Below are 42,828 nucleotides of genomic sequence, written 5' to 3'. Positions count from 1 at the left end.
CCGCCAGCGCCACCCAGCGGATCGCCGACGATATGCTGACCTTGAACCGCGCCGCCGCCTGGCGGCGAGATGCGCCCGCCACGACTTCCGCCACGACCCGCTCGCGAAGACCCTTCGAATGCGCCGCGCCCATCCAAACCTCCCAAATCAGAAGGCCTCAAGGGACTCATGAGCCCACGACGAAGGGAATCCTCCCTCCGATCACAATCGATTCAACTCAACGGGCGAATGCTCTAGAACGTATTGATTTCAGATCGAAGCGCTCTCTCTTTTCCGTCTTCCCGGCGAAGGCCGGGACCCAGATTCATCCTGAGCGGCTCGTGGGTTTCACCTGGGCCTCGGCCTTCGCCGGGGAGACGGGGTTTGAGAAGCGCGATTCAACTTGAAGCAAACGTGCTCTAGGCCGCCGCGCCCTGGCGGAACTCGCGCGGCGACTGGCCGTACTGGTCGCGGAACGCCCGGCTGAAATGGGCCGAGCCGTTGAAGCCCCAGCGGAAGCAGATTTCCGAGATCGACAACCGCGCGTGCTGCGGGCTGGCCAGGTCGGTGCGGCAGCGCTCCAGGCGGCGGGTGCGCAGATAGTGGCTGAAGGTCTCGTCGGCGCTAGCGAACAGCTTCTGGACATAGCGCGGCGAGACCCCCTCCTCGTCCGCCACCCGGCGCAGCGACAGCTCCGGATCGGGCAGCAGGGTCTCGATGGTCTGGCACAGGCGCTGCAGGTGGGCGGTGGGCGCGGCGGCGCCGGCCCCCAGGGCGTCGGCCCGCGTCCCGCCCTCGACCAGGCAGATGGCCAGGAACTCGGTCAGGGCCAGCTCGACCGGGCGCAGCTGGTCGACGGTCAGGTCCTCCAGCCCGTCGGCGGTGGCCCGCAGCAGGCCCGAGAGGATGTGGGCGACGCCGGTGGCCGCCTGCAGCCGGCCGACCCGCAGGCTGAAGGGGGCGATCAGCCGGTGATCCAGCGCCACCCGCGGCGCGCGGACGAACATCAGCCGGCAGCGGGTTTCCAGCCGCAAGGCCGCCGCCTGGCCGGTGGGGCCGTAGGCGATGTCGCCGGAGGCCAGGTCTTCGGCCAGGTCGTCGGTGACCAGGGTCGCCTCGCCGGCCAGCAGCACCGCCAGCCAGACGGCCGCCGGCTGGCCGGTGCGGCGACCGGAGATCGCCTGGGCCCCGGCTTCGACCAAGGCGAACTCGATGCCCAGCGGCGAGGTCAAGCAGACCACCGAGGCGCTGGCCGGCTCGGCGTCCGACAGGCCCTCGATCGGCAGGCCCAGCCGGCTCATCGCCTCATGCCAGGCCGCCGCGCGCTCGGCGCGGGGATGGCTGTCGGTGCTGAACGACCAGGCCTTCATCGGCGACCTAGCCGCCCTTGCGCGGAAAGATGTCGCGCGGAATGCGCACATGGCAGCCCTGCTTGCCGTCGACCACCTGGGTGACGCCGAAGTCGGAGGCCACGCTCATCAGCGAATAGGCGTCGTCCCTGGACAGGCCGACATGGTCGCTGAGCAGGGTCAGCATGTTCAGCGAGGCCTCGCGCACGGCGACATTAAGATCTTCGTGGAAGCCATGGACGATCCACCACTTCGGCGTTTCCAACAAAGGCCCCGGCGCCTGGAAGTCCTTGCGCAGCACGATCTGCATCAGGACGTTGAGCGAGGACTCGATGGCCGTGCCGGAGATCTCGCCGTCGCCCTGACTGACATGCGGATCGCCGATCGAGAACAGCCCGCCCTCGACCTGGACGGGATAGTACATCGTCGCCCCCGCCCCGATCCGCCAGTTGTCGATATTGCCGCCATGAGCCCCGGGCGGGATGGTGCTGGTGCGGCCGTCGACGGCGGGCGCGACGCCGGCCGTGCCCAGGTGCGGGCGGGCGGCCACCCGCACGCCGTTCAGGGCCGGCTGGCGGTCGCATTCCGGGCAGTGGGTGATGGTCCCCGGAACCAGATACTTGCCCGGAAAGTCGTAGGCGTAGAGGGCGCTGGCGGTGTTGGCGTTGGGGTCGAGCTCATAGATCGTCACCCGCTCCTTCTCGCCGAACTCCTTGTAGAGATAGCCCCAGTTGGCGGCCAGGTTGGAGCCGTAGTTGTTGCGCGGGACCATGCGCAGGTAGCGCACCTCCAGCACGTCGCCGGGCTTGGCGTCCTCGATATGGATCGGGCCGGTCATGATGTGGACGCCGGGATTTCGGTCGGCCTCGGGGATCTCGGTGAAGATCCGCGTCACCGCCTCGTCCATCATCAGGGCGGGCGCGTCGCCGGCGTGGTGGGTGATCGCCTCGGTCGAGACCAGGTCGCCGCTCTTGATGCGCAGGCTGGGCGCGATCGACGGGTCGAAATAGCCCCAATGGACGGTCTGGGGCGTGGCGCGCAGGGTGTGCAGGGCGCCGGGCATCACGTCAGGGCGGGCCTGGCCGGGTTCGCAGATGAAGGGCATCGGAAGCTCCGGGCGCTAGGGGCTGGGGACGGCGGACAGGGTGACGCTGGTCATGCTCAGCGAGCCGTGCTCGATGTGGTCGGGGCCGAAGGTCGCCACGTCGCCGGGCAGGCGCGCGCCCAGCACATAGAGCAGCGGCCAGTAGTGGTCAGGAGTGGGGACCGAGCGGACGGCGTCCTGGCCCTGTGAGGCGAAGTCGACGGCCCGCTGCGGGGCGTCGTCGAGGATGGCCTGCTTGACGTAGTCGTTGAAGCGCGCGGCCCAGTCGTAGGGCGGGCCGTGCTGGGCGCCCCAGTCCATGGCCGACAGGTTATGGACGATGTTGCCGGTGCCGACGATCAGCACGCCCTCGTCCCGCAGCGGGGCCAGGCGTTTGGCCAGATCGAAGTGCCATTGCGGCAGCCTGGTCGCGTCCATCGACAGCTGCACCACCGGCACGTCGGCGTCGGGATAGGCCTTGCACAGCACCGACCAGGTTCCGTGGTCCAGGCCCCAGGCCTGGTGGTCCAGCGCCACCGGCTGCGGGGCCAGGAGCTCGCGCACCCGCGCGGCCAGTTCAGGCGAGCCGGGGGCCGGATACTGCACGTCGAACAAGGCCTTAGGAAAGGAAGCTCCGAAGTCGTGGATGGTGCGCGGGGCGGCCATGGCGGTCACCGCGACGCCCTGGGTCAGCCAGTGGGCGGAGATGCAGAGGATGGCCTTGGGCTTGCCGAACGCCGCGCCCATCGCCGCCCAGGCGCGGGTGGTGTCATTGGCCTGCAGGGCGATCATCGGGCTGCCGTGACCAAAGAAGACGACCGGCATGCGGCTCATGCGCCGGCTCCCTGTTTCATCATCGCCCAGGCCTTCTGGTAACGTGGGGTGAGCCAGCGGTTGAACTGCACCTGGGCCCCCTCCTGCCAGCTGTAGCGACCGCGCGCGGCGAAGCGCGAGCGCAGGCCCTGCTGGACCAAGGCGTCGACATGCATGTCCTGGGCGATGATCTTGCCCGCCGAGGTCATGATCATCTCCAGCCGCTCGTCGAAGCCGGGGATCTCGGTGGCGCCGGGGGCGACCAGCAAGCCGGTGTCCTGCTCCATGGTCTCCGGACCGGTCGGGCGCAGGATCAGGTAGATGACCATGTCGCTGGTCATCACCAGGGACAGGGTCGGCGGGATGTTGGCGAAGGTGGCGCGGTGGCGATCCTCGTCGGTCAGCTTCGGGAAGACCGGCAGCACCGCCTTCTGGGTCGGGTTGAAACTGGCGTCCGGATGGGTGGTCCCGTTGTAGCGCAGGAAGCCGGCGTCGCCCTCGGCGGCTTCTGGAAAGCTGCACAGCTCGCTGGGAATGAAGTCGTGCAGCGGTCCGCGGTGCAGCTTGTTGGCGTGGTAGCCGTCGTTGTTGTTCTCGAACATCACCTTCCAGTTCCAGGCGAACTGGCCGGTCATCGGCGGGGTCAGGCCCTCGGCGGCCGACAGGTCGAAATTGGCGATCGCCGCCTCCACCGCCGCCAGGCGGGGGGCCAGCGGCGGGGCCGCGTCGTCGAAATTGATGAAGATGAAGCCCAGCCAGACCTCGACCTTGAAGCTCGGCAGCTTCACCGCCTTCTTGTCGAAGTCGCAGGTGCGCTCCATGGCCGGGGCGTTCACCAGGTCGCCGTTCAGCGAATAGACCCAGTGGTGATAGGGGCAGACGAAGCCGCGGGCGTTGCCCCGGCCCTCGGCCACCAGCATGGCCCGGTGCTGGCAGACCGCCGACATCGCCCTGATCTCATTGGAACGGTTCCGGGTCACGATGATCGGCTCGCCGATGATCGAGGTGGTGAAGTAGTCGCCCGGCTCCTTCACCCAGTCGACGCGGCCCACGCACAGCCATTCGTGATTGAACAGCGCCTCCTGCTCGAAGGCGTAGAAGGCCGGGTCGGTGTAGCAGGCGGGCGGCAGGGTCTCGGCCGAGCCGACGTCGAGCATCGACCGCGACAGGGCGTCGAAGAAGGCGTCGTTCAGAAGAGGGGCGGCCGGCGAACTGGGGCCCATGGGTCAAGCGCTCCCTTCGAGAGATCGATACGGAAGCTAAGCCCGGCCCGCCCGACGGTCTTGCACCAGCGCGCACGATAACTTGGCCAGCGCCTCGCCCACAGGCGGGTTCGCCGGCTTCTCGGGCGGAAATGAGCAAAAGGCGCGCAAGTCGCCGCGTCGGGCGGGCTGGCCGTCGCCCACGGAAAGCGATCGGGCGCGCTGAGGCAAGACGCGCCCCCGGCGCCCGCCTAGGTTCGGGTCCAGACAGCTTCCAAAGGACCGCGCCCGTGGACATGACGCTCGCCGACGACCTGACGATCTCGGACCTGAAGCCCGGCTTCGGCGCCCGGATCCACGACATCGACCTGCCGACCGCCACCGACGCCGAGATCGACAAGGTGGTCGCCGCCTTCCACCGCCACGGCGCCGTCGTGCTGCGCGACCAGTCGATGACGCCGGACGACCTGATGCGGTTCATCAGCCGGTTCGGCGAGGCCGAAGACCACACCCAGACCCGCTTCACCCTGCCCGGCTATCCGAAAATCTTCATCCTCAGCAATCGGGTGATCGACGGCCGGCCGATCGGCGCCCACAACGACGGCGTCGGCTGGCATACCGACTACAGCTACAAGCCCGAGCCGGTGATGCTGACCATGCTCTATGCGGTCGAGGTTCCCGACGAGGGCTCCGACACCCTGCTGGCCGACGGCTGCGCGGCCTGGAACGCCCTGTCGCCCGAGAAGCAGGCGCAGCTGCTGCCGCTGAGCCTGCATCACAGCTACAAGCACTTCATGGCGACCCGCGAGTTCGGAGCTCAGGTCTTGTCGCCCGAGATGGCGGCGGCCAATCCCGACGTCGAGCATCCGCTGATCCGCACCCACCCCGCCGACGGTCGCAAGGCGCTGTGGCCCTCGACCGGCACCGTGACCGAGGTGATCGGCAAGCCCGGTCCTGAAGGCCTGGCCCTGATCGACGAGTTGGTCGCGTTCATGACCAGCGAGCCGTTCGTCTATCGCCACAAGTGGGCCAAGGGCGATCTCTTGATGTGGGACAACCGCTGCACCCTGCACACCGGCACGCTCTATGACGACAGCAAGTACTTCCGGACCATGCATCGGCTGTGGGTCAAGGGCGACAAGCCGTACTAGGCTTGCCTCGCGCACCTTTCATCAAACTATTCTCCGTCTCCCCGGCGAAGGCCGGGGCCCAGATGACACCCACGGGCCGCTCCGGATGAATCTGGATCCCGGCCTTCGCCGGGAAAGCGGATATCGGTGATGCTTCTTTGGAACACTCCATGACCCAAACCTGGCTGATCAGCGGCGTTTCCGGCGGCCTGGGGCGCGAGATCGCCCTGGCGGCCCTGGCGCGTGGCGACACGGTGGTCGGCACGGTCCGCAAGGCCAAGGACGCCGAGGCGTTCGAACGTCTGGGCGGCCACGCCCTGGTGCTCGATGTCACCGACGCCGCGGCGGTGCGCGACGGGGTCGCCGCGGCCGAGGCCGTGACCGGCCGGATCGACATCCTGGTCAACAACGCCGGCTATGGCCTGGTCGGGGCGGTGGAGGAGGCCTCGCTCGACGAGGTCCGCGCCCAGTTCGAGACCAATGTCCTGGGCCCCCTGGCCATGCTTAAGGCCGTGCTGCCGGCCATGCGCGCGCGGCGGGCCGGGCGGATCATCAACATCACTTCGGTCTCGGGCCTGGCCGTCTGGGCCGGCACCGGCGTCTACTGCGCCAGCAAATGGGCGCTGGAGGGCCTGACCCAGACCCTGGCGGCCGAGGTCGCCGAACTGGGGATCAAGGTCACCAACGTTGCGCCGGGTGGCCTGCGCACCGCCTTCGCCGGCGGCTCCAAGGTCGTGGTGGCCGACAAGATCGCCGACTATGACGGCCTGGCCCGCGACGCCGAGCGGATCATGGCCGACCATGCCGGGCACGAGCCCGGCGATCCGGCCAAGGCCGCCCAGGCGATTCTGGCGGTCGCCGACGCAGCCGCTCCGCCGATACACCTGCTGCTCGGCGAGGACGCCCTGAAATACGCCGCCTACGCCCACCAGGCGCTGCAGGCCGACATCGACGCCTGGAAAGACCTCACCCTGTCGATCGGCTTTGACGCCCCCTCCCCAACGGATCCCGCATGACCAACACCCTGATCTTCGTCGACCTGGCCTCGGACGACCCCGACGCCGCCGGCCGGTTCTATGCGCAGGTGTTCGGCTGGCAGAACGACGCCCGCCCCCAGGGCGAGTACCACCGCATGGTGCCCGGCGGCTTCTTCAAGACCAGCGACGGGACCGACAGCGAGATCGGCAACCTGCACCTGGGGATCTTCAAGGCCGCCAACGCCCGCCCCCATCCCGAGCCGGCCGGCGTCGAGCCGCGGCGCCTGTCGACTGACGGCCGCAAGCCGCGCGTCTGGGTGCTGATCGGCGACGACGACACGCCCGAACGCATCCTGGCGACGGCCGTCGAGCTGGGGGCGACCGAGCTGTGGCGCGATCATTACTGGGCCGAGTTCAACGGCTACAACCACGCCTTCCGCGACCCCTGGGGCAACGAGATCGTGCTGTGGGGCAAGGCCGGCGCGAACCCGGAGATTCCGGAAAGCTTCACGCGGGAATAGCCGACTCGCTAGAGCCGGTTCTGGGCCTTCAGCTCTCCCTTCGCCAGGACGACGGGATCAATCCAGCCCCCACCCAGGGACTGTTCCGGTGCCTTGCTCAGAAGCGCGAGGGCTTCGACGCGCGTGCGTCGGATGGTTTCGGGGTCGCCAAGCTTGACGGCCTTGTTCGCCAGGCGATTGGCTGAGACCGCCGCGCTCCAGCGATCCTCGTCGGTCTGCGCCTCGACCGAGGCCCGCCGGACGCAGATCGAACCTTCCGCAAAGCGTGCGTACGCCATCGCCGCCTCGACGCAATCGCCATAAATCCCGAGGCGTTCGGCATGGGTCTTGGCCAGAGCCAGTTCGTCGTCCAGCCGAACGAGGCCGCGGCCAAGCCTCAGATCGGTGTAGAGGACGCTCGGAGGCGGCGGTGGTCCATAGGCGCGCGCCGTCTCATTCTCGCCCACAGCGAGAAGCATGCGGCGCGTGGTGTCTATCGCTTCGTCGTCCGGAGCGAACCTCTGCGTCTTCGCGCGGGCGCGATCAGCGAGCCGTCGCCAGTGGTTGAGCAGCCGGTCGGCCCGGTCGTGACGCCCCAGGGCCAGCCAGGTTTCGAATCCCGCCCTTGCGTGCACTCCGCTCCATTGACCGCCGGGCGACCTTTCGATGATGTCCGCCCATCGCGCCGCCAGACCGGGTTGGCCGAACAGGACCAGGCGCCGCAAGGCGGAAATCGATATGTCGATGCTCGGTGGTCCGGGCCATCGATCCGGCCCGTAGAGCGCCTGAAGATTCATGACCGTCAAACGCAACGCCAGGTCCTGGTGCAGGGTGCGCAAGGCCAGGTCCGCCACGTCCTCCCGCGCCATGATCAGATCGCGATAGGCCTCCGAACGCCGCTCGGGGTCCTCGATCGTCGAAGGCTTGGCGGCAAGGGCCAGTTCCGCAGCGCGATCGATACGGCCCAGCGCGGTCTGCATCCTGATCTCCAGGGAGACCGGGTCGTCCAGGGAGGTTCGCCGCGTCAGCGCTGCGGCCGCCTCGGGATCGCCGATTGTCACGTAGCGCGCGGCGACGTCGCCGAAAAAGAAGGGGATCGTGTGACCGTCTGAGCCATCTTCCAGCTCTGCCGCCCAGGCGTCCAACATCGCTCGCGCGAGCGCGGGAGACGGCCCCCGGGGATGACCTCGCATAGCCCAGAGAACATAGTAGGCGCGGGCATGGCTTCGCGCCACATGCTCCTCGTTCCAATCCGCGGAGGCGAGCGCTCGGATCGGCGCCAGGGCCTCGGCCGGACTGGCGCCTTGCCGATCCAGCTCGACCGCCTTCAGCGCCGCCAGATCGGCCTGGAAGGCCTCGGCGAACCACTCACGGCTGGAGCTGGATGAAATATGATTGATCCGTGCGGTAGTCTGGGCGACGCTGAGGCCGAGTTGGGCGATTAAGGCGTCGTTTAGGGCGATGTCAGGGTCGGTGATCAGAAGTATTCCATCGGAGCTGGCCATGCTTACCCGAAGCAGGCAGAGCGCCACGTCCGCGTCCGCTTCGCAGGCGGCCATCTGGTAGGTGGTCGGCTCGCCAGGCGACAGCAGGTTGAGCGCCGGCGCTGCCTGGCCCTGGGCGGGCAGCACCAACCCCAACACCAAGCCCGCCAAGAAACGGCGTATCGTCACCACACCCCCCAAGTCCCGAGCGCGACAATGGCACAACCATGAAGCGTGGCCAATGCGCGTCGATCCAATTGGCAAGACTGCCATGAAGTGGCGTTCGCCGGGCCATTCCGTCAAAACGGCTTGTCCCCCGCCACCGTCACGCGGAAACCCGAGCGGGTGTCGGGGAAATAGTCCCAGATCGCCTGGTGCCAGGTGCAGCGGTTGTCCCAGAAGGCCACCGAATTGGGCCGCCAGCGGAAGCGCACCTGAAAGTCGGGATTGGCGGCGTGGTGGTAGAGATAGGCCAGCACCGCCGCGCTCTCAGCCTTGGACAGGCCGACGATGTGGGTGGTGTAGGACGGATTGACGAACAGGCTCTTGCGGCCGCTGACCGGATGGATGCGGACCACCGGGTGGGTCGAGCAATTGTACTTGCGGTCGATGTCCGGAAAGATCGCCCGGTAGACGGGATTGGCGTCGTGCACCGCCGACAGCCCCTCCAGATAGGCCTTCATCCGGTCCGAAAGGGTGTCGTAGGCCGCGTACATGCTCGCAAAGACCGTGTCGCCGCCGTCGTCGGGCACGACCGGCATATGCAGGATGCTGCCCAGCGGCGGCTCGGGATCGCAGGTCAGGTCCGAGTGCCAGCTCTCGCCGGCCACGAACTTGGAGCCGGCGTCGGCGTGGATGGCGACGATCTCCGGATGGCCGTCGATGCCCGGCACCCCCGAATGGATCGCCAGGTCGCCGAACTGGCGCCCCAGGGCCTTGTGGGCCTCGTGGGACATCTGCTGATCGCGGAAGAAGATCACCTGGTGCTGGGTCAGGGCCTGGTGCAGTTCCTCCAGCTGCCGGTTCGACAGGGGCTGGCCCAGGTCGACGCCGAAGATCTCGGCGCCGATCCGGCGCGTCATCGGCTTCACCTCAAGCACGTCATAGGCCATGCGCCGCAACTCCCACTAAACGTTGAGAAAACCGCCCCGCACATAGACGAGCGGCGGTTTGGTCTCGTCGACGACGACGCGCAGCACGCGGCCGACCAGAATCTCGTGGTCGCCGCCGTCATGGACGGCGTGCAGTTCGCACTCGACCGCGGCCGCGCAGCCGGCCAGCAGCGGCGCGCCGCAGAGCCCGGCCTCGACGACGGTCAGGGCGAAGCGGTCGTCGGCCCCGCTGCGGGCGAAGCGATGGGCGAGGTCCCCCTGCTCGGCCGACAGGATGTTGACGCAGAACACGCCGGCCTGGCCGACCGCCGCCAGGGTGCGGCTGTCGCGCTTGAGGCAGACCATGACCAGAGGCGGCTCCAGCGACACCGCGCTGAAGGCGCTGACCGTCGTGCCGACCAGCCGGCCGCCGTGGCAGGTGGTGACCACCGTCACCCCGGCCGCGAAGCTGCCCATGGCCTTGCGGAAGTCGGCGGGCGCGGGCCCGTTCCCTTGCACGGCCAGGCCCATCAGTCGGCCCCGAACGGATTGTCGGGATAGACCGCCGAGGCCGGGCGTTTGGCGCCGTCCTCGGGCTCGGCTCGGCCGCAGACCGCCAGGGCGGTCAGGGCGTAGACCAGGGCGCTGTCGACCAGGTCCTGCGGGGTCGGCCGCCAGCGCTTGAAGCCCGTGGTGATGGCCGGGATGCGGTGCATGTTGAAGACGTTGTGGTCGCGCCACATGCTGGAATAGACCGGATTGGCCAGGGCGACCGGATGGCCCAGGCTCAGCCTGGTGGCGTCGTCGACGGCGGCGACCAGCGGGGCGACCTCGCGGGCGTCGGCCTCGAAGCCGTGGCGCACCACCACCGGCTCGATGTCGATGCGGCCCAGGCCCGCCGCCCGGACCATGGCCTCCAGCGAGTGCTGGACGTCGGCCACCCGCTGTTTCGGATTGAGGCCGACCTCAAGATAGAGATTGACCAGTTCGGTGCCGGCCCCGAAGGCGAACGGGATGCCGCCGCGGATCGAGGCGATCTGCGACTTGGGCTGGGCCACGCCGCCGGGGCTGTCATAGCGGCTGGCCTTCTCCCATTCGCCGCTCCAGGCGTGGAGGGCGTCGGTCAGCCGGCCGATCCTGTAGATCGGGTTGGGATGCTGGGCCGGCGTGGCGGGATGGTCGAGCAGCGGGGTGAACACCCCCTCCCCCCAGACCTGGAAGCGGAACACGGCATAGCCGCAGCCCACCCAGGTCAGACCGAAATCGCAGCCCTCGGCGGCGATGGCGTAGTCGGGGGCGACCCCGCCGTGGTGGAACAGGTAGTGGGCCCCGATGTCCTTGCCCATGAAGGCCACGCCGCGGTGCTCCTCGATCGGCTCGGGACCGATCTCGCCAGGACAGGCGGTCAGGTACATCTTGCCGGCCAGCTCGTAGCCGGCCGTCTTCAAGGCCTTGGCGGCGATCAGGAAGCAGCTCAGCGGGCCGCGGTCGTTGGCGATCGGATAGCCGTAGAGCTTGCCGTCCTCCAGCCAGCACTTCTCCCACTCCGGATTGGCCAGGGTCTCGGGCGCGTACTTGTAGGCGTCCAGGTCGGGGTTCCAGGTCGGGGCCTCGGTGTCGAGGTGGGCGGTGAACAGCAGGTTCTTGCCGACGCCCTTTCCGCCGTGCGTGCCGATAATGTTCGGCCGCTCCGGCGTCGCCCCGACCTTGCGCGGCGAGAAGCCCTCGCGCGCCATCCAGTCGTGGACATGGTTGGCGACCTCCAGCTCCTTGCCGGACGGCGCGGGGATGTTGCCCAGGGTCAGGGCCAGCGCGACCAGCTCGTCCTGGCTGATGGCGGCGGCGATGGCGGCGCGGTCGGCCTCGGTGACATGGTAGGGCGCGGCGGCGCCCAGGGGCGGAAATCCGTCGGCCATGCTCAAGCCGCTCCCTTCCAGGCGGCGGCGACCGCCGCGGTGTCGGTCAGGATCGCGCTGTTCAGCTCCATCACCTTCAGCGAGGCGGCGTGGAGGTCGGCCTCATAGGCGGCGCAGGCGTCGGCGGCGACGAAGACGTGATAGTCGAGGTCGAAGGCGTCGCGCACCGTGCTGTCGACGCAGCATTCGGTGGTCAGGCCGGCCACCACCAGGGTGTCGACGCCCAGGGCCCGCAGCCGCGCGTCCAGATCGGTGCCGACGAAGCCGCTGTAGCGGGTCTTGGCGATCACCGGCTCGCCCGGGGCCGGCTTGGGGCCGTAGAAGTCCGAGCCCACCTGGCCCAGCCGGCACAGGGCCGCGTCGACCTCGGGATCCCCGCCCCGGCGGCGCATCCGCTCGTTCCAGGCCGGCGAGTCGGTCTCGGGCGTCGTGAACAGGCCGACGAACAGCACCGGCACGCCGGCGGCGCGAGCGCTCTGCGCCAAGCGCTCGGCGGCGGCCAGGGCGGGCTCGACCCCGCCCATGTCCACGCCATAGCGGCCCAGCAGACCTTGCGGCGAAGCGAAGTCGACCTGCATGTCGATGATCAGCACCGCCGTGCGGCCCGGGGCGATCCAGGCGGCCAGGCCGTCGCCCACGGCGGCGTCGGAGCGGACCGTGTTCATGAATACACCGCCCGCAGGCCCGGCAGGATGTCGGCGCCGAACATGGTCAGGCCCTCGACATAGTCGGGGAAGATCAACATCAGGCCGTCGAGCTCGCAGGAGGTGACGAACTCCTCGACCTGGGCGGCGCAGGAGGCCGGCGCGCCGACCACCGTCTGGGTCATGAACGCCCCCTGCTGGGCGGCGACGCTGCTCAGCTTCTCGGCCGGCACGCCCCAGCTGGCCAGCATGGCCAGGATCGCGCCCATGTCGGCCCCGTCCCTGTAGCGCTCGACCAGGGCCTGCGCCTTGGCGTCGGTGTCGCCGTGGACGATCGTGCACATGGCGTAGGTCTTGACCTCGCGGCCGATGGCTTCGGCCGCCTGCTTGGCCCGGCGCGAGGCGTCGCGGCGCTCCTCGGGCGTGCGGCCGCCGATGAAGCAGGCGTCGGCCTCGCGCGCCGAGAACTGGAAGCCGCGGTCGCTCATCCCCGCGCAGATCAGCTCCGGACCCGGCCGCGACAGCGGCTTGGGCTTGGACTGGCAGTCCTTCATCGTGAAGAACTGACCGGCGAAGTCGACGCTGTCCTCGGCCCACAGCCGCTTGACCACCGTCGTCCATTCCTCGGTCAGGGCGTAGCGGTCGTCGTGCGACAGGCTGTCGTCCCAGGCCCCCATCTGGTCGAACTCGCCCTTGTAGGCCCCGGCGACGATGTTCAGCCCGGCCCGGCCGCCGCTGATATGGTCGAGAGTGGCGATCATCTTGGCGGCCACGGCCGGGTTCTGCAGCAGCGGGTGGACGGTGGCCCAGATGCGGACGTTCCGGGTGGCCTCGGCGATGCCGGCCATCATCGTCACCGACTCCAGGGCCGTGCCCCAGTGGTCGGTCTCGCCGCCGAAGCCGCGGAACTTGCCCATCGACATCACGAAGTCCATGCCGACCTGGTCGGCGGTCACCGCCGCCGCCCGGTTCTGCTGGTAGAGACCGTCGAGGACCGGCGTGGTCTTGGAAATGATCCAGCCGCCGTTGGCGACGGGCAGGAACACCCCGAAGTCCTTGTGCTTGGATGGGCTGTGGAACATGGCGCTTCCTCCTCAGACGGCGTCTGAAAGCATGCTGGACGCCGGTTCTGCGACCGGCTCGACGTGGGCGACCTTGCGCGGCGGCCGCATGAACAGGGCGGCGACGAAGATCACCCCGATCACCGCCGCGAACAGCTGGAAGGTCGGGGCGAAGCCGCCGAGGCGGTCGCGCATGACGCCGCCGATCACCGGCCCCAGGGCCGAGACCGCCCCCACCAGGCAGACCAGGGAGAAGATCTCCAGATTGTTCTTGCGGCCATAATAGTTGAGCAAAAGGATGCTGACCGCCAGCACCGTCATGCCGAAGCCGACCCCCACCCCGACCGCGAACAGCATCATCAGCGGCCAGGTGGCGGCATGGCCCAGGGCCAGCAGGCCGACGGCCATCATCCCCTGGGCCCCGGCCAGCAGCCAGCGCGGGTCGACGCGGTCGCCGATCAGGCCGCCGCCCAGGCGCGCGGCCACCTGCATCAGGGATTCCAGGCTGATGGCGCTGACCGCCACGGCCGAGACCACGCCCAGTTCGCTGAAATGGCTGGGGGCCAGGCTGACGGCGGTCACCCCGCCCAGCAGGTGGGCGAAATAGGCGGCCAGGATCACCCAGAACTGCGGCGTGGCCAGGGCCTCCTTCACGGTCCAGTCGGTCGTGGTGCGATAGACCCGGGCGTCGGCCGGCGCGGTCTTGGCGTCCTCGGCCACGGCCTTGTCGGTGTCGACGGCGGCGGCGGCCAGCCAGGCCCGGCCGCCGACCAGGGCCGCGCACAGGGCCCCGACCCCGATCGAGGCCGCCGCCTGCATCGCCCAGTAGGGCCGCCAGGCGCCGTGGGCCATCTGCATGCCGGTCAGGGCCATCCACGGCCCGGCCACCCCGCCCAGCGAGCCGATGGTGAAATAGATTCCGAACGGCAGGGCCCGCTTCTTGAACAGCATCGACAGCACGTGGGTCCCCGGGATCAGGGCCATCATCTGGTAGCCGACGCCCAACAGGGCGGTGCCGGCCAGATAGATCGCCAGCCCGCGGGCCGCGGCCAGGCAGGCGAAGCCCGCCACCATCACCGCCGAGCCGGCGACGATCGTCCCCCGCACCCCGACCTTGCGGATCAGGATGGCCGGCAGCCAGGACGAGGCCCCGCAGAACGCTCCCAGCAGGGTGAAGCCGAAGAAGGCCCAGCCGAAGCTCCACTTCAGCTCCTTGATCATCGCCGGCAGGACCACGCCCAGCGACGAGAAGGTCGAGGCGGTGATCGTGAACAGCACCAGGCTGAGCGCGGCCAGCAGCAGCCAGGACCGCCAGGGGATCGTCTTCGACATGGGGGTCTCCATGCTTAAGCGAAGCTTCCGCGCCGCCGTTTCCGACGGCGCGGAAACGGGAACTAGAACTTGCGCGCCAGGGTCAGGCGCCACTCGCGGCCCTTGCTGGGCAGGGCTCCGAGGTTGGCGTAGCTGTCGGCGTCGGGGGTGAAATAGAGCTTGTCGAGCAGGTTATCGACATTGAACGTCGCGGTGTACGGGCCGTACTCGTAATAAATCGAGGCGTTGGCCACGGTGTATTTCGGATAGACGATGGGATCCTGCACCAGGGTCGAGGTCTTGCTGACCATGGTCGCCCCCAGCGTACCTCCCAGCCGGCCCCAGGCATGGGGATCGCCGGTATAGGCGCCGTAGAGGCTGACCACCGAGTGGGGGATCAGGCCGTAGGCGTAGTCCCCGCCGCGTCCGGGCAGGCTGGAGAAGTCGAAGGTCACGAAGCCGCCGCCGTAGCCGTTCACGCCCGAGAAGCCGGCGGTATAGGCGGGGATGTACTGGAACGAATGGTCGGGTCCCTTGACCGTGGTGTGCTGATTGTTGCCCGCGAAGGTGAAGCTGAAGTGCTCGCTGGCCAGCCAGCGGACTTCCAGTTCCACGCCCTTGGCGCGGGTGCCCTGGACCGTGGGATTGGTCCCGCTGGTCAGTTGGGTGCGGTTCTGGCGATAGGCCGACAGGGAGCCCACCAGCGTGCCCTTCAGAAGCTGGAACTTGACGCCGGCTTCGGCCAGGTCGCTGTCCGACAGCCAGGAGTCGTTGGCCACCAGGCTGGCGGCGATATCGCCGGCCTGGCTCATCTCGAGCGCCGAGGCCTTGGCGTAGGTGATGTAGGGCAGGACGCCGATCGGCGTCTTGTAGCTGAGGCTAGCCGAATAGGTGGCCTTGCCCTTGGAGTCCTTCTGCTGGCCGGCGACCTGGAAGGTGTAGAGGCCGGTGTCCTGGGACTTTACGTCATAGTCGTCGTAGCGACCGCCCAGCATCAGGTTCAGCGCGCCCAGATAGATGTCGCTGGTGAAGAACACGCCAGACTGCGTCCAGGTGCTGGAATTGTCGTTTTCCCAGTCCATGCCGGTCACGCCGGCGGGTTCGGTGCTGAACGGGCTGTCCATGATGTCGGTGGCCGTGGCGCCGTAGCTGATGTCGCGCCGGTCCAGGGCGATCATGCCGCTGTTGTAGCTCTCGCGCCGCCGGCCGTCGAACGACCGGTAGGACGCGCCCACGAACGACTTGGTCGTCACCGGCCCCGCGTCATAGGCGAAGTTGTAGGTCAGCCGCGCCTCCCAGACCGAGCTGTCGAACCAGGCCGGGTAGCCGTAGGACACGAAGCGCTTGTTCTCCTGGTCGTCATAGAACAGCTGCGCCTTGATCGAGCTGCTCGGCGACAGTTCCTTGGCCAGGTCGAAATAGAGCGTGTTGGTGTCGGTCTTCGAGAAGTCGGCCGGGCTGATATAGACCGTGCGCGGCGACAGCTTGGTCGTGCCGATGCCGGTGTCGAGCGTGTGGCGGGCCAGATTGTCTGCGGCGTTGGGTTGGAAAAGCAGGAATCTGTTGGGCGCATCGATGTAGAGATAGCTGCTGTAGGGATAGAAACCCGTCTCGCCCGGCGTGATCTTGCCGTTGCCGTCGCTGTCGACCAGGGTGGTGTCGCGGCCGGTGGTGTAGGTGCGATTGTCGATCAGGTCCTGGGTCAGGCGGTTCCAGCCCGGGGTCTGCACGTCGCCGTCGGAGTGGTACTTCATGCCGCCGAACGCCGTGGTCCAGCCATTGCCCAGGTCGAAGTCGGCCGAGACCTCGCCGGTCTGGCGGCGCGGATAGATCCCCTTGTAGAAGCTGTGGCTGTCCTCGGCCTCGCCATAGACATAGACGCCGCCAATCACCGGCCCCAGGTTCACCGGCAGGCCGATCTGGCCGGTGAGATTCTTCTTGTTGTACGAGCCGTAGGTGGCGGTGATCTCGCCGGTCGGCTCGCTCAGATAGCCGCCTTCGTTCTTGCCGGACTTGGGAATGAAGTTGAGCATGCCGCCGACCTTGCCCGAGCCGTAGATCGGGGTCGGCGGGCCGCGGACCACCTGAATCTGGTCGGCCGCGCCGATCGGCGTCGAATAGGTGCCGCGGTTCTCGATGCGCTTGAAGCCCCGGAAGTAGTTCTCGGCCAGGGTGCCGCGGATGTTGAGCGCGCCGGGGACCCCGTAGAAGCTGGCGGTATAGGTCCCCGGCGACACTGCGGTGAGGCCGTCGATCGTCTCGATGCCGTAACGTTGCAGCGTCACGTCGCTGACGAAGCTGGCCGAGCGCGGCGTTTCCAGCAGCGGCTTGTCCAGGCCGAACACGGTGTTGCTGGGCTGCTTCTCCAGCAGGCCGGCCTTGTCGCGCGCCTTGACGACGATCTCGTCGACCGCCGTCGACGCGTCGGCGGGGACAGGATCGGCGGCGAAGGCATGGCCAGACAGCGCGAGCAGCACAGCGGCGGACACACCCGCCATCAACAGCCGTTGGTTCGACATGACGTCCTCGTTCGAGGCGGTCGCGCCCATCACCCGCGGTGATATCCCCAGGACGACGCCTCTTGAGGACGAGCATCGCCCCTTCGCGCCGTCCTGGCGTTTTCGGTCTCTGACATTTTGAAGGAAATGTCCTGGCCGCCCGCTTCTTGCTCAATCCGGGCCGCTGCGCGCTCGGCGGGGGTCAAGAAACTTGATCCACCGCGCACAAGGGGCCGTCAAAAGCGTCGCGGGGCAACCGTCCGGCGGCGGTTCAGCGCGGGCCGGTGTCGATCCAGACGACGTCGCCGCGGTCATGGTCATGGACGAACGGCGCATGCCGCAGGCCGCTCCAGGCGGCGGTGACCAGGCCGCAGACGATGACGGCCATGAACGAAAAGCTGCGCAGGGCGCAAAATACAGACATCGGCGCTTCTCCCTCGCCGACTTTCCGCCCCGAGGGTTTCCACCAAGTTGATGAATCGCGCCCGAAACCTGCGACAGAGGCGCGCGCGTCAGGCCGTCTTTCGCTCGTCGCATATTTCGATCATACTGGAAATATGGAATTAAAAGCCGCCACCGTCACCCTCTCCGCCCTGGCCCACGAGGGCCGGCTGGCGATCTTCCGGTTGCTCGTCCAGGCCGGTCCCTCGGGCGTCGCGGCCGGCGAAATCGCCCGGCGCCTTGAGATGCCGCCCAGCACCCTGTCGGCCAATCTCAACATCCTGTCGCACGCCGGCCTGATCGGCGCGCGGCGCGAGGGCCGCTCGATCCTCTACGCCGCTGACTATGGAGCGATGAGCGGCCTGCTGGGCTTCCTGATGCAGGACTGCTGCAACGGCGCGCCGGAGATCTGCGCGCCGCTCGAAGGCCTGATCGCCCGCGCCGCCTGTTGCGACGCTCAATGACCGCCGCCTTCGACCTGCCGCGCCGCCTGGTCGCCGAAGCCCTGGGCTCGGCCCTGCTGCTGGCGGTGGTCATCGGCTCGGGGATCATGGGCGAGCGGCTGGCCGGCGGCAATGTCGCCATCGCCCTGCTCGGCAACACCCTGGCCACCGGCGCCGGGCTGGTGGTGCTGATCACCGTGTTCGGACCGATCTCGGGCGCGCACTTCAATCCGGCCGTCACCCTGGTCGCCGTGCTGCGGCGGGAGATCGCCGGGCGCGACGCCCTGCTCTACCCGCTGGTCCAGGTCGCCGGCGCGATCGCCGGGGTCTGGCTGGCCCACGCCATGTTCGGCGAGCCGATCCTGCAGGTCTCGACCAAGCTGCGCGACGGTCCGGCCCAGATGCTGGCCGAGACGGTGGCCACCTTCGGCCTGGTGGCGACCATTCTCGGCGCGGTGCGCTTCCGCCCCGACTTCACGCCCATGGCGGTGGGGCTTTACATCACCGCCGCCTACTGGTTCACCGCCTCGACCTCGTTCGCCAACCCGGCGGTCACCGTCGCCCGCGCCCTGTCGGACACCTTCGCCGGCATTGCGCCCGCGTCGGCGCCCGCCTTCATCCTGGCCCAGCTCGTCGGCGCCCTGCTGGCGGCCCTGGCGTTCGGATGGCTCCTGAAGGAACAGACCCGCCCATGACCCGCGCCGACTTTCCCGTCACCATCTTCCACAACCCCAGCTGCGGCACCTCGCGCAACGTGGTGGCCATGGTCCGCGAGGCGGGCCTGGAGCCGACGGTGGTCGAGTATCTGAAGGCCGGCTGGACCCGCGAGCAGCTGCTGGACCTGCTGGCCCAGGCCGGGGCGACGCCGCGCGACTGGCTGCGCGACAAGGGAACCTCGGCCGCCGAACTGGGCCTGCTGGAACCCGGCGTCGCCGACGACGCGATTCTCGAGGCCATGGTCGCCCACCCGATCCTGGTCAACCGCCCGATCGTGGTCACGCCCAAGGGCGTCGCCCTGTGCCGGCCGTCCGAGCGGGCCCTCGACCTGCTCGACGCCGTTCCCGAAAGCTTCACCAAGGAAGACGGCGAGGTGGTGCGCCCGCGCGGCTAGAGGCGAATGCTCCGTGAACGGAATCCGTCGCAAATCTGTCGCCAAACTGTGACAAATGGCGGAGACAATCGGACGTAGAACGTTCCGGTCTCGCCTTTTCGCCCCTCGAAAGTAGGACGCCGTCATGAAAACCCTGCTCGGAGTCACCGCCGCCCTCGGCCTGCTGGCCGGCGCATCCAGCGCCCACGCCGCCCGCGACTATGTCTGGGCCGCCGGTTCGTCGACCGTATTCCCGTTCTCGACCCGCACCGCCGAGAACTTCGCCAAGAAGACCGGCAAGAAGTCGCCGAAGGTCGAGAGCCTGGGCACCGGCGGCGGCATCAAGATGTTCTGCGGCGGCATGGGCGAGAAGTTCCCCGACATCGCCAACGCCTCGCGGCCGATGAAGAAGTCCGAGTTCGAGGCCTGCAAGGCGGCCGGCGTCAACAACATCGTCGAGCTGAAGATCGGCTTCGACGGCATCGTCGTGGCCATGGACAAGGGCGCGCCGGACTACAATTTCAAGGTCGAGCACCTGTATCTGGGCCTGGCCCAGAACGTCCTGCGCGGCGGCCAGTTCGTGGCCAATCCGTACAAGACCTGGAAGGACATCGGCGCCGGCCTGCCGGCCAACCGCATCCTGGTCTACGGCCCGCCGCCGACCTCGGGCACCCGCGACGCCTTCGTCGAGCTGGCCATCGAGGGCGGAGCCAAGAAGTTCCCCACCGCCAAGGCCCTGCACGACAAGGACGAAAAGGCCTTCAAGGCCAAGGTCGACCCGCTGCGCACCGACGGCCCCTGGGTCGACGCCGGCGAGAACGACAACGCCATCGTCGGCACCATCGAGAAGACCCCCGGGGCCCTGGGCGTGTTCGGCTATTCCTTCCTGGAAGAGAACGCCAACCGCATCAAGGCCGCCAGCGTCAATGGCGTGAAGCCCTCGGCCCAGACCATCGCCGGCGGCCAGTACCCGCTGTCGCGCTCGCTCTACATCTACGTCAAGAAGGACCAGGTCGGGGTGACCCCGGGCCTGAAGGAGTTCATCGCCGAATTCGTGTCCGACGCGGCCACGGGCCGGGGCGGTTATCTCCAGGGCCGCGGCCTGATCCCCCTGCCCCCCGCCCAGCACGAGGCGATGAAGACCGCGGCGACCAAGCTGCCGACGATGGCGGCGCCGAAGTCCTAGGAAGCGCCCGGCGTCCAAAGAGGCTTGACCCCGGCCGGCGTCGCGCGCTCGATAGCGCCCTCGCCGGTTGGAGACCGTTCATGCTCGAACGCATCGAGGAACGCCTGCAAGACCTGGAACGCCTGGTGATCAAGCAGGCCGAGCGTATCGACGAGCTTGAGCAGCAGCTCAGCGTCATGCGCCGGGTGTCGCGCTACGCCGTGCCGCCCGAAAGCACGAAGGAAGACGAAGCCGCCTAGCTTAGTTGGTCGGCTGGTCCGCGCCCGCCCGCGAGGTCATGCCCGCGGCGGCCGCGTCGTCGGCCATCTGGGCGTCGACCGAGGGCGGCGGCTGGGCGGGCGGCGCCGCGACGACGGCGATGGGGGCCGGCTGGGCGGCCGGCTTGGGCGGAGCGGCCACGCGCGCAGGCCGGGCGACGGCGGCGGTCCCGGCGGCGGTGCGGACTTCGCTGGGGCCCTCGTCATAGCCGCCGTGGAGATCCAGGGTGCTGGCGATCAGCAGGACGCCGACGGTGGCGATGGCGCCGACCAGAACGCCCAGGAGGATCCATCCGAACGGGTTGCTCTTGCGTTCGGCCTTGGCCATCCGGGAATTCCTCTGATCTGCGGCCCTCTTACGAGCCGACCCAACGCCGGACGGGGCCGACGTCGACATGGACGAAATTGCTGGTGGGATAATAGCCCACCCCGCCCCGGCCAAGGTCCAGGGCCGCGGCCCGCACCCGATCCAGAGCGACGTCCTCCAGATAGATATCAATCGCCTTGCCGTCCATGTGCAGGCTGCGCTTGGCGACCTCGCCGCTGCGCTCGTGCAATAGGGCGTTGGTCTTGGGCGAGCGGTAGCCGGAGATCACCTGGAAGTGCGCCTTGGTCTCGGTCTTGCCCGCCAGGTCGGCCAGGGTGTCGAACAGGCGCGGGTTCATCGGGTGGACGTCGCCGGTGCGGTAGTCGCGCAGCACCTTGTCCAGGGCCTGGACCGCGTCGGGCACGTAGTCGCCGTTCTCGAAATAGACCGCCTCAAGCTTTTCCTCGGTGTGAATATTGTGCAGCTTCAGCCAGCGGGGCGCGGCCGAGGCCGGACGTGGCGGGGGCGCCGGCGCGGCCGCCGTGGGCGCCAAACCTTCGGGCGGGAGGCCCTCGGCCTGCTGGGATTGGCGCAGCAGCAGGTCGCCGATCGGATCGGAGTCCGAGAGTTTCGCCTGCGCCAGCGCCGCCACGGGTCCAACCACGCTGGCGCCGAGCACGCCAAGACCCATACCGAGCAGCTTGCGTCGTTCAATCATCGCTACGCTTTTCCCGACTTAATCCCGCGCGATCGCCGACGGCGGCCGCCAGGCCGGCGGCGTCCACGCGGATACTAAAACGCTAAAGTCTTTCCGAACTTGAAAGGCTTACGCGGGAAAAAAGGCCTTAGGCGGGCGCCCAGGTCAAGCGGCGCTGGAGGTGGCTGCGGCAATACGCAGCACCAGCTCGCGATCCCAGCCATAGGGATCGTCGCGGAAGTTCACCTGCCCGTCCGGGGTCACATAGGCGGTCCAGTAGAGCAGGAACACGGCGATCGGCTGGGCCAGCGGGGCCCGCACGGTCTTGCCGGCGGCGATGGTCGCGTCGACCACCTCGGGGCTCCAGGCCGGGTCGGCGGACAGCAACTGCTTGGCCAGCGGGATCGGCTTTTCCAGCCGCACGCAGCCGTGGCTGGCCAGGCGGCTGAAGCTGGCGAACTTCGAGCGGCTGGGGGTGTCGTGCAGATAGACGCCGTAGGGATTGTTGAAGTCGAACTTGACCAGGCCCAGCGCCGCCTTGGGCCCGGCCTTCTGCTGCAGCCGCGAGCCGCCGTCGCCGGTCGGGATGACGATGAAGTCGTTGCGGGCCAGATAGCCCGGGCTGGCCCGCTCCTTGGGCCACAGCTCCTTGGCGGCGATCGAGGACGGCACGTTCCAAGGCGGGTTGAGCACGATCGAATGGATGGTCGAGGCCAACATCGGCGTCTCGTCGCCAGGCCGCCCGGTCACCGCCCGCATGGTCAGGTTGGGGGCATCGTCGTGGAACACGCTCATCACGGCGGCGGCGATATTGACCTGGATACGGTCGGACGGCAGCTGCTGCGGCAGCCAGCGCCAGCGTTCCATATTGGCCAGGATCTGACCGATGCGCAGGTCGACCGGCACATTGAGGGCCGCCAGCGTCTGCGGCCCCAGGCCGCCGTCGGGATTGAGGCCGAAGCGCTTCTGGGCCCGCATCAGCGCCTGCTGCAGGGCTTCGTCGAACACCGGGGCGGCGTCGACGGCCACGGTCGGGTCCTCGACGGCCAGCCGCGCCTCCAGGGCGGCGATGCGCGGATCGCCCTTGGTCCCCAGCTTCAGCGGCGGTCCGCCCTCCAGCGGCAGCCAGCCGCCGCGCGCGGCGATGTCGCGATAGGTCGCCAGGCCCTTCCGCAGGGTCTGGTAGCCGGTATAGGGCGGCGGCAGGCTGTCCAGCCACGGACGCAGGCGATCCTGGTTCACCGCCTGGACGAAGTCGGGACCCGGATCGTAGGGGGCCGGACGCAGGCCCCAGTCCTCAAGGAAGGCCTCGGGCGGCAGCCGCCCCGAATGCACCGCCCGGGCGTAGCGCAGCGTCAGCGCGATCAGCTGCGCCTGGCCGGCTTGGCGCGTGGCCGCGTCGCGGGCGTTCAGCAGCGGCATGACCGCGTCCGGCGCGAAGGCCTCCGGCTCGAAGCCATGAGTGAAGGCCTGCGACAGCACCCGGACCAGCAGATCGGCCTGGTCGGGGCGCAGCACGACGCTGATCGGCGGCGGAATCACCGGAATCGGCTGCTGCGGCGCCCGCACGAGGGGCGGATTTTGAAGCTGGGCGCCGGTGGCCGCGACCGTCAGAAAGGAAAGCGCGCCGCCAAGCAACGCGCTACGTTTGGTCCAGGTCTTGGTCACCGTTTACAGATCTCGCGGCACATTCGCGCGCGGCCGTTCCGCGCGCCCTCAAATGCCCGTGCCGTCCCTTGTTCGTCAACGCAAGTATCACTGGAAGCCAACGGTTGAACCGGCTTCCGGTTCTTTATTTTCTGTCCGGAACCTTACGGCCACACTGGCGGTTTGATCCGGGGTCGGGCGGCAATCGCTCGCCTTTTCATCAGGACCTTATCGATGAAGATCGCCCAGGTGCCCCCTCTTTACGAAGCCGTCCCGCCCCGCCTCTACGGCGGCACCGAGCGCGTCGTGGCGCACCTCACCGACGCCCTGGTCGACCTTGGACATCAGGTCACCCTGTTCGCCAGCGGCGACGCCCGCACCCGGGCCGAACTGGTGGTCGTGCGCGACCAGGCGATCCGGCTGGATCCCGCGCCGCTGAAGTCGGACCTGGCCGCCCACATGACGATGCTGCACGAGGTGCGCCGCCAGGCCCATCGCTTCGACGTCATCCACTTCCACACCGACATGATCCACTTCCCGATGTTCACCGACATCGCCGGACGCACCCTGACCACCCTGCACGGCCGCCTCGACCTGAAGGACCTAGCAGGGGTCTATCGCCGCTGGTCGCAATATCCTCTGGTCTCGATCTCCGACGACCAGCGCCGCCCCCTGCCCTTCGCCAACTGGGCCGGCACGGTGCTGCACGGCGTCGCCGCCGAGACCTATGCGTTCCGCGCGGCGCCGGAGGGCTACCTGGCGTTCCTGGGCCGCATCTCCCCCGAAAAGGGACCCGAGCGGGCCATCGCCATCGCCAAGCGCCTGGGCAAGCCCCTGAAGATCGCCGCCAAGGTCGACAACGCCGACGTGGAATACTTCCGCGCCGTCGTCGAGCCGCTGCTGGACGATCCGCTGGTCGAGTTCATCGGCGAGATCGGCGACCACCAGAAGTCGGACTTCCTGGGCGGGGCCGAGGCCCTGCTGTTTCCGATCGCCTGGCCCGAACCCTTCGGCCTGGTGATGATCGAGGCCATGGCCTGCGGGACGCCGGTGATCGCCTATGACTGCGGCTCGGTGCGGGAAGTGGTCGAGAACGGCCTCACCGGCTTCATCGTGAAGGACGAGGACGGCGCGGTGGACGCTGTGCGGCGTCTGGGAACCCTGAAGCGCCGCCGGGTGCGCGAGCAGTTCAACGCGCGGTTCTCAGCGGTGGCCATGGCCGAGCGCTATCTTCGGCTCTACGAAAACATCGAGGAGACATCCGCGCCGCCGACGCCCCGCCTGGCGCTGGCCCAAACGGGCTGATCCGAAGCCGCCGCGTCCCTGACACGATCGGACATTAGGACGCTGGAATCCGTCCGCCAGCCTCGCTGGCGTGGTAGGGTTTCGGGGGATGCCAGCTCAAGAGGCCGAGCACATGGATGATCTCACGCCGGGTCCGACGGCGACGGTCGAACAGGGCGACACCGGGGAGCCCCGGGTCCCCTACCGCCTTTTCGCCCTCAAGGACCGCGACACCTTCCTGGTGGCCGACGCCTTCGGCGACGTGCTGGGGGCGGCCGACGGCCTGTTCCATGACGACACCCGGCTGCTGTCGCGCCTGCGGCTGCTGCTGGGCAACCGCGCCCCGGCCCTGCTGAGCGCGGCGGTGTCGCAGGACAACGTGTTCTTCACCTCGCACTCGACCAATGAGCCCCTGCCGGCCCTGGGCGGGGCGGCCGCGCCGCATGGGGCGATCCATGTCGAGCGCAAGCGCTTCCTGTGGGACCAGCGGCTGTACGAGCGCCTGCGCTTCGTCAACTACAGCCGCGACATGGTCATCCTGCCGGTCAGCCTGGAATACGACGCCGACTTCCACGACATGTTCGAGGTGCGCGGCTCCAAGCGTCCGGCCCGCGGCCGCATCCTGCCCGCCGAGACGAACGGCCGCTGCGTGGTCTATGCCTATGACGGTCTGGACGGGGTGCGGCGCACCAGCGCGGTGTCGTTCTCCGAGCCGCCCGGACGCTTGGGACCGCAGCGCGCCGACTTCATGTTCATGCTGACGCCGGAAACCCATTTCGACCTCTATGTCGAGGTCGGGGTGACGGCCGACCATCCGCCGACCCGCGAGCGCTGGCGGGCGGCGGCGGCCCGGGCGCGGCTGAACATGCGCGGACGGCGGCGGCGCGGGGCGCGGCTGCACAGCTCGGGCCGGCTGTTCAACGACTGGCTGGAAAAGTCGCGGGCGGACCTCGCCCTGCTGACCACCGAATTCGCCACCGGCCTCTATCCCTACGCCGGCATTCCGTGGTTCTCGACCCCGTTCGGCCGCGACGCCATCATCACCGCCTGGCAGGTGCTGTGGATCGAGCCCAGCCTGACCCGCGGCGTGCTGGGCTACCTGGCCGAGCACCAGGCCCGCGAGGTCTCGGCGTTCCGCGACAGCGCGCCGGGCAAGATCATGCACGAGACCCGCAAGGGCGAGATGAACGTGCTCGAGGAGCTGCCGTTCGGCCGCTACTACGGCGGGGTCGACACCACCCCGCTGTTCGTGGCCCTGGCCTGCGCCTACGCCCAGCGCACCGGCGACCTGGACTATATCGACAAGCTCTGGGAGCCGCTGACGGCCGCGATCGCCTGGATCGAGCATTTCGGCGACAGCGACGGCGACGGCCTGATCGACTATGCGCGCGGCGCCAAGAGCGGCCTGTCCAATCAGAACTGGAAAGACAGCGAGGACAGCGTCTTCCACGCCGACGGCCGGTTTCCCGACGGGCCGATCGCCGTGGTCGAGGTCCAGGGCTACGCCTTCGCGGCCTTCCAGGGCATGGCCGACCTCGCCGAGCGGCGCGGCGATCCCCTCAACGCCGCGCGCTGGCGGGCCAAGGCCGAGCACCTGCGCCAGGAGGTCGAGGACCGGTTCTGGATGGAGGACAAGGGCTTCTACGCCATGGCCATCGACGGCCACGGCCAGCCCTGCCGCGTGCGCGGCAGCAATCCCGGCCACCTGCTGTTCTGCGGCCTGCCCAGCCCCGACCGCGCGGCCAAGGTCGCCGAGGCCCTGCTGTCCAGCGCCTTCCATAACGGCTTCGGGGTGCGGACCCTGGCCACCGGCGAGCCGCGCTTCAACCCGATGAGCTATCACAACGGCTCGGTCTGGCCGCACGACACCGCCATCTGCGCCATGGGCCTGGCCCGCTACGGCCTCCGGGACGGGGTGGTGCGGATGATGTCGGGCCTGTTCGAGACCGCCGCCCATTACGAGATGCGCCTGCCCGAGCTGTTCTGCGGCTTTCCGCGCCAGGCGGGCGAGCCGCCGGTGGCCTATCCCGTCGCCTGCCTGCCCCAGGCCTGGGCGGCGGGCTCGGCCTTCATGATGCTGCAGGCCTGCCTGGGCATCACCATCGACGGTTGGCGGGGCGAGATCCAGCTGACCGACTCGCGTCTGCCGATCGGCATCGACCGGCTGTCGATCGAGGGCCTGAAGGTCGGCGACGGCCGGGCCGACATCGTCTTCGAGCACATCGGCGGCTATGTCGCCGCCCATGCCGGCCGCCAGTCCACCGTTCCGATCCTGATCCGACGCTAAGGGAGGCCCATGCCCCAGACCCTCGACCTGTTCCCGATCGGCAACTGCGCCGTCAGCGCCCTGATCGACCGCGGCGGCCGCTTCGTCTGGGCCTGCGCGCCGCGGGTCGATTCCGACCCGGCGTTCAGCGCCCTGCTCGGCGGACTGGAGCCCGGCGACCCAGACGCCAAGGGCCTCTGGGAGGTGGCCGTCGACGGGACCACCAGCATCGAACAGGCCTATCTGCGCAACACCGCGATCCTGCGCACGGTGGTCACCGACGCCGACGGAGCCAGCCTGGAGATTCTCGACTTCTCGCCGCGCTACCAGCAGTTCGGCCGCATCTTCCGGCCCACCACCTTCGTCCGCCTGGTGCGACCGATCAGCGGCGTGGCCCGGATCACCATCCGCCTGCGCCCGACCGCCGACTGGGGCGCGCGCCTGGCCGAGCACACCAGCGGCTCCAACCACATCCGCTACCTGTGCACCGGCATGACCCTGCGCCTGACCACCGACGGTCCGGTGTCGCACATCCTGGAGGAGCGCACCTTCCGGCTGGAGCGGCCGATCGCCATGTTCCTGGGGGCCGACGAGGGCTTCAACGCCGACATCGGCGCCACCGGCGCGCGGATGCTGCAGCAGACCGAGGACTACTGGCAGAACTGGGTGCGCACCCTGGCCGTGCCGCTGGACTGGCAGTCGGCGGTGATCCGCGCGGCCATCGCCCTGAAGCTCTGCGCCCATGAGGAGACCGGGGCGATCGTCGCGGCCCTGACCACCTCGATCCCCGAACACGCCAACAGCGGCCGCAACTGGGATTACCGCTACTGCTGGCTGCGCGACGCCTATTACGTGGTCCAGGCCCTGAACCGACTGGGGGCGGTCGACATCCTGGAGAACTACCTCGGCTATCTGCGCAACATCGTCGATCGAGCGGCCGGCGGCCACATCCAGCCGCTGTTCGGGGTGGGATTCGAGCCGCAGCTGACCGAGCGCTTCGCCCCCGACTTGCCCGGCTATCGTGGCATGGGCCCGGTGCGGATCGGCAACCAGGCCTTCGAGCACCAGCAGCACGACGTCTACGGCCAGATCATCCTGTCCACGGTCCAGGCCTTCTTCGACGAGCGCCTGCTGCGGCCCGGCACGATCGAGGACTTTCACAATCTGGAGCCGGTCGGCGAACGGGCCTTCCAGCTGCACGACCAGCCTGACGCCAGCCTCTGGGAGTTCCGCGGCCGGGCCAATGTCCACACCTATTCGGCGGTGATGTGCTGGGCGGCCTGCGACCGCCTGGGCAACGCCGCCGCCCAGCTGGGCCTCGACGACCGGGCCCTGTTCTGGAACGACCGCGCCGCCAAGGTGCGGGCCACCATCGACAAGCGGGCCTGGAACGAGGACCTGGGCCGCTTCGCCGCCACCTTCGAGGGCGACGAGCTGGACGCCAGCCTGCTGCAGTTGGTCGACCTGCGCTTCATCGCCGCCGACGACCCGCGCAACGCCGCCACCGTCGCGGCGATCGAGGCGGGCCTGCGCAAGGGCTCCTACCTGCTGCGCTACGCCATCCCCGACGACTTCGGCGCCCCGCAGACGGCCTTCAACATCTGCACCTTCTGGCTGATCGAGGCGCTGTACCTGGCCGGCCGCATCGAGGAGGCCCGAGCTCTGTTCGAGGAGATGCTGGCCCGCCGCACCCCCGCCGGCCTGCTGTCGGAGGACATCGGCTTCGCCGACGGCGAGCTGTGGGGCAACTATCCGCAGACCTATTCCCTGGTCGGGCTGATCAACTGCGCGGTGCTGCTCAGTCGGCCTTGGACGTCGGTGCGGTGATCTTCAGGCGCACTCATAATCGAGTTCGATGGACCGGCCGCCATTTACCGGTTCACCGCTGATTGTGAAAGAGTCGAAGAGGTCAGCTATTCCAACCTCGGCTTCCTGGGCGGCCTCAAGCAATTCGGACAGTTCCACATTGTAAGCGAGCGCGATCGTGATCTTGAACAGACCCTCGACGTCTTGCTCATCTGTCTCGCCGCTCTCGTAGGAGCAGCCTCCGTTTAGCACGCCGTCGTAGCCGCTGGTCCGTGCATCGAACACCCGACCGCCCGCACCGCAGTGCGCACATCGCAGGCTGTGCGCTGGACGCCAAATCGTTTCACCCGGCGCGATAGCGAAATAGGGTGACGGATCAGGAGCGACGATCGGAAACCCTGAAATGTGAAAATGCTCATCGCCGCAGGTCTTGCAGCGAACCTCATAGTCCACCGACACCTCGTGGTGTGGCGGCAGCAATGACGTTGAAAACCCGGCCAAACAGGTCGGCGGTTGCCGTGCCGCTGCGGCGGCGGCTTCGTTACGTTTCGAGCTCAAATGACCTTCCCCCAGCGATGCTTCCCCACCAAGCCATTCCCATGCAAGAATCAGCGCCCGCCGATGGATTTAGGGAGATCGAGATCTCTCCACGTTCAACTCGCAAGCGCAAGAAGGCGTCAGACGCAAACTAGACCGTGGATTCCGGTCGGCCTAGCGCGAGATTCGGCCTTCGGCGCCTATGCCGCCATCCCGCTGGACGGCGGCTATGAGCCGGCGCGTCAAGCATGAACGCCAGCAGGCGTGAGCGCTGGCGGCGGAAGGCGCCGCCCCTTGCATCGCCGGCCACGATCCTCAAGAACCGCTTGGTGAAACAAGATCCACAAAGGTACGCCGCCCTGGACGGCCTGCGGGCCGGGGCGGCGCTGGGGGTGCTGCTCTATCACTTCGCCGACTGGTCGGGACGGCCGGGCTGGTTCGGCCACGGCTATCTGGCGGTGGATTTCTTCTTCTGCCTCAGCGGCTTCGTCCTGGCCCACGCCTTCCAGCAGCGGCAGATCGGCTGGCTGGCCTATCTACGCATCCGCCTGGTGCGGATCTGGCCGCTGCTGGTGCTGTCGACCCTGGTCGGCGCGGCCCTGACTCCCCGCCACAGCCCGCCGTTCTGGCCCAACCTGGTCCGCGGCCTGCTGCTGGTCCCGCGCTTCGGCCATGCGGCCGAGGGGACCTTCCCGACCCTGTTCCCGTTCAACCCGCCGGCTTGGTCGCTGTGCCTGGAGGTGATCGTCAGCGCCCTGTGGTTCCCGCTGCGGCGGGCGCCGGACCTTCTCCTGGCGGCGATCGTGCTGTGCAGCGGGGCGGTGATGCTGTGGGTCGCCCTGGGCCTGGACGGGGTGGAGACCGGCTGGGACCAGGCGACCTTCTGGCTGGGCGTTGCCCGCGCGACCTTCAGCTTCAGCCTGGGCTGGGCCGCCTGGCGCTACCGGTCCCTGGCCCCGCCGCCGCGCCTGCTGCTGCCGGCCGCCCTGCTGCTGGCGGCGCTGGTCATGCCAGTCGCCCCGGCCCGGCCGTGGAACGGGCTCTACGACTTCGCCTGCGTGGCGGGGCTGTTTCCGCTGCTGGTGCTGGTCGGCGCCCACGATCCCAAGGGCGCGGTCGGCGCCCTGTGCCGGACCACGGGCGACGTCTCCTACCCGCTCTATGCGATGCACTGGGCGACCTGGGCGGTGATGCTGCGGCTCTATCCCGACGGCTGGAAGCCGCTGCTGCCCGTGGGGTTTGCGGCCCTGGCCGTGATCGTCGCTCCGGCGGTGGCCTGGGCGGCTTTGCGGTTCTACGACGCGCCAGTCCGCCGCTGGCTGGGAAAAACTTGAGGGACAGGCTGAAAACTTGAGGGACACACACTCATTTCCAATCACGGACTTTCGCCCGAAATGTGCGTTGGAGGAAATGAGTGTGTGTCCCTCAAGTCGGAGCTGTCCCTCAAGTCGTCCGAGCCGCGGGATTTTGCCCCATTCAGGCCGCCCCGCGCCCTCGCGCCATATTTCTGCAAACTGCGTGTGGTCGTAAGCCATGCGGGGGTCTGATGGAGAGATCCCCTGCCCCTTCGCCGCCCCGCAAGCCCGCTGTCGCTCGTTCTGCCGCTGGTGCTCGGCGCCTGCGCGACCGCGACCATGACCTCGCCGTCCCGGACCGCCAGCGAGCAGCTGCTCTTGTCGCATGCGGCCGAACAGGCAGCCGGGCGCTTCACCCTGCCGTTCCCGCGCGGCACGGCGGTGTTCCTCGACGCCGCCAACTTCAAGGGCGAGGGCTCCGAATACGCCCTCAGCGCGGTGCGGGCCGCCTTTTCCCGCCAGGGCATGGTCCTGGCCCCGACCCGCGACAAGGCCCAGACCGTGATCGAGCTGCGGATGGGCGCGATGTCCCTGGACCAGATGAACTGGCTGGTCGGTCTGCCGGCCATGAGCCTGCCGGTCCTGAGCTCCTGGAGCACCTTCAGCACGCCGGAGCTGTCGCTCTACAGTCGCAAGGACCGCAGCGCCGTGGCCGAGATCTCGGCCTTCGCCTATGACGCCAAGACCGGGGCGCCGGTCCCGATGCCCGACCACGCCGCCGGCTCGACCGAGATCCGCTCCCATAAGCTGCTGATGGTGTTCTCCTGGGGCAAGCAGGAGGTCCGTCCCGGCGACCAGGCCCTGCAGGGCGGCCCGTGGTGGAAGATCTGGTGAGCGTCAGGCCGCCGCCCTCTTCCGCCGCTTCAGGCTGCCGGTCGGATTGCCCCAGAACGTCGCCACCGCCAGCGTGCCCAGCAGCGCCAGGGTCAGGCCCGACGCCGTCATCACCAGCCGGTACGGCAGGCCGCCGACCTTGGCCGCGTGCAAGGGATAGTCGAGATTGGCGATCCGCGACCCCAGCGGCAGGGCCTGGGCGTCGCGCGCGGCGACCATCCTGCCGTCGGCGGGGTCGAACCAGGCCATCGTGCGGCCGTTGGGCAGCCACTCGGCGCGCTGGCGCAGGCGGATGGCGATCAGGCCGCCCGGCTTGGCCGGCAGGCTGATCACCCGCACCTCCGCCCCCGGATAGCGGGCCTGGGCCGCGCCGATCATGCCCCGCCAGTCAGGGGCCTTGGCCAGCTTGCCGCCCTTGATCTTCGGCGGGGCGCTGGCCGCTTCCATCGCCGCCGGCGGCGAGAACGGCGCGCGCAGGGCGTTGGAGACCCATTTGAGGTTCATGGCCGCGCCGGTGGTCAGGGACAGGATCAGCAGCGGCGCGACCAGGGCCCCGAGGTCGCGATGGTGGTGGACGATCGCCGCCCGCCGGGCCATGCGCGGCCAGGGCCGCAGATGGAACATCCGCCGGGTGGGCCACCACAGGATCAGGCCGGTGACCACGAAGCCCAGTCCGGCCAGGGCCGCGATCCCGCCGACCACCTCGCCGGCGTCGCCGTTGAACAGGTGATGGTGCAGGTCGAACAGCCAGACCTCCGGCCGCGCCCAGTTCGAGGTCCAGGCGACGACGATCGTTCCGTCCTGGGCGGCGTAGGCGCCGCGCTCGCCCTTGTAGTTCAGCTTGTGCAGGCCCAGGCGCGGGGTGGCCAGGACCACCGAGCGCGGCCGGTCCTGGCGGGCGAAGATCCGCGTCGTCGCCGCCGCCAGGGTCGCGGTGTCCTGGACCTGGACGTCGCGGGCGTGGGGCACGGTGGCGCGCAGGAAGGCGTCCTCATGCACCAGCAGGGCGCCGGTCAGGCCCAGCACGGCCAGCAGCAGGCCGATCAAGCCGCCGCTCCAGCGGTGAAGGAGCCGCAGGGTCTTCATCAGAACCGGGTCTCCCAGCCCAGGGTGGCCGTGCGGCCGCGCCCGGCGAAGACCTTGTCATTGGCCGGCAGGGTCGTGTCGGAGTTGTAGCTGAGATACGGCTTGTCCAGCAGGTTCTGGACCCCCAGCGACAGCGCGCCGACCGGCAGTTCGTAGCGCACGAAGGCGTCGGCCAAGGTGTAGCCGTCGAAGTCGTCCTTGACGATCGCCTGCTGCATGTCGCGCTTCAGATAGGACTGCACCTGCAGGCGCAGAGCCCACTTGCCGGCCTGGTAGTCGGCGGCCAGGTTCAGGCGGTCGGGCGAGATGTTGGCGCCGTCCAGGTCGGCGTCGACCCTGTTGTCCTTGTTGGTGTCGGTCCGGCCGCGCAGGCGGGCGTATCCGGCCGAGAGGTCCAGGCCCGGCACCGGCGTGCGCGCCTTCAGATTGACCTCAAGCCCCTCGATCTCGATACGCTGGCGCTGGACGTCGAACACCGCGCCGGCGTTCTTGACCAGCAGCTGGCCCAGCTTCGACGACGACCAGAAATAGGTCAGGCTGGCCTCGAGCGGCCCGCGCTTCAGCTCCGCGCCGATCTCGCGGTTGTTGGAGATGATCGGGGCGATGTTGACATAGGTGTCGACGTCCTTGCCTGGTTCGCTGACGCTGCGCAGGATGCGGCCGACGTCGGGCACGGTGTAGCCCTCGGCGTAGCTGCCGTAGACGCGCAGGCCCGGCGCCGGCTCGACCACCACCCCGCCATTGACCAGGGTGGCCTTGAAGTCCGGATGGCCGCCCCCGACCCGTTGCGAACCGTAGAAGGCCAGGGTGGTGAAGTCGTCGACCTTCAGTTCGACGTTCTCGAAGCGCACCCCGCCGGCCAGGTGGACCTTGTCGCCCAGCAGGGCCAGGTTGCCCTGCAGGAACGGCGCGACGCTCTGGAACCTGGTCGGCGGCACCCAGGCGCGGCCGGTGGCGATCAGCAGCTGCTCGGTGCGGTCGTTGATGGCGTCCAGGCCGACCGTTCCGGTCAGGCCCTCGATCCCCGGCACGGCGCGCTCGTAGCTGATCCGCGCCCCCAGCTTGCGCGAACGGTTCGAGGACTGGTCGAGTAGCGTGCCGTCCGGCGCCAGGCTGGCGTCCTGGAAGGTCTGGGTTCCGACGTCGCCGCCGAAGGTGTCGCGCGTGCGGTTGAAGAACAGCTGGGCGATCAGGTCGCCGCCGTAGAGGTCGCTGTTGGTCAGCGAGGCCGACACCGTCTCGGCCCGGTTGGCCGCGGGCTTGCCCAGGACGACGCCGCGGAAGCTGGTGGTCGGCAGCCTGGCGGCGCGATCGCCGTTGGTGGCGGGGCTGGGATTGGTCTTGCTGATGGCGCCCGTGACGTAGTCGCCGTCGCCCTTCAGCTCGAAGCGGTTGGCCACGACCTCCAGGCGGGTGGTCTCGCCGATCTGCCAGCCGAAGCGGCCGAACAGCGACAGGGTCCTGGAGTCCTGGACGTCGCCCTGGGTGTTGTCCATGCCGATGCGGCGGCCGTCGCCGTCGTAGAAGGCGCCGCGCGTCTCGTAGGCGACGCCCGCCGTGGCGTCGAAGACCCCGCCGCGCCAGCCGACCAGTCCGGCCAGCTTGCCGCCGACGCTGTCGCCCAGGTCGTGGCCGGCGCCGGCCTGGACCAGGGTTCGGCCGCTGACGCCGTCCTGCCTGGGCGGGCCGACCGTCACCTGGTTGACCACCCCGCCGGTGGCGCCGATGCCCTGCAGGGCGTTGGAGCCGTAGATCAACTCGACCCGGTCGATGAAGAACGGATCGATGGTGTAGCCGTCGCGCGAGCCGTCGCGGATCGGGGTCGATTGCGGGATGCCGTTGATGGCGTAGAGCGGCGAGCGGCCGCGCAGGGTCTCGCCGGCCCCCGACAGCTTCTGGCGGGTGGGCGAGAACGACGGCGACAGGGTCGAGACGGCGTCGACGATCGAGCCGCTGACCGTCACCTGCTGCGACAGGGCCTCGCTGTCGATGACGTCGACCGTCAGCGGCAGGGCGCTGGCCGGCAGGATGGTGCGGGCGGCGGTGACCACCAGTTGGTCGACATCGGTCGGGTCGGTCGGCTCGGCGGCCCGGACGGCGGTCGCCGCGGCCAGCGCCGCCAGGCTGAGGCCGGCCAGGGCCGAAGCGCGCGCGCTGCTGGCAAGAAAGGTCCGCATGAAAATCGACGCCCACTGATCGGTTACAGAAGTGGGTTGCCTATAGCTGTTATTGCGAGTGAGTAGCAATAACCTTGGCGCGCGGGCCGGCTCTGCAGTTCGAGGGTTGGGACAGCCTCTCCCCTGACGCCTCGGAATCGACAAGAATGGGGGTTGCGTGGACCGGTCATCGAAGAGGCTAGATCGAACAGCAGGAATAAACGCCCTGGCGGCCATCGGCCGCATCGTGGCGCAGCCTCTACATTCTTATGTACAAAAATAGTTTTATAAGCGAAACGTGACGGCTCAATGGCCAGCCGTTATAGAGCCGCAAGGAGGGGATCTGTCGCCATGAATCCTTCACGACGCGATCTTGTGCAATCTCACCTCGTCCTGGCGGGGGCTTCCGCGATAGGCCTGGGTGCGGCGGCCAAGGTGCGGGCCCAGCCGAGTTCGGCCGGAGCGCGCGAGGTCATCGAGCTGTGGCCGCATCCGCCGGCGGGCGCCCTGCATCCAGGCATGGCCGAGGTTGTCGAACAATCCTCGTCGGACCCGGGCTACAGCAGTCGGCGCATGAAGGGCGTTTCGAGGCCGCATATGATCGCTTTTCCAGCCGCCCAGCCCGACGGCTCGGCCATGCTGGTCATTCCGGGGGGCGGCTTCGCCTGGAACTATTTCGAGCACGAAGGCTATTACATTGCGGACGTCCTGAACCGCGCCGGCATTAGCTGTTTCGTGCTGTTCTACCGCCTGGCTCAGGACGGGTGGAGCGATCCGGCGAGCGTCGGCCCCGCCGACGCCCAGCGCGCCATGCGCGTCATCCGCGCCAATGCCGCGCGCTTCCATCTTGATGCGACGCGGGTCGGCGTCATGGGCTTCAGCGCCGGCGGCTTCCTGACGGCGAGCCTCGCCACGCGGCATTCGGCGTCGTTCTATGCTCCGGTCGACGCCACGGACCAGCTCAGCGCCCGGCCTCTGCTTACGGCGCCGATCTATCCGGTGCAAAGCGTCGATCCCGCCTATGCCTACGGAGGGGCGGCGCCGTCGCTGTTCGGCGGGCCGCCGACGGCCGCCCAGATCCGCGAGTGGTCGCCGGATCTCAATGTCACGCCAGAGGCCGCGCCCACCTTCCTGGTGCATGCCGAGGACGACGGCACGGTGCCCGTGGCCAATACCGTGCGGCTGCGCGACGCCATGGTCGCGGCCAAGATCACGGTCGAGACCCATCTGTTCGCACATGGCGGCCACGGCTTTGGCGTGCGGTCCCAACCGGGCAGTCCCGACGGTCTGTGGTTGCCGTTGTTCCTGAATTTCGCGCGCGAGCAAAAGTTATTCGGTTAGAAGACGCTGACATCAACAAGATCAACCCTTGCCCCTAGCCTGGTGCAAAAAGGTATGACGCTTGGAATCGCGGGCGGTTCAACAGAGTCTGTGGCGATCAAGAATATTTGGGAGGCGTAATGACGCGATTTACTAAGGAACTCTTCGTCCTCGCATTTTCATTATGTTGCGACAGCGGGGCTCATGCCGCGACCGACTCGCTGGCGCCGACCGGTCACTGGACCGCGGTGACAGCAGGACAGGCGGCAAAGCCGCCCATGGGGTGGAACTCGTGGAACGCCTTCCACACCGACGTCACCGAAGCCAAGGTGCTGGATTCCGCCAAGGCCATCGTTGACAGCGGTCTGGCCGCCAAGGGCTACCGCTACATCAACATCGACGACGGCTGGTGGCTGAAGCGACGGGCCGCGGACGGCCGCATGGTCGTGCGCACCTCGATCTTTCCGTCCGCCGCGGTCGGCGGCGCCGAACAGACCAGCTTCAAGCCGTTTACCGACCGCATCCACGCCATGGGCTTGAAGGCCGGTATCTATTCGGACATCGGGGCCAATAACTGTTCGCAGGCCTTCGCGCCGAACGCCCCCAACCTCCCCGAGGGCACGGTGGCCGAGCGCGAGGTCGGACTGTACGGCCACGTCGAGCAGGACATCGCGCTCTACTTCAAGGACTGGGCGTTCGACTACATCAAGGTCGACGCCTGCGGCATCCGCGCCTTCGGTCCGGACAGCGAGGGCGTCAAATCGGGCCAGTACCGCGCGCTCGGGCCCCTGGTCGACGTGAAGGAAATCCGTCGCACCGATATTCCGGCCGTCCGCGCGCTCTACCAGCAGGTCGCCGACGCTCTGCGCCGCACAAATCCCGATGGCGACTATGTCTTTTCGATCTGCGCCTGGGGCTCGGCCGACGTCCGCGCCTGGGCCAAGGATGTCGGCAATCTGTCGCGGACCAGCGACGACATCACGCCCAGCTGGACGCGGATGCTGGCCAATTTCGACAGCGCGGCCAACCGCGCGCTCTATGCCCATCCCGGCTCCTGGAATGATCCGGACATGCTGTTCGTCGGTCACGGCGACTTCGACGAGCGCCATCTGACGGAGGCGAAGTCGCACTTTGCGCTGTGGTCGATGCTGTCGGCTCCGCTTCTGATCGGCTACGACCTCAGAAACGCGCCGAAACCGCTAATGGACATCCTCGGCAACAGCGACATCATCGCCGTCGATCAGGACCCGGCGGGCAACCAGGCGGTCCTGGCCTACGACACCGACGACGTTCAGATCCTGGTCAAGACGCTGAGCAACGGCCACAAGGCGGTGGCGATCTTCAACCGCGGACTTGCGCCGGCCGACGTGACGTTGACGGCCGGCCACATGAAGTTCGCCGGGACGGCGCCGGTGACGCTCAAGGACCTGTGGACCGGCGCGACGCTGCCCGCGTTCTCCGGTGAGACGAAGCTGCATCTCGACCCGCGCCAGACGCTTGTCTTCGACGCCGCCGGCGCACCTACGCTCACCAACGGCCTCTATCTGTCGGAAATGCCCGGACGCGTAAATCCGGCCGTCGACGGCGTGGTCCTTCCCCAGCCCGATCCCACGATCCATCGGATGCGCAATCCCTGGGGCGACACGACCGACGACGGCGAGCCGCCGGCCTATACCGGATGGGGCGGCGCGCAGGCCGACGCCACGCCCTACCGGCAGACCTTGCGCGTCGACGGTAAGGCGTATGGGACGGGCCTGGGCGTGCTCGCCAACTCGCGGTTCGAGGTTCGGGCCGACGGCCAGTTCCGCCGCTTCACCGCCGAGGTCGGAGTCGATGACTCGACGTTCGACACGGACGACGCCGTGACGTTCTCCGTCTATGGCGACGGCAAGCTCCTGGCGACGTCCAAGCCGACCCGTTTCGGCCAAACGGCCCAGACCCTGAGCGCCGACGTCGCCGGCGTGAAGATCGTCGAGCTGGTGGCGCGTGGCGCATCCGCCAAGAACAAGGCGCCGACGGTCGTCACATGGGGCGACGCGGCGTTGCTCAAGGATTAGACCGCGGGGCGCGTCGGGGGACACGCACGCATTTCCCCGGCGCGCCCGTCGGCCGCGGGGCGCCGCCGCAAGGATCGGGTGTCGGGCCCGCCCTGCCCGATCCAGGATCGGGTCTCCAGATCACGGAGTCCCGCCATGTCCTTCACCGTTTCCAGCCTGCCGATCGAGCCGTTCGCGCCGCTGTTCGCCCTCGACGACGCCGCCCTGGCCGCCCGCGGCATGTTGCGGGTCGTCGCCGACGCCCGCTTCGCCTTTCCCTGCCGCGTCACCCTCGATGACGCCGAGCCCGGCGAGCGGCTGATCCTGCTGAACCACCAGCACCAGGACGCCGACACCCCGTTCCGCTCGGCCTACGCCATCTTCGTGCGCGAAGCGGCGCAAGGTCCGGTCGCGACCACCGGCGAGCTGCCGCCGGCCCTGCGCCGCCGGCTGCTGTCGCTGCGCGGCTTCGACGCGGCCGGCATGCTGCGCGACGCCGACGTGGTCGAGGGCGCGGCGGCCGAGCCGGTGATCGAGCGGATGCTGGCCGACTCGGACGTGGCCTATCTGCACGCCCACTACGCCAAGCCGGGTTGCTACGCGGCGCGGATCGACCGGCTCTAGAAGCTGAGCATGCCCAGGTCGACGATCGCCTTGAAGGCCCAGATCGTGCAGGCGACGCAGACGATCAGGGTGATGACGTCGTCGATCTCCGAGCGCTCGCGCGCGACCTTGCCGGCCTTGCCCTTCTTGGGGGCCGCCGCCGCCTTCGCCTCGCCCTTCGCCGCCGCCTTGGCCACGCCCGTATCCCCGAAAACCGCGCCCGACGCGCGGCCTGCCCCGGCCCTTTAGACACCCGTGGTGCTGAAGGACGCCCTTCCAAAGGCGGTTTATGGGTGGTGAACGCGTAACCTTCGCCCGTCCGGTGCGAACTGATGCTGCGAGGCTCAGCGGAGGACGACATGACTCGAACGACGATGCGCCGCCTGGCCTGGATCGCCCTGGCCGCCGGCGCGACCCTGGCGGCCGGCGCCGGCTGGGCCCTGTCGGCGCCCGGCGGCGCGCCGGCCCGACCCGTGGTGCTGGAGCTGTTCCAGAGCCAGGGCTGCTCGTCCTGTCCGCCCGCCAACGCCAATCTCAACGCCCTGGCCGACCGTCCCGAGGTGCTGGCCCTCAGCTTCGGGGTCACCTACTGGGACCAGCTGGGCTGGAAGGACACCTTCGCCACCCCGGCCAACACCGACCGCCAACGGGCCTATGCCCGGGCCTTGGGCGCCCAATTGGGCACGCCGCAGATGGTGATCGAGGGCCGCCAGGCCCTGGTCGGGGTCGACGCCCGCGAACTCGACGCCGCCCTGCGCCGGACCCGGCCGGCCGTGGACGCCGCGGTGAGCCTGTCGGCCGGTCGGGTCGAGATCGGGGCGGGCCAAGCCCCCAGGGCCGGGGCCGACGTCTGGCTGGCGCGCTACGACCCGCTCGTCCGCCAGGTCGCCATCCAGCGCGGCGAGAACAGCGGCAAGACCCTGCCCCACCGCGACGTGGTCGTGACCCTGACCCGCCTGGGCGCCTGGACCGGCGCCCCGGTCAGCTTCGCCGCGCCCCCGCCCGCCGATCCGGCCCTGCGCACGGCGGTGCTGGTCCAGGGCAAGAACGGCGGGCCGATCCTCGGGGCGGCGCGGCTGTAGAGCAGCTGCTGACAACTGATGTCAGCAGTCTGCCGCCACGTGCCGCCATCGCGGCGTTTGTTCGCACCTTGTTCTTGTGTTAATCGCCGGTCTGCGCCCTACATATAGCCGTCGCGCCGTGGCTCCCGCTCACGGCTCTCTGCGTTCCGGAAACCATGGCTGAACAACTGAACTTCATCCGCGTGCGCGGCGCGCGGGAGCACAATCTCAAGGACGTCAGCGTCGACATCCCGCGGGGCGAGCTCGTGGTGCTGACCGGGCTGTCGGGCTCGGGCAAGAGCTCGCTGGCTTTCGACACCATCTACGCCGAGGGCCAGCGGCGCTACGTGGAGAGCCTGTCGGCCTACGCCCGCCAGTTTCTGGAGCTGATGAGCAAGCCGGACGTCGACCTGATCGAGGGTCTGTCGCCGGCCATCTCGATCGAGCAGAAGACCACCTCGCGCAACCCGCGCTCGACGGTGGGCACCGTCACCGAGATTCACGACTACATGCGCCTGCTGTGGGCCCGGGTCGGGGTGCCCTACAGCCCCGCCACCGGCCTGCCGATCGAGAGCCAGACCATCAGCCAGATGGTCGACAAGATCACCGCCCTGCCCGAGGGCACACGCCTCTACCTGCTGGCCCCGGTCGTCCGCGACCGCAAGGGCGAGTACCGCAAGGAGATCGCCGAGTGGCAGAAGGCCGGCTTCCAGCGGCTGAAGATCGACGGCGAGTTCTACCCGATCGAGGACGCCCCGGCCCTCGACAAGAAGTTCAAGCACGACATCGACGTGGTGGTCGACCGCATCGTCACCAAGCCGGGCATGGAGCAGCGCCTGGCCGACTCGATCGAGCAGGCGCTCCGTCTCGCCGATAGTCTCGCGGTCGCCGAATGGGCCAATGTCGAGGAGGGCGAGAAGGAGCCGCGGCGGCTGCTGTTCTCCGAGCGCTTCGCCTGCCCGGTCAGCGGCTTCACCATCGCCGAGATCGAGCCGCGGCTGTTCTCGTTCAACAATCCGGCCGGCGCCTGCCCGACCTGCGACGGCCTGGGGGCCAAGCTGGCCTTCGACGCCGACCTGGTGGTGCCGGACAAGGACAAGTCGCTGCACAAGGGCGCGGTGGCCCCGTGGTCGCGCGGCCCGTCGCCGCTCTACACCCAGACCCTGCAGGCCCTGGCCCGCCACTACGGCTTCTCGATGGACGAGCCCTGGCACAAGCTGCCGGAAAGCGCCCGCCAGGTGGTGCTGCAAGGCTCCAAGGGCGAGAAGATCAAGTTCGTCTATGACGACAACGCCCGCAAGTACGAGGTCGCCAAGCCCTTCGAGGGCGTGCTGCCCAACCTGGAGCGCCGCTGGCGCGAGACCGACAGCAGCTGGGTGCGCGAGGAGCTGGGCCGCTACCAGTCCGACACCCCTTGCGAGGTCTGCCACGGCAAGCGCCTGAAGCCCGAGGCCCTGGCGGTCAAGATCGCCGGCATGGACATCGCCGCGGTCTCGATGCTGGCCATCCGCCCGGCCAAGGACTGGTTCGCCAGCCTGGAGGGCCAGTTCACCGACAAGCAGATGGAGATCGCCCGGCGGATCCTGAAGGAGATCAACGACCGTCTGCGGTTCCTGGTCGATGTCGGCCTCGACTATCTGAACCTGTCCCGCGGCTCGGGCACCCTGTCGGGCGGCGAGAGCCAGCGCATCCGCCTGGCCAGCCAGATCGGCTCGGGCCTGACCGGCGTGCTCTATGTGCTCGACGAGCCGTCGATCGGCCTGCACCAGCGCGACAACACCCGGCTGCTGCAATCGCTGCAGGGCCTGCGCGACCTGGGCAATTCGGTGCTGGTGGTCGAGCACGACGAGGAGGCCATCCTCACTGCCGACTATGTCATCGACATGGGCCCGGCGGCCGGCGTGCACGGCGGCGAGATCGTCGCCGAGGGCAAGCCGGCCGACATCATGGCCAATCCCAACAGCGTCACCGGCCAGTACCTGACCGGCGTGCGCGAGATCGCCGTGCCGGACGACCGCCGGCCGATCAACAAAAAGAAGATGCTGCGGGTCGTCGGCGCCACCGGCAACAACCTCAAGGGCGTGACCGGCGAGATCCCCGTGGGGACCTTCACCTGCATCACCGGCGTCAGCGGCGGCGGCAAGTCGACCTTCACGATCGAGACCCTGTACAAGGCCGCCGCCCGGCGGCTGAACAACGCCAGCGACGCCCCCGCCTCGCACGAGCGGATCGAGGGGCTGGAGAACTTCGACAAGGTCATCGACATCGACCAGAGCCCGATCGGCCGCACCCCGCGCTCGAACCCGGCCACCTATACCGGCGCCTTCGGGCCGATCCGCGACTGGTTCGCCCAGCTGCCGGAGAGCAAGGCCCGCGGCTACGGCCCCGGCCGCTTCAGCTTCAACGTCAAGGGCGGCCGCTGCGAGGCCTGCCAGGGCGACGGCCTGATCAAGATCGAGATGCACTTCCTGCCCGACGTCTACGTCACCTGCGACGTCTGCAAGGGCAAGCGCTACAACCGCGAGACCCTCGACATCCTGTTCAAGGGCAAGACCATCGCCGACGTGTTGGACATGACGGTCGAGGAAGCCGCCGACTTCTTCAAGGCCGTGCCGCCGATCCGCGACAAGATGGAGACCCTCAAACGCGTGGGCCTCAGCTACATCAAGGTCGGCCAGCAGGCCACCACCCTGTCGGGCGGCGAGGCCCAGCGGGTCAAGCTGTCCAAGGAGCTCAGCAAGCGGGCCACCGGCCGCACGCTGTACATCCTCGACGAGCCGACCACGGGTCTGCACTTCGAGGACACCAAGAAGCTGCTGGAGGTGCTGCACGAGCTGGTCGACCAGGGCAACACCGTGGTGGTGATCGAGCACAATCTCGACGTCGTGAAGACCGCCGACTGGCTGCTGGACTTCGGTCCCGAGGGCGGCGACGGCGGCGGCGAGATCGTCGCCGTGGGCTCGCCCCAGGACGTCGCCAAGGCCGAGGCCAGCTGGACCGGCCGCTATCTCAAGGACGTCCTGGCCCGCCACGAGGACCGGCGGCTGGACCGGGTGGCGGCGCTGAAGGCGGCCAAGCGAGCCTAGAGCGTGCTGATTTTAGATTGACGCACTCTTCTCTTCTTCCGTCTTCCCGGCGAAGGCCGGGACCCAGATTCACCCTGAGCGGCTCGTGGGTTTCACCTGGGCCCCGGCCTTCGCCGGGGAGACGGGTGGGTGAGAAGCGCGGTTCAGCTTGAAGCAAACGTGCTCTAGCAGGCTGTTGAAGAAGTCTGTAGCGGCGCGGGACTCGGCATGATTCACTCTTTTGGGCGGGAGCTCTGGAGGGGTGGATGCGCGGGTCGGACGAGCGGACGGGGTCGCTGTTCTCGTATGTGA

At 68.6% G+C, this 42,828-nt stretch carries 38 protein-coding genes and 1 pseudogene; 18 read left to right on the top strand and 21 right to left on the bottom strand.

Going from position 1 to position 42,828, the window contains the following annotated elements:
• The 5 genes and pseudogenes from ACIPQB_RS24880 to ACIPQB_RS24860 all read right to left on the bottom strand — a co-directional run.
• A pseudogene (locus ACIPQB_RS24880) lies at positions 1-133 on the bottom strand (IS630 family transposase); the annotation flags it as partial.
• 265 nt (positions 134-398) lie between these two features.
• Complete coding sequence (locus ACIPQB_RS24875) at positions 399-1,349, bottom strand: helix-turn-helix domain-containing protein (protein WP_446487935.1); 951 nt, start codon at positions 1,347-1,349, stop codon at positions 399-401.
• A gap of 7 nt (positions 1,350-1,356) precedes the next feature.
• Positions 1,357-2,433 (bottom strand): acetamidase/formamidase family protein, encoded by a 1,077-nt coding sequence (locus ACIPQB_RS24870; RefSeq protein WP_446487934.1) that lies wholly within the window; start codon positions 2,431-2,433, stop codon positions 1,357-1,359.
• A gap of 15 nt (positions 2,434-2,448) precedes the next feature.
• Positions 2,449-3,246, bottom strand: a complete 798-nt coding sequence (gene ygiD / locus ACIPQB_RS24865) for a 4,5-DOPA-extradiol-dioxygenase (RefSeq protein ID WP_446487933.1) — start codon at positions 3,244-3,246, stop codon at positions 2,449-2,451.
• The gene (locus tag ACIPQB_RS24860) at positions 3,243-4,448 is read right to left on the bottom strand and encodes an aromatic ring-hydroxylating oxygenase subunit alpha (RefSeq protein WP_446487932.1); all 1,206 of its coding nucleotides are present in this window, start codon (positions 4,446-4,448) and stop codon (positions 3,243-3,245) included. The genes ygiD and ACIPQB_RS24860 overlap by 4 nt, the downstream gene beginning before the upstream one ends.
• Positions 4,449-4,723: 275 nt before the next feature.
• Here ACIPQB_RS24860 and ACIPQB_RS24855 point away from each other — a divergent pair, with 275 nt between their 5' ends.
• The 3 genes from ACIPQB_RS24855 (at position 4,724) to ACIPQB_RS24845 (ending at position 7,055) form a co-directional block, all read left to right on the top strand.
• Positions 4,724-5,578 (top strand): TauD/TfdA dioxygenase family protein, encoded by an 855-nt coding sequence (locus tag ACIPQB_RS24855; RefSeq protein WP_446487936.1) that lies wholly within the window; start codon positions 4,724-4,726, stop codon positions 5,576-5,578.
• A 149-nt stretch (positions 5,579-5,727) separates the two neighbouring features.
• The gene (locus tag ACIPQB_RS24850) at positions 5,728-6,573 is read left to right on the top strand and encodes an oxidoreductase (RefSeq protein ID WP_446487931.1); all 846 of its coding nucleotides are present in this window, start codon (positions 5,728-5,730) and stop codon (positions 6,571-6,573) included.
• On the top strand, positions 6,570-7,055 hold the full coding sequence (locus ACIPQB_RS24845) for a VOC family protein (protein WP_446487930.1): 486 nt from the start codon (positions 6,570-6,572) through the stop codon (positions 7,053-7,055). Before ACIPQB_RS24850 ends, ACIPQB_RS24845 begins: the two co-directional genes overlap by 4 nt.
• 8 nt (positions 7,056-7,063) lie before the next feature.
• Here ACIPQB_RS24845 and ACIPQB_RS24840 read toward each other — a convergent pair whose 3' ends face one another.
• The 9 genes from ACIPQB_RS24840 to ACIPQB_RS24800 form a co-directional block, all read right to left on the bottom strand.
• A complete protein-coding gene (locus ACIPQB_RS24840) occupies positions 7,064-8,668 on the bottom strand; it encodes a hypothetical protein (RefSeq protein ID WP_446487929.1) in 1,605 nt (534 codons plus the stop codon).
• 149 nt (positions 8,669-8,817) lie between these two features.
• Entirely contained in the window at positions 8,818-9,630 is an 813-nt protein-coding gene (locus ACIPQB_RS24835; protein ID WP_446487928.1) for a TauD/TfdA dioxygenase family protein, read from the bottom strand.
• 15 nt (positions 9,631-9,645) lie between these two features.
• A complete protein-coding gene (locus ACIPQB_RS24830; RefSeq protein ID WP_446487927.1) occupies positions 9,646-10,140 on the bottom strand; it encodes a flavin reductase family protein in 495 nt (164 codons plus the stop codon).
• Positions 10,140-11,525 carry a peptidase M20 gene (locus tag ACIPQB_RS24825; RefSeq protein WP_446487926.1) on the bottom strand — a complete coding sequence of 462 codons (1,386 nt, stop codon included), beginning with the start codon at positions 11,523-11,525 and terminating at the stop codon, positions 10,140-10,142. Before ACIPQB_RS24825 ends, ACIPQB_RS24830 begins: the two co-directional genes overlap by 1 nt.
• 2 nt (positions 11,526-11,527) lie before the next feature.
• Positions 11,528-12,190, bottom strand: coding sequence for a cysteine hydrolase (locus tag ACIPQB_RS24820; RefSeq protein ID WP_446487925.1), 663 nt, complete (start codon positions 12,188-12,190; stop codon positions 11,528-11,530).
• Positions 12,187-13,251: an LLM class flavin-dependent oxidoreductase gene (locus tag ACIPQB_RS24815; RefSeq protein WP_446487924.1), complete on the bottom strand. Its 1,065-nt coding sequence runs from the start codon at positions 13,249-13,251 to the stop codon at positions 12,187-12,189. The genes ACIPQB_RS24820 and ACIPQB_RS24815 overlap by 4 nt, the downstream gene beginning before the upstream one ends.
• A 12-nt stretch (positions 13,252-13,263) precedes the next feature.
• The gene (locus ACIPQB_RS24810; RefSeq protein ID WP_446487923.1) at positions 13,264-14,562 is read right to left on the bottom strand and encodes an MFS transporter; all 1,299 of its coding nucleotides are present in this window, start codon (positions 14,560-14,562) and stop codon (positions 13,264-13,266) included.
• Positions 14,563-14,624: 62 nt separating this feature from the next.
• A complete protein-coding gene (locus ACIPQB_RS24805) occupies positions 14,625-17,060 on the bottom strand; it encodes a TonB-dependent siderophore receptor (RefSeq protein ID WP_446487922.1) in 2,436 nt (811 codons plus the stop codon).
• A gap of 250 nt (positions 17,061-17,310) precedes the next feature.
• Complete coding sequence (locus ACIPQB_RS24800) at positions 17,311-17,463, bottom strand: hypothetical protein (protein ID WP_446487921.1); 153 nt, start codon at positions 17,461-17,463, stop codon at positions 17,311-17,313.
• A 133-nt stretch (positions 17,464-17,596) separates the two neighbouring features.
• Between ACIPQB_RS24800 and ACIPQB_RS24795 the strand changes: the two genes are divergently transcribed.
• The 5 genes from ACIPQB_RS24795 to ACIPQB_RS24775 all read left to right on the top strand — a co-directional run bounded on the left by ACIPQB_RS24795 (position 17,597) and on the right by ACIPQB_RS24775 (position 20,438).
• Positions 17,597-17,944 carry an ArsR/SmtB family transcription factor gene (locus tag ACIPQB_RS24795; protein ID WP_446487920.1) on the top strand — a complete coding sequence of 116 codons (348 nt, stop codon included), beginning with the start codon at positions 17,597-17,599 and terminating at the stop codon, positions 17,942-17,944.
• The gene (locus ACIPQB_RS24790; protein ID WP_446487919.1) at positions 17,941-18,618 is read left to right on the top strand and encodes an aquaporin; all 678 of its coding nucleotides are present in this window, start codon (positions 17,941-17,943) and stop codon (positions 18,616-18,618) included. The genes ACIPQB_RS24795 and ACIPQB_RS24790 overlap by 4 nt, the downstream gene beginning before the upstream one ends.
• The gene (gene arsC, locus ACIPQB_RS24785) at positions 18,615-19,034 is read left to right on the top strand and encodes an arsenate reductase (glutaredoxin) (RefSeq protein WP_446487918.1); all 420 of its coding nucleotides are present in this window, start codon (positions 18,615-18,617) and stop codon (positions 19,032-19,034) included. The genes ACIPQB_RS24790 and arsC overlap by 4 nt, the downstream gene beginning before the upstream one ends.
• Positions 19,035-19,158: 124 nt before the next feature.
• Positions 19,159-20,199 (top strand): substrate-binding domain-containing protein, encoded by a 1,041-nt coding sequence (locus ACIPQB_RS24780; protein WP_446487917.1) that lies wholly within the window; start codon positions 19,159-19,161, stop codon positions 20,197-20,199.
• A gap of 80 nt (positions 20,200-20,279) precedes the next feature.
• On the top strand, positions 20,280-20,438 hold the full coding sequence (locus tag ACIPQB_RS24775) for a hypothetical protein (protein ID WP_446487916.1): 159 nt from the start codon (positions 20,280-20,282) through the stop codon (positions 20,436-20,438).
• Position 20,439: 1 nt separating this feature from the next.
• Here ACIPQB_RS24775 and ACIPQB_RS24770 read toward each other — a convergent pair whose 3' ends face one another.
• The 3 genes from ACIPQB_RS24770 to ACIPQB_RS24760 form a co-directional block, all read right to left on the bottom strand.
• Entirely contained in the window at positions 20,440-20,784 is a 345-nt protein-coding gene (locus ACIPQB_RS24770; protein ID WP_446487915.1) for a hypothetical protein, read from the bottom strand.
• A 28-nt stretch (positions 20,785-20,812) separates the two neighbouring features.
• A complete protein-coding gene (locus tag ACIPQB_RS24765; RefSeq protein WP_446487914.1) occupies positions 20,813-21,481 on the bottom strand; it encodes a DUF882 domain-containing protein in 669 nt (222 codons plus the stop codon).
• A 144-nt stretch (positions 21,482-21,625) separates the two neighbouring features.
• The gene (locus ACIPQB_RS24760) at positions 21,626-23,128 is read right to left on the bottom strand and encodes a L,D-transpeptidase family protein (RefSeq protein WP_446487913.1); all 1,503 of its coding nucleotides are present in this window, start codon (positions 23,126-23,128) and stop codon (positions 21,626-21,628) included.
• A gap of 213 nt (positions 23,129-23,341) precedes the next feature.
• Here ACIPQB_RS24760 and ACIPQB_RS24755 point away from each other — a divergent pair, with 213 nt between their 5' ends.
• From ACIPQB_RS24755 to ACIPQB_RS24745, 3 genes are all read left to right on the top strand, one after another.
• The gene (locus tag ACIPQB_RS24755) at positions 23,342-24,412 is read left to right on the top strand and encodes a glycosyltransferase family 4 protein (RefSeq protein WP_446487912.1); all 1,071 of its coding nucleotides are present in this window, start codon (positions 23,342-23,344) and stop codon (positions 24,410-24,412) included.
• 112 nt (positions 24,413-24,524) lie between these two features.
• Positions 24,525-26,678, top strand: coding sequence for an amylo-alpha-1,6-glucosidase (locus ACIPQB_RS24750; RefSeq protein WP_446487911.1), 2,154 nt, complete (start codon positions 24,525-24,527; stop codon positions 26,676-26,678).
• A 9-nt stretch (positions 26,679-26,687) separates the two neighbouring features.
• A complete protein-coding gene (locus tag ACIPQB_RS24745; protein WP_446487910.1) occupies positions 26,688-28,484 on the top strand; it encodes a glycoside hydrolase family 15 protein in 1,797 nt (598 codons plus the stop codon).
• Positions 28,485-28,487: 3 nt separating this feature from the next.
• Here the strand turns inward: ACIPQB_RS24745 and ACIPQB_RS24740 are convergent, their stop codons facing one another.
• Positions 28,488-29,021, bottom strand: coding sequence for a hypothetical protein (locus ACIPQB_RS24740; RefSeq protein WP_446487909.1), 534 nt, complete (start codon positions 29,019-29,021; stop codon positions 28,488-28,490).
• Positions 29,022-29,329: 308 nt separating this feature from the next.
• On the opposite strand from ACIPQB_RS24740, the gene ACIPQB_RS24735 reads away from it, so the two are divergent.
• The gene (locus tag ACIPQB_RS24735; protein WP_446487908.1) at positions 29,330-30,334 is read left to right on the top strand and encodes an acyltransferase family protein; all 1,005 of its coding nucleotides are present in this window, start codon (positions 29,330-29,332) and stop codon (positions 30,332-30,334) included.
• 300 nt (positions 30,335-30,634) lie between these two features.
• The gene (locus ACIPQB_RS24730; protein ID WP_446487907.1) at positions 30,635-31,189 is read left to right on the top strand and encodes a DUF6655 family protein; all 555 of its coding nucleotides are present in this window, start codon (positions 30,635-30,637) and stop codon (positions 31,187-31,189) included.
• A 3-nt stretch (positions 31,190-31,192) separates the two neighbouring features.
• Here the strand turns inward: ACIPQB_RS24730 and ACIPQB_RS24725 are convergent, their stop codons facing one another.
• Together ACIPQB_RS24725 and ACIPQB_RS24720 are read right to left on the bottom strand one after the other, a co-directional pair.
• Entirely contained in the window at positions 31,193-32,275 is a 1,083-nt protein-coding gene (locus ACIPQB_RS24725) for a PepSY-associated TM helix domain-containing protein (RefSeq protein WP_446487906.1), read from the bottom strand.
• Complete coding sequence (locus ACIPQB_RS24720) at positions 32,275-34,452, bottom strand: TonB-dependent receptor (protein ID WP_446487905.1); 2,178 nt, start codon at positions 34,450-34,452, stop codon at positions 32,275-32,277. The genes ACIPQB_RS24725 and ACIPQB_RS24720 overlap by 1 nt, the downstream gene beginning before the upstream one ends.
• 414 nt (positions 34,453-34,866) lie before the next feature.
• On the opposite strand from ACIPQB_RS24720, the gene ACIPQB_RS24715 reads away from it, so the two are divergent.
• The 3 genes from ACIPQB_RS24715 (at position 34,867) to ACIPQB_RS24705 (ending at position 38,411) form a co-directional block, all read left to right on the top strand.
• Positions 34,867-35,772 carry an alpha/beta hydrolase gene (locus ACIPQB_RS24715; protein ID WP_446487904.1) on the top strand — a complete coding sequence of 302 codons (906 nt, stop codon included), beginning with the start codon at positions 34,867-34,869 and terminating at the stop codon, positions 35,770-35,772.
• Positions 35,773-35,891: 119 nt separating this feature from the next.
• Positions 35,892-37,808 carry an NPCBM/NEW2 domain-containing protein gene (locus ACIPQB_RS24710; RefSeq protein WP_446487903.1) on the top strand — a complete coding sequence of 639 codons (1,917 nt, stop codon included), beginning with the start codon at positions 35,892-35,894 and terminating at the stop codon, positions 37,806-37,808.
• A gap of 135 nt (positions 37,809-37,943) precedes the next feature.
• Positions 37,944-38,411, top strand: a complete 468-nt coding sequence (locus ACIPQB_RS24705; protein ID WP_446487902.1) for a DUF1203 domain-containing protein — start codon at positions 37,944-37,946, stop codon at positions 38,409-38,411.
• Here the strand turns inward: ACIPQB_RS24705 and ACIPQB_RS24700 are convergent.
• A complete protein-coding gene (locus ACIPQB_RS24700) occupies positions 38,408-38,587 on the bottom strand; it encodes a hypothetical protein (RefSeq protein ID WP_446487901.1) in 180 nt (59 codons plus the stop codon). The genes ACIPQB_RS24705 and ACIPQB_RS24700 overlap by 4 nt on opposite strands.
• Before the next feature lie 162 nt (positions 38,588-38,749).
• Between ACIPQB_RS24700 and ACIPQB_RS24695 the strand changes: the two genes are divergently transcribed.
• Both ACIPQB_RS24695 and uvrA read left to right on the top strand, forming a co-directional pair.
• The gene (locus tag ACIPQB_RS24695; RefSeq protein WP_446487900.1) at positions 38,750-39,472 is read left to right on the top strand and encodes a DUF1223 domain-containing protein; all 723 of its coding nucleotides are present in this window, start codon (positions 38,750-38,752) and stop codon (positions 39,470-39,472) included.
• Between the two features lie 155 nt (positions 39,473-39,627).
• On the top strand, positions 39,628-42,537 hold the full coding sequence (gene uvrA / locus ACIPQB_RS24690; protein WP_446487899.1) for an excinuclease ABC subunit UvrA: 2,910 nt from the start codon (positions 39,628-39,630) through the stop codon (positions 42,535-42,537).
• Positions 42,538-42,828 lie beyond the last annotated feature (291 nt).

The organism is Caulobacter sp. LARHSG274 (assembly GCF_052871235.1).
This window is presented reverse-complemented; position numbering and strand designations above follow the sequence as displayed.

Bases quoted from the DNA above. Each gene is read 5' to 3' on its own strand.
- ACIPQB_RS24875 (WP_446487935.1), bottom strand. From the start codon at position 1,349: ATGAAGGCCTGGTCGTTCAGCACCGACAGCCATCCCCGCGCCGAGCGC.
- ACIPQB_RS24870 (WP_446487934.1), bottom strand. From the start codon at position 2,433: ATGCCCTTCATCTGCGAACCCGGCCAGGCCCGCCCTGACGTGATGCCC.
- ygiD (WP_446487933.1), bottom strand. From the start codon at position 3,246: ATGAGCCGCATGCCGGTCGTCTTCTTTGGTCACGGCAGCCCGATGATC.
- ACIPQB_RS24860 (WP_446487932.1), bottom strand. From the start codon at position 4,448: ATGGGCCCCAGTTCGCCGGCCGCCCCTCTTCTGAACGACGCCTTCTTC.
- ACIPQB_RS24855 (WP_446487936.1), top strand. From the start codon at position 4,724: ATGACGCTCGCCGACGACCTGACGATCTCGGACCTGAAGCCCGGCTTC.
- ACIPQB_RS24850 (WP_446487931.1), top strand. From the start codon at position 5,728: ATGACCCAAACCTGGCTGATCAGCGGCGTTTCCGGCGGCCTGGGGCGC.
- ACIPQB_RS24845 (WP_446487930.1), top strand. From the start codon at position 6,570: ATGACCAACACCCTGATCTTCGTCGACCTGGCCTCGGACGACCCCGAC.
- ACIPQB_RS24835 (WP_446487928.1), bottom strand. From the start codon at position 9,630: ATGGCCTATGACGTGCTTGAGGTGAAGCCGATGACGCGCCGGATCGGC.
- ACIPQB_RS24830 (WP_446487927.1), bottom strand. From the start codon at position 10,140: ATGGGCCTGGCCGTGCAAGGGAACGGGCCCGCGCCCGCCGACTTCCGC.
- ACIPQB_RS24825 (WP_446487926.1), bottom strand. From the start codon at position 11,525: ATGGCCGACGGATTTCCGCCCCTGGGCGCCGCCGCGCCCTACCATGTC.
- ACIPQB_RS24820 (WP_446487925.1), bottom strand. From the start codon at position 12,190: ATGAACACGGTCCGCTCCGACGCCGCCGTGGGCGACGGCCTGGCCGCC.
- ACIPQB_RS24815 (WP_446487924.1), bottom strand. From the start codon at position 13,251: ATGTTCCACAGCCCATCCAAGCACAAGGACTTCGGGGTGTTCCTGCCC.
- ACIPQB_RS24810 (WP_446487923.1), bottom strand. From the start codon at position 14,562: ATGTCGAAGACGATCCCCTGGCGGTCCTGGCTGCTGCTGGCCGCGCTC.
- ACIPQB_RS24805 (WP_446487922.1), bottom strand. From the start codon at position 17,060: ATGTCGAACCAACGGCTGTTGATGGCGGGTGTGTCCGCCGCTGTGCTG.
- ACIPQB_RS24800 (WP_446487921.1), bottom strand. From the start codon at position 17,463: ATGTCTGTATTTTGCGCCCTGCGCAGCTTTTCGTTCATGGCCGTCATC.
- ACIPQB_RS24795 (WP_446487920.1), top strand. From the start codon at position 17,597: ATGGAATTAAAAGCCGCCACCGTCACCCTCTCCGCCCTGGCCCACGAG.
- ACIPQB_RS24790 (WP_446487919.1), top strand. From the start codon at position 17,941: ATGACCGCCGCCTTCGACCTGCCGCGCCGCCTGGTCGCCGAAGCCCTG.
- arsC (WP_446487918.1), top strand. From the start codon at position 18,615: ATGACCCGCGCCGACTTTCCCGTCACCATCTTCCACAACCCCAGCTGC.
- ACIPQB_RS24780 (WP_446487917.1), top strand. From the start codon at position 19,159: ATGAAAACCCTGCTCGGAGTCACCGCCGCCCTCGGCCTGCTGGCCGGC.
- ACIPQB_RS24775 (WP_446487916.1), top strand. From the start codon at position 20,280: ATGCTCGAACGCATCGAGGAACGCCTGCAAGACCTGGAACGCCTGGTG.
- ACIPQB_RS24770 (WP_446487915.1), bottom strand. From the start codon at position 20,784: ATGGCCAAGGCCGAACGCAAGAGCAACCCGTTCGGATGGATCCTCCTG.
- ACIPQB_RS24765 (WP_446487914.1), bottom strand. From the start codon at position 21,481: ATGATTGAACGACGCAAGCTGCTCGGTATGGGTCTTGGCGTGCTCGGC.
- ACIPQB_RS24755 (WP_446487912.1), top strand. From the start codon at position 23,342: ATGAAGATCGCCCAGGTGCCCCCTCTTTACGAAGCCGTCCCGCCCCGC.
- ACIPQB_RS24750 (WP_446487911.1), top strand. From the start codon at position 24,525: ATGGATGATCTCACGCCGGGTCCGACGGCGACGGTCGAACAGGGCGAC.
- ACIPQB_RS24745 (WP_446487910.1), top strand. From the start codon at position 26,688: ATGCCCCAGACCCTCGACCTGTTCCCGATCGGCAACTGCGCCGTCAGC.
- ACIPQB_RS24730 (WP_446487907.1), top strand. From the start codon at position 30,635: ATGACCTCGCCGTCCCGGACCGCCAGCGAGCAGCTGCTCTTGTCGCAT.
- ACIPQB_RS24725 (WP_446487906.1), bottom strand. From the start codon at position 32,275: ATGAAGACCCTGCGGCTCCTTCACCGCTGGAGCGGCGGCTTGATCGGC.
- ACIPQB_RS24720 (WP_446487905.1), bottom strand. From the start codon at position 34,452: ATGCGGACCTTTCTTGCCAGCAGCGCGCGCGCTTCGGCCCTGGCCGGC.
- ACIPQB_RS24710 (WP_446487903.1), top strand. From the start codon at position 35,892: ATGACGCGATTTACTAAGGAACTCTTCGTCCTCGCATTTTCATTATGT.
- ACIPQB_RS24705 (WP_446487902.1), top strand. From the start codon at position 37,944: ATGTCCTTCACCGTTTCCAGCCTGCCGATCGAGCCGTTCGCGCCGCTG.
- ACIPQB_RS24695 (WP_446487900.1), top strand. From the start codon at position 38,750: ATGACTCGAACGACGATGCGCCGCCTGGCCTGGATCGCCCTGGCCGCC.
- uvrA (WP_446487899.1), top strand. From the start codon at position 39,628: ATGGCTGAACAACTGAACTTCATCCGCGTGCGCGGCGCGCGGGAGCAC.